Here is a 57,671-nt window from a genome sequence, read left to right as displayed (position 1 = left end):
GATCTGTTTAACAGCAACCGTCTGACCTTCTCGGAAGCGTTGGCAAAACTGTATCAGCGTCTGAATCCTGAAATTGATATGGGACAGCGCACGCCGCAAACTATCGGTGAAGAGCTGCTGGATTACCGAAACTACCTTGAAATGGAAGTTGAAGTTAACCGTGGCGCGGATGGCTGGCTACGCGCGGAAAGTGGGGCGCTGTCGACCGGGGAAGCCATCGGTACCGGGATGTCGATTCTGGTCATGGTGGTGCAGAGCTGGGAAGAAGAGTCTAAGCGCCTGCGTGGCAAAGATATTATTCCATGTCGTCTGCTCTTCCTCGATGAGGCGGCGCGTCTGGATGCCAAGTCGATTGCGACGCTGTTCGAGCTCTGCGATCGTCTGGAAATGCAGCTGGTTATCGCGGCACCGGAAAATATCAGTCCCGAGAAGGGAACCACCTATAAGCTGGTGCGTAAAGTCTACCAGAACAACGAGCACGTCCATGTGGTCGGGCTGCGTGGTTTCGGAACGGAAGCGCCAGAGACGCAAGAGCAAGCCTCGTAGCGATAAACCTTGCTGTTATTTTCTTCTATAATCATAAAGCCGCTTTTTTAAGCGGCTTTATTTTTTCGTAAAGAGAATGCTGACGGCGAATAGGTTCATCAAATACTAAGATAATACCCAGAAGAAGAAGCAAAAATATTTTTCTCTTTATATACTGACGATAAAACGATTGCAGGCCGTAGAAGGATTTGCGGTTTTATGTTGCAAGGTGGCGTACCGTAATAACGGGCGCGATATAAAAACGATCACATTTCATTCTTTCTCGTTTTCTACACGAGCAAAGTGAAAGAATGTGCTTACGCGAGTATGACCGTATACGAGCGAATTCGGTTTGTTATTTCCATATCCAACGTGGATTGTCGTGAAAGCATAGTGATTAATGAGTACAGGGGATAAATGGATGTTGTTGTTACATAAACGAAAAATGGTCAGGCTGCTGTTACGCGTGGGTTGTATTTGGGTCGGAAGCCTGTCTCCTTCGTTTTCGGTGCTGGCAGCATCTCCGACGGTGGTATCCGGCTTATCGCAAAGCTCGGGCGTGGTGTCTGTAGAAAATAGCCGTGCAGGGCTTCTGGCCGCGCTGCCGCACGGTATGACGTTACATTATCTCTCTGATTTATCATCGCTTTATGCCCAACATCAGATGCAACCTATGTGGGCAGATAACCGTGCGGTTCAACAGTTTCAACAACAGCTGGCTGAATTGGCGATAGCTGGCGTACAACCGCAGTTCACTACGTGGGTAACCTGGCTGACCGATCCACAATTGACCGGATTTGCGCGCGATGCCGTGCTCTCGGATGCGATGCTGGGCTATTTGCAGTTCGTTTCGGGTGTAGAACGTAGCGGTAATGACTGGTTGTACAGCAGCGTACCTTACCGTCTGCAATCGCCGGCGCTCAATGTCGTTTCGCAATGGCAACAGGCCGTGAAATCTGGCACCAGCGCGGCCTATGTCGTTTCGCTGGCACCACAGCATTCGCAATACGCCAAAATGCATGAAGCGCTGAAGACGATGCTGACGGACAATCGCCCGTGGCCGAGCCTGAACCTGGCGGAGTCTCTGCGCCCTGAACAGCAGAGTCGGGAACTGGCGGTACTGCGTGAAATTCTGCAACGTACGGGCATGCTGTCTTCAACGGAGAGCATTACTCTATTTAACGAAAATACCGCCGCGACGACAGTATCGACAGGGCAGGCTCCGCTGGTCGAGGGCGGTGCTATCGACGATCGTTATACTGGCGAACTGGTTGACGCGGTTAAACGCTTCCAGCACTGGCAAGGGCTGGAGGATGATGGCGTTATTGGTAAGCGTACGCGCGATTGGCTCAATGTGTCCCCGCAAATGCGCGCAACGCTGTTGGCGCTGAATATCCAGCGTCTGCGTCTGTTACCGGACAATGTCCACACCGGTATCATGGTGAACATCCCCAATTATTCACTGATCTATTATCAGGATGGCGCTGAACGCTTATCATCGCGCGTCATTGTTGGGCAGCCTAAACGCAAAACGCCATTGATGAGCAGCTCGCTGTATAACGTGGTGGTCAATCCGCCGTGGAATGTTCCTACGACGCTGACTCGGCAGGACATCATTCCTAAAGTCGTACGCGACCCCGGCTATCTACAGCGTCATGGCTACACGGTGTTGTCCGGCTGGAGTCAGGATGCTGAAGCGATCGATCCTTCCATGATCGATTGGCCGATGGTTTCAGCAGAGCGCTTCCCTTATCGACTGCGTCAGGCCCCAGGTGCGAATAACTCGCTGGGACGCTATAAATTCAATATGCCGAATTCAGAAGCGATTTATCTGCACGACACGCCTAATCACAATCTGTTCCAGCGTGATATCCGGGCGCTGAGCTCCGGCTGCGTGCGGGTTAATAAAGCATCGGAACTGGCTAGCATGTTATTGCAGGATGCGGGATGGAATAATAGTCGTATTTCTTCCACGCTGGATCAGGGAAATACCACCTTTGTGTCAATGAAACATCGGATTCCGGTCAACCTCTATTACCTGACCGCGTGGGTGGCTGAAGATGGTAGACCGCAGTTCCGAACAGATATTTACAATTATGATGACACCGCTCGTGCCGGGACGAAAGTGCTGTCCAGAGCAGGGCTGTTGCTTCAGTAAGTATTGAAAACACGAGCATTAGCGGTATCGGTATTTTATCGTTTTGCGGGGGATCGATGCGATCTCCCGCAAACCCGTAAGCAAAGCGGGTTGACTCACTTTTCTCTGGCAGTTAAGGTTCAAGGCGGCACGTTTTGTGCCTCCTTTTATACCGTTCTTTAGCCAGGGTACTTGTTCTATGGATCACATTGACAATCATCGCCGTAAGTGGCTTGCACTGGGTGGTGCCGCGTTGGGTATCGCACTGCTTCCCGGTCAGGCATTTGCGACGTTATCTACACCCCGACCACGAATTTTGACGCTGAACAATCTGAATACCGGAGAGCGGCTGAAAACGGAATTCTTTGATGGCAAACGGTATAACAAGTCAGAACTTTCTCGCCTGAATCACTTTTTCCGCGATTATCGCGCCAATAAAGTCAAAACGATTGATCCTCAACTCTTCGATCAGCTCTATCGCTTACAGGTGATGTTGGGCACCAACAAGCCCGTACAGCTGATTTCTGGTTATCGCGCGATAGATACGAATAATGAATTACGCGCGCATAGCAGAGGGGTGGCAAAGCAGAGCTACCACACGAAAGGGCAGGCGATGGATTTCCATATTGAAGGCGTTCAACTCGCTAACATTCGTAAAGCGGCGATGAAAATGCGTGCCGGCGGCGTTGGCTACTACCCACGCAGCGATTTCGTTCACATCGATACCGGCCCCGTCCGCACCTGGTAATCTGCTACCACAGCACGACACTTTTTTGATTCGGCTCGCTAAGGCATCGCGAGCCGCTCAGTTTATTCAACATGGAGTGATATGAAATATCAAATTGTCCCGGTGACGGCATTTAGCCAGAACTGCACGTTGTTATGGTGCGAAAAAACCAATGAAGCGGCGATTGTCGATCCTGGTGGTGATGCAGAAAAAATCAAACGTGCCGTCGCGGATGCAGGGGTTTCGGTTAAACAGATTCTGTTAACGCACGGTCATTTGGATCATGTGGGGGCGGCTGCCGAGTTAGCCGAGCACTATCAGGTAGCCATTATTGGCCCGCAGATTGAAGACGCTTTCTGGCTGGAAGGGTTACCGGCACAGAGCCGGATGTTTGGTCTGGAAGAATGCGCGCCGCTGACGCCATCACGTTGGCTACAGGAAGGTGATGAGGTCAGCGTGGGTGAGACGACGCTGGCGGTTTTCCATTGCCCAGGCCATACACCGGGCCACATTGTTTTCTTTGATGCGGAATCACGGCTGGCACAGGTAGGCGATGTGATTTTCAATGGCGGCGTAGGGCGTACCGACTTCCCACAGGGAGATCATCAGGCATTGATTGCGTCCATCAAAAACAAACTGCTGCCGCTGGGTGATGATGTGACGTTTATCCCGGGACACGGCCCGATGTCGACCTTAGGACATGAGCGCAAAACCAACCCTTTCCTGCGTGAAGATGCCGCGATTTGGTAGTGTTTTACAGACTTGAAACGCAGAAATAAAAAAGCCGACATTCTATGTCGGCTTTTTTGATCGCGGAAGAATCAGAGTACGGCAACAATCGCTTCGCAGAGCGGAGCCATATTTTCTGGCGTCATTCCTGCAACGTTGATACGGCCGGAATTCACCGCGTAAACGCCGAATTCGTCACGCAGACGCAGAACCTGCTCTTTGGTCAAGCCGCTGAATGAGAACATCCCATTCTGGTCGATGATGAAGGAGAAATCCTGCTGCGCGCCTTTTTCCTGCAAGGTGTTCACGAACAGCTGACGCATACGCTGAATGCGCTCACGCATCGCCGTCAATTCCTGCTCCCACATGGTTTTAAGCGCGTCGTTGCCCAGAATGGTCGCAACAACAGTCGCACCGTGTGACGGTGGGTTGGAGTAGTTTGCGCGAATAGCGGCTTTCACCTGGCTGAATGCTTTGTCTGCCGTTGCGGCATCTGCGGCAACCAGTGTGCAGGCACCGACGCGCTCATTGTACAAACCGAAGTTTTTAGAGTATGAGCTGCATACGATCAGTTCATCGTGTTTTGCTGCGAAGAGACGCAGGCCTTCCGCATCTTCTTCGAGCCCACGGGCAAAGCCCTGATAGGCGAAGTCAAACAGCGGCAGCCAGCCTTTGGCTACTGACAATTCAGCCAGCGTAGCCCACTGCTCAGCGGTAGGATCGATACCGGTTGGGTTGTGGCAACAACCGTGGAACAGAACTACGTCACCCGCTTGTGCGGCGTTCAGGCTATTCAGCAGGCCATCAAAATCCAGTGCGTGGTTTGCTGCATCATAGTAGTCATACTGGCAAACTTCCAAACCGACAGCGGAGAAGACGTTGTTGTGATTTGGCCAGGTTGGGTTGCTGATCCAAATACGTTTTGCAGACGTCTGATTTGCAATGAAATCAGCGGCTACGCGCAATGCACCGGTTCCGCCCGGCGTTTGCGCCGTGCGGGCACGTTTGTCGGCAATGATGGCATTCTGTTTGCCAAACAATAGCTCCTGCGTGCACTGACCGAATGCTGGCAGACCGTCAATGCCCAGATAGTTTTTGGTGGTTTCATTTTCCAGCAGATAGTGTTCTGCTTTTTTTACGCTGGTCAGAACCGGAGTTTTACCGGTTTCATCTTTATAGACACCAATACCCAGATTGATTTTATTCGCGCGGTCATCGGCGCGGAAAAGATCGGTCAGCCCGAGAATAGGATCGGCCGGTGCGGCAGAGATATTTTCAAACATTGCCAGAATGTTCCATAACTGAGATGAAATAAGAATTCTCAGAGTACCGTCAGTAAAAGGCTTTGCCAACCGTTGATGTCAAAAAGAAAGGGAAATAACAGGGAGAAGGAGAGAGACGAAATAAAAGACTGGTTAGGCGAGAATAATTGGCGCAGCGTGGCGTAAAGCAGAAACAAAAAAACGTTGGCAGCGTTTTTCTGCGTTGCTGGCGACGGCTCGTAAGGAGGGCTACTTAGCGTGCAAATAAAAAAGACAGAGCCGAAGCCCTGTCTTTTCATGCAATACGAACGATTAACTCGTTACGTTATGCTGCGATAACTTAGAACTGGTAAGTCAGGCCAACAGCAACTTTATCGTCGTCATTGATGCCGTATACGTTTTCTTTCTTGATCAGGTTGATATCGTATTCGGTGTAAACTGACATGTTCTTGTTGAATGCATAGGTGGCACCCAAGCTAACATACTTGGTGATGTAATCGTTACGATTGTTAGCATCGTCCTGAGCTTTAGCTTGTACGTAGCCCAGAGACGGAGTCAGACCGAAGTCGAAATTGTATTGAGCAACGGCTTCGAAGACTTTGGTTTTGTCAGCGAACACGGTATCAGTAGCAACAAAACTTGCGCTAGCTGGGTTGTTCAGATTGCTTACATTACGCAGTTCATTGTAGGTAGCAGCCAGGTAGATGTTGTTAGCATCATATTTCAGACCCGTGCCCCATGCTTCAGCTTTTTTGCCACGGCCAGAGGCAAATGCATTTTGCGTATCAGTACGGTTTACCGCGGCATAAGAACCAACGATACCCAGACCAATATCAGATTCGTAGCTCAGAGAAGTACCCCAGCCGTCACCGTTTTGTTTACGGATATCGTTGCGCTCGTTAAGAGTGTCACGGCTGTTTTTACCTTGGTACTGTAAACCAAAGCCCAAACCATCAACCAGGCCGAAGAAATTGCTGTTACGATAAGTCAGAACACCAGTAGAACGACCGGTCAGGAAGTTATCAGAATTAGATTGATCACCGCCCCACTCTGGCAGCACATCGGTGTATGCCAGAGAGTCGTATGCGATACCCAGATTACGACCATAATCTAATGAACCAGCATCAGCAAATTTCAGACCAGCAAATGCGTAACGAGTTTTGTCATTAGAGGCACCAGCGCTTTCTGCTTTGTTGCCTTTGAATTCATATTCAAAACGGCCATAACCAGTAAGGTCAGTCGCGATTTGAGTTTCGCCTTTGAAACCCAGACGAGCATAGGTGTCATCACCGTCGTTGCTAGAATCGTCAGAGAATTTATGTTTAGCGGTAACTTTACCAGTCAGATCCAGCTTGTTGCCATCTTTGTTATAAACTTCAGCGGCGTTTGCTGCGCCTGCGACTAACAGAGCTGGGATTACTACTGCAAGAATGTTGCGTTTCATCATTATTACCCTCATTGGTGTTATTTAGACACCTGCCACTGCCATAAATAATTCTTTACGGAACTATTCCTGAAAGTTTGGTGTCTTCCTGTGTCTGAACGCAGTTTTCCATTCACTCGCCAGTTAATCCACCCTAAAGATGCTACAAACTTCGTAATCGAGTAACAAATGGAAATAATATGTGTCTAAATGTAAAAATCAGGGAACTTTGTGAGGCATAACAAAAATTAAAAAAAAAGAGCCGGGAAACCCGACTCTTCTTTTCTACATATTTGTTTTGCTTATATTAAATTTTTATTTAGAAACTGGCGTTCCGTGGTGTGCGTGGGAAAGGAATAACATCGCGCACATTTTGTACACCGGTAACATAGGCAATCAATCGTTCAAAACCTAAACCGAAACCGGAATGTGGAATGGTGCCGTAACGACGTAAATCACGATACCACCAGTAGTCTTCTTTATTTAGTCCCATCTCTTCCAAACGGCTATCCAACTGCGCCAGACGTTCTTCACGCTGAGAACCACCGATGATTTCGCCGATTCCCGGTGCCAGAACATCCATCGCGGCAACGGTTTTACCGTCGTCATTCATACGCATGTAGAAGGCTTTGATGTCTTTCGGATAGTTTTTAACGACAACCGGTGCTTTGAAGTGTTGCTCCGCGAGATAACGCTCGTGCTCGGAGGAGAGGTCGACGCCCCAGTAAACCGGGTTCTCGAACTGCTGTCCGCAGTTCAGCAGGATCTCGACGGCATCGGTGTAATCTACCTGTGCGAAGTCGGAGCTGACGAATTTTTCCAGTCGGGTGATGGCTTCTTTATCTACGCGCTCGGCAAAGAACGCCATATCATCGGCACGCTCGTTCAGCACGGCCTGGAAAACATATTTTAGCAGGTTCTCAGCCAGACCCGCGATGTCATCCAAAGAGGCGAAAGCGACTTCTGGTTCGATCATCCAAAACTCAGCCAGATGGCGGCTGGTGTTAGAGTTTTCCGCACGGAATGTCGGGCCAAAGGTATAGACGTTGGACAGCGCACAGGCGTAGGTTTCGCCATTCAGTTGGCCGGATACGGTCAGGAACGCTTCTTTACCGAAAAAATCTTCGCTGAAATCCACTTTACCTTGTTCGGTGCGCGGCAGGTTTTCCAGATCGAGAGTAGAAACGCGGAACATTTCACCCGCGCCTTCGGTATCGGATGCGGTAATCAGCGGGGTTGATACCCAGAAGTAACCGTTCTCGTGGAAGAAGCGGTGAATTGCCTGCGCCAGCGTATGGCGAACGCGGGCAACGGCACCGATCAGATTGGTGCGTGGACGCAAGTGCGCGACTTCACGCAGATATTCGATGCTGTGACGCTTTGCCGCCATTGGATAGGTATCGGGATCGTCAACCCAGCCGACAACATTGACGTTGGTGGCTTGCAGCTCGAAGCTCTGTCCTTCACCCGGAGAGGCGACGACGTTACCGGTGATTTCAACCGAGCAACCAGTGGTCAGGTGCAGTACGTCATCCTGATAATTGGAGAGATTATTATTAACGACAGCCTGTAATGGATTAAAGCAGGAGCCGTCATAAACGGCGATAAAGGAGATACCGGCTTTAGAATCTCTCCGGGTACGTACCCAGCCGCGCACGGTGACTTCGCTGTCAACGGCGACACGGCCTTGCAGTACATCGACTACAGGCACTACGCTCATAAAATTCTCTCTTTAATTAATCGTGTTTAAGAAAAATATCGTGGTTAAAACGCTAAATGGCCCAATCCGAACCATTTGCTATGTTACTTGCGATGCAACAGGACACAAGCAGAAATCACCGGAATGGCGCGAAGTTTTCGCTCATGACGGTGAATCTGCTGCAAAGTTGGTCAATACCCGTAATACTTCAAGTTGCATGTGCGTTGGCTGCGCTACTCGGCACACAGACGTGGGCCTCGCCCCGTTGGGGCCGCTGCAAGCAGCGTTCACATCAGCCAAAGGCAGATTTGTCAGTTGCCCGAATCACTTACCTGAGTAAGCTCATCGGGATGCCTTCTCTTGCCGCCTGCCTGAAACTCGAATTATTTAGGGTATATGGGAGAGCCTTAACTGGCCTTTTTCACGCGGGGCAGGTCAAACGCTTTGCGCAGCTCACACACGAAGTTCTGATCCTGGCAGATGGTTTTGCCCGGGCTATCGGAGAGCTTTGCCACCGGCTTGCCGTTGCATTCCACCAGCTTGATCACAATGTTCAGCGGTTTCACGCCGGGGATATCACACGTCAGGCGCGTGCCGATACCAAATACCAGATTCACGCGCTGCCCGAAATGACGATACAGCGACAGCGCTTTATCCAGATTCAGATTGTCGGAGAAGACCAGCGTTTTGCTCATCGGATCGATGTTCAGGCGCTGATAATGCGCAATGGCTTTTTCGCCCCAATCGACCGGATCGCCGGAATCGTGACGCAACCCCTGATAGGCTTCGGCAAACGGCAAATCGAAATCGCGCAGGAAGGCATCCATCGTGATGCAGTCGGTCAACGCAATGCCCAAATGTGTCGGATATTCACGTAGCCACATTTGTAGCGCTGCACGCTGGCTGTTTGCTAGCGTCGGACTAATCTGCTGATGCGCCTGAAACCACTCGTGTGCCTGCGTACCGACAGGCGTGATATCCAAACGGCGTGCCAGATCGTAATTGCTGGTGCCGATAAGATAAGGGAAGTCGGCCCGCAGCGTTGTAACAATCGTCTGCTGGACATCACGAGAGAAACGCCGGCGCGTGCCGAAATCCATTAACTTGAACCGACTGAGATCCACATCTGCGCTGTTCTGGCGGAAGCTCTCTAGTGAGGCTGACAGTTGGGCAAGCGCCTGCTCAGTCGTGATGTGAGGTGAACGATCGCGATGCACGACTTCACTGATCACGGCCAGTAAGGGAACTTCCCACAAAATCACTTCACGCCATGGCCCAGTGATGCGGATATCCAGCTTGCCCGCATGATTCTTGATCGAAACCTGCTGCGGATTAAAACGGAAATCCCGCAGCCAGTGGAGATAATCTGGCTTAAAGAACGGCAGAGAAGAAAGATAGGTGAACTCATCGTCACTCAATGACAAGAAACGCATGAGATCGACCTGATGGGCTATTTCGTCGGCGTAAACGCCTAATAACTCATCACCGCGACAGCGAAATTCAGCCGCAACGTCGACATCATAATAGTGATGATACACCGCCTGTTGCATGTGCAGCTTGTAGGCATCGGTATCCAGCAATGAGTGCAGAATCGGGGAAGTGTGCAAAGTCATAATGCGTTACAGCATCCTTGTAAGATGCCTATCCACCATTGGGACAATCAGCAATGTTCGGTCAGTATACCTTGATTATCCGTTTATTACATTACGACAACATAGCGAGACGTGCGGGAATGAACCACGGTACGATGATTATCCTCATTATTTTGTCGTGGTAACATTAAGGTAACAGGCTTAGACTTGATCTTTGATGTTTATGACGAGGTGGAAACTTTATATGAATCAACAGCCGCAAATAAAATATCGCCATGATTACCGTGCGCCGGATTACACCATTACCGACATTGCACTGGATTTCGATCTCCATGCCGAAAAGACTCACGTAAAAGCCGTTAGTCAGGTGGTGTTGCAGGGGGATGCTGGCGCGCCGTTGAAGCTGGATGGCGAAGGGCTGAAACTGATTAGCCTGAGCGTTGATGGTCAGCCGTGGACACATTACCAGCAGCAGGACGATGGCCTGATTCTGACACAATTACCCGCGCGTTTTACGCTCAGCATCGAAACGGAAATCAACCCCGCCGCTAACAGCGCGCTGGAAGGGCTGTATCTTTCTGGCGATGCGCTCTGTACGCAGTGTGAGGCCGAAGGGTTCCGCCACATTACTTATTATCTCGACCGTCCAGATGTGCTGGCGAAATTCACGACGCGCATCACAGCGGATAAAGCCCGCTACCCTTATTTACTCTCTAACGGCAATCGTATCGCGCAAGGGGAACTGGAAGGCGGCCGCCACTGGATTGAGTGGCAGGATCCCTTCCCGAAACCCGCTTATCTGTTCGCACTGGTTGCTGGCGATTTTGATGTCCTTCAGGATCGCTTCACGACACGTTCTGGTCGCGATGTTGCATTAGAGTTGTTTGTTGACCGTGGCAACCTCGATCGTGCTGACTGGGCGATGACCTCGCTGAAGAATTCGATGAAGTGGGACGAAGAGCGCTTCGGTCTGGAATACGATCTCGACATCTATATGATCGTCGCCGTTGATTTCTTCAACATGGGGGCGATGGAAAACAAAGGGCTGAACGTATTCAACTCTAAATATGTGCTGGCCAAGGCGGAAACCGCGACGGATAAAGACTATCTGAATATTGAAGCGGTGATCGGACATGAATATTTCCACAACTGGACGGGTAACCGCGTCACCTGCCGCGACTGGTTCCAGCTTAGCCTGAAAGAAGGGCTGACGGTGTTCCGCGATCAGGAGTTCAGCTCCGATCTGGGTTCGCGCCCGGTGAACCGGATTGATAACGTGCGCGTGATGCGCGGCGCGCAGTTTGCTGAAGATGCCAGCCCGATGTCGCATCCGATTCGTCCCGATCAGGTGATCGAGATGAATAACTTCTACACGCTGACGGTCTATGAAAAGGGATCGGAAGTGATCCGTATGATGCACACCTTATTAGGTGAAGAAGGCTTCCAGGCTGGTATTCGTCTGTATTTTGAGCGTCACGACGGCAGCGCGGCAACCTGTGATGACTTTGTGCAGGCGATGGAAGACGCCTCCGGTGTCGATCTCACACAGTTCCGCCGCTGGTACAGCCAATCGGGCACGCCGGTGCTGACCGTGCGTGATGATTACGATCCGCAGACGCAACAATATCTGCTGAGCGTGAGCCAGATGACCCCAGTCGGTGCCGACAAACAGCCGAAGTTACCGCTGCACATTCCGTTGGATATCGAACTATACGATCCGCAAGGGCAGGTCATTCCGCTACAGAAAGACGGCCAGCTGTTGGCGTCGGTGCTTAATGTGACCGAATCCGAACAGACGTTCATTTTCGATCAGGTGCCTTGCCGACCAATTCCTTCTTTATTACGTGAGTTCTCTGCGCCGGTAAAATTGAACTATGCCTGGAGCGATGAACAACTGACGTTCCTGATGCGCCACGCCAGTAATGCGTTCTCGCGTTGGGATGCGGCACAGAGCCTGCTGGCCAACTATATTCGTCTGAACGTTTCCCGCTATCAGCAGAAACAGCCGCTTTCCGTGCCGATGCATGTTGTGGATGCTTTCCGTGGCGTGTTGCTGGATGAACAACTGGATCCGATGCTGGCTTCTCAGATTCTGACATTGCCGAGTGAAAACGAGATTGCCGAGCTGTTTGACATCATCGATCCGACGGCGATCGCTGCCGTGCGTGAGAGTATGACGCGTACGATGGCGAAAGAGATGGCGGATGAGTGGCTGGCGGTATACCACGCGAATCACGCGCCGCAATATCGCATCGAACACGCGGATATGGGCAAACGCGCGCTGCGCAACGTCTGCCTGCATTATCTGGCATTCAACGATGAAGCGCAGGCGGATAAACTGGTGCAGGCGCAGTTCCGTCAGGCGGATAACATGACAGATTCGCTGGCGGCGCTGTCGGCGGCGGTTGAGGCTCAGCTGCCAGTGCGTGATGACCTGCTGACGCAGTTTGATAACCGCTGGCATCAGGATGGCTTGGTCATGGATAAATGGTTTGTGCTGCAAGCGACCAGCCCCGCAGCCGATGTGCTGACCCGCGTGCGCGAGCTGCTGCAACACCGTTCATTCAGTCTGAACAATCCTAACCGCTTGCGTTCGCTGGTGGGGGCGTTTGCGGCCTCGAATCCGTCGGCTTTCCATGCGGAAGACGGTAGCGGCTATCGCTTCCTGACGGAGATTCTGGCCGATCTGAATACCCGTAATCCGCAGGTTGCAGCGCGGGTGATCGAGCCGTTGATCCGTCTGAAACGCTATGATGCTAAACGTCAGGCACAAATGCGTCAGGCGTTGGAGCAACTGAAGACGTTGGAAAATCTGTCTGGCGATCTGTTCGAGAAGATCAGCAAGGCACTGCAAGACTAATCCTGCCACGCGATTAGCACAGCCACACGCGGTATCCTGCCGCGTGTGGCGATAATTCCCGCATCACGATTCCCTGCTCCCGCAAACGTTTTACTTTCCGCAAAGATGGAATTACCATCACCGACCGTGAGTTAAACCGTAATCCACTATTGCTTACTCCCAGCGTAGGCAAGATACCTTTGCGATAGGGATCTCAGGAGACAATATGTTCTATCCCGTTATCAAAAAAGCCCTGTTTCAGCTCGATCCAGAGCGGGCACATGAGCTGACCTTCCAACAATTACGCCGTATTACCAACACGCCTTTTGAATTTCTCGTTCGCCAATCTGTTCCGACTAAACCCGTTACCTGCATGGGATTATCTTTTAAAAACCCACTCGGTCTGGCGGCGGGATTAGATAAAGACGGCGAATGTATTGATGCGTTAGGCGCAATGGGATTTGGTTTTATTGAAGTAGGGACGGTAACGCCGCGTCCACAATCCGGTAATGACAAACCAAGATTATTCCGCGTAGTGGAAGCGGAAGGATTGATCAACCGGATGGGGTTCAATAATAAAGGCGTGGATTATCTGGTCGAGAATGTAAAGAAAACACGTTTTGGCGGTGTATTAGGGATCAACATCGGCAAGAATAAAGATACGCCGGTTGAGCAAGGCAAAGACGATTATTTGATCTGCATGGATAAGGTTTATCCTCACGCAGGCTATATCGCGATCAACATTTCGTCACCCAATACGCCGGGGTTACGCAGCCTGCAATATGGTGAAGCGCTGGACGATCTTTTGCTGGCGATAAAGAACAAGCAGACAGAATTAAAAGATAAGCATCAGAAATATGTTCCCGTGGCGGTAAAGATCGCGCCGGATCTTTCTGAAGAAGAATTGATCCAAATTGCCGACAGTCTGGTTCGCCATAACATCGATGGCGTGATTGCCACCAATACGACACTCGACAGAAAACTGATTCAGGGATTAAACCACTGCGGGCAAACCGGAGGATTAAGTGGACGTCCGTTGCAGACAAGCAGCACGGAAATTATCCGCCGTTTGTCACAGGAATTAGCGGGACGTTTACCGATTATTGGCGTTGGCGGAATTGATTCTTTGGTCGCCGCTCGCGAGAAAATGGCGGCTGGCGCATCGCTGGTACAGATATATTCAGGCTTTATTTTCCACGGTCCACGCCTGATTAAAGATATCGTTACACATATTTAATCCGAAATGCCTTTCATTTTTAGCTGGGGGTTTATTTATCCCCCCGGCTAGTCTATATTTTATCCGTTTGCGTAAATAATCTATCAACGGATGACTGATCTTCTTGCCGCAATGTTTGTGACGATGAACGATTATTGTGATGTGAGAAAACACAATCAGCCATTTCTGATATTTCTACTATGAAGGCGAAGGGTAAATAATATGAAGTTAAAACCTGACGATAACTGGCGCTGGTATTTTGATACCGAACACGACCGCCTGATGTTGGATTTGGCTAACGGCATGTTATTCCGTTCTCGTTTTCCGTCTAAAATGCTAACGCCGGATGCATTCAATGAATGTGCATTCTGTGTCGACGATGCCGCGTTATTTTTTACCTATAACGACAAATGTCAGAAAGCGGCACTGCATCGCGACCTCCAGGGCGAATTAGTTCTTAATGCGCTGGTCGCAAGCCGATTCCTAAAACCGCTTATGCCAAAAAGCTGGCACTTCATTCAACAGCCGGATGCCGTAACGTATTCGCCGCAGGCGGGTGATGTTGTGCAGGTTCAACTCACCGAAACCCATGAAACGGCCTGTTTTCTGGTGGCGGAAGCAGGGGATAAGGCCTGCCTCTGTCTGCTGGCACAAGAACAGCTGTCATTAAGCGGAAAAACCATGGGGCTGGGTGACGCCATCAAAATCATGCACGACAGACTCATGCCTGCCGTCGTTCAGAATAGGGCTGAGTGGGAAACCACGTTGGGCGAGGGCACGTCGGCATTTGAGTATGCCAAGGTGGTCTAAACCCTCGGCGATACTCGCCAGGCTTCAACTACGTGCATGCTGGCTTTTCTTCGACTATTGCAGATGCTTTTTTATTGCAACTGAACGTCACTCTGCGGAATGCAGCTACAGGTAAGAATCTCGCCGTTTTCTCTGATGGCACTTTGCTTCAGTGCGGAAACCTCTCCGCTGACTAACGTCAATTTACAGCAACCGCACAATCCTGCCCGACAAGAATAGGGGATTCGAATACCCTGTTGCTCCAACTGCTCCAGTAAAATCTGCTGATTGTTCCCTTGTAATGATTTTCCCTGATAGTGGATGGTGACGGCCTGTTCGCTTTTTTCGGGAACGACAAGGCTTTCGACCACCTGACCAGAACCATAAGGACGCGGCGGTTTGGTCGCTAAAACTTCCAGCGTATCGCCTACGCGAATGATGCCCGTATTTCTGGCGACCAAATTTTGCCCGAAATCAACGTCGCCGTTGTCGGCAGTACGGAAAGATTGCAGCGTTGCCAGCGGTTCTCCTGACGGGTGTTTCCGGCCACGTTCGATGCTGACGGTGGTGAAGATACAGCGGCTACAGGGTTTGACAACGTCAAAAATAACCTCGCCAATCCGAATGGTCTTCCAACTGTCTTCGGCAAAGGCTTCCGCGCCTGTTACGACCAGATTGGGGCGAAACTGTTCGATTTTAATACCGGCGGAACAGCGCTGGCGCAGTGCCTGAAATGAGGCATCATTAATTAACAGAAACGGATAGCCATCGGCAAATGCCAGAGGAACATCAGGATAATGCTTAACTCGCCGCGATGGCTCATTGCCCACCCAGCGAAGCTGTACGGCACGCTGAAAATAGTGGCTTAACCAGACGTTGATAGCGTCAGGGGCGACGAGCGCCGTAAAGTGCGTTCCCCAGACTTCTGTCGGCTGAGGTGCCTCGGTGAAGTCGGCAAAACGTATCGTGGCCGTTTGACCATCCGGCGCGGCAATAAACAGTCCATCGGGTAACAAAGCGGGGGTAAATAACACCATCTGCGGATACTGGCGGGCAGTAATAAATGTGCCATCCGATTCGGTAATCATGAAGGCACGATCGTTCGCCAAACCGCTGACAGACGCCATCGCGTGGGACAGCTGTAGCCCCCGCATCGATTTTACCGGATGAATATAAAGCCGCGTTACGCCAATCACTGACCTGTTCCTTGCCAAAGTAAAACGGCAACTTTATGACAAGCGTCTCGGATTAGCTATAATGCGCCTCAATTTCTTTTATGAATCTATTTTTTTGGTGATAGTGACGACATGAATGCTTTGTTTGCCAGTACGGCGCGGGGATTGGAAGAGTTATTAAAAAGCGAACTCGAATCATTGGGTGCGCAGTCCTGTGCGGTTGTGCAGGGCGGTGTCCATTTTGAGGGTGACAATCGCCTGCTGTACCAGAGCCTGCTGTGGAGCCGTCTGGCATCGCGCATTCTGCTGCCGCTGAATGAATTCAAGGTACACAGCGATCTGGATTTGTATCTGGGCGTGCAGGCGATTGACTGGTCAACGATCTTCAGCATCGATAAAACCTTTGCCGTGCATTTTACCGGTACTAATGAAGATATCCGTAACAGCCAATACGGCGCATTAAAAGTTAAAGATGCGATTGTGGATAGCTTCACGCGCAAAACCGGACAGCGTCCAGACGTAGCGAAACAGCAGCCGGATATTCGCGTTAACGTCTTTTTACAGCGTGATATGGCCAGCGTGTCGCTGGATTTAAGCGGCGACGGCTTGCACCAGCGTGGCTACCGCGATCTGGCGGGGCTGGCACCGCTAAAAGAGAATCTGGCGGCGGCAATTGTTTTACGCTCCGGCTGGAAGAGTGGCACGCCGCTGGTCGATCCAATGTGTGGTTCCGGTACCTTACTGATCGAAGCCGCTATGATCGCGTCCGATCGCGCACCCGGTTTGCATCGCACACACTGGGGATTTAACGCCTGGTTAAAACACGATGCCGAACTGTGGCGCGAGGTAACCACGGAGGCGCAGCAGCGGGCTAGCCAGGGTTTGCAGGCGACGACCTCGCGCTTCTTCGGGTCGGATAACGACCGTCGAGTGATTGAGATCGCCAAAGCCAATGCGCGTCGTGCAGGCGTTGCCGAACTGATTTCTTTCGACGTGAGGGATGCCGCACAGCTAAAAAACCCCCTGCCGGAAGGCCCGAAAGGCACAGTTGTCAGCAACCCGCCTTACGGTGAGCGTCTGGAAAGTGAACCCGCGCTGATTGCTCTGCATAATATGCTGGGTCGCAGGATGAAAAGCGACTTTGGTGGCTGGCAGCTCTCGCTGTTCAGCGCATCGCCGGAGCTGCTGAGCTGTCTGCAACTGCGTGCTGAGCGCCAATTCAAAGCGAAAAATGGCCCGTTGGACTGCGTACAGAAAAATTATCAACTGGCGGAAACACAGGGTGAATCTGCGGGGCAAATCGCGGAAGACTTTGCCAACCGTCTGCGTAAAAACCTGCGCAAGCTGGATAAGTGGGCGAAGCAGCAGGGGATTGAGTGCTATCGCCTCTACGATGCCGACCTGCCTGAATATAATGTGGCGGTTGACCGCTACGGCAGTTGGGTTGTCGTACAAGAGTATGCGCCACCGAAAACCATTGATGTGCAGAAAGCCCGTCAGCGCCTGTTTGATGTGATCAACGCGACGTTGAGCGTGCTGGAATTACCGTCGAACCGTCTGGTGCTGAAAACGCGCGAACGTCAGAAAGGGAAAAACCAGTACGAGAAACTGGCGCAGAAAGGCGACTTCCTGCTGATGGAAGAGTTTGGTGCCAAGCTGTGGGTCAACCTGACCGACTACCTCGATACCGGCCTATTCCTCGACCACCGCATCGCCCGCAAAATGCTGGGTGAGATGAGCCGTGGCAAAGATTTTCTCAACCTGTTTGCTTACACCGGCACGGCGAGCGTACACGCTGGATTAGGTGGCGCACGTTCAACGACCACTGTCGATATGTCACGTACCTATCTGGAATGGGCCGAGAAAAACCTGCGGGCGAATGGCCTGACCGGGCGTCAGCATTGCCTGATTCAGGCGGATTGCCTGTCATGGTTACATAACGCTAATGAACAGTTCGATGTGATCTTCATTGACCCGCCGACCTTCTCCAACTCAAAACGTATGGAAGAGTCGTTTGATGTCCAGCGCGATCATTTGGCGCTGATGAAAGATCTCAAACGTCTACTGCGCCGTGGCGGCACCATCATGTTCTCAAATAATAAACGCGGCTTCCAGATGGATACCGCTGGCCTGACCGCGCTGGGGCTGAACGCCAAAGAAATTACCGCGCAGACTCAATCGCAGGATTTTGCCCGTAATCGTCAAATTCATAACTGCTGGCTGCTAACGCATGCCGGTGAGGAAAAGTAACCGATGTCTTTAATCAGTGTTTCAGGTGCGTGGCTGTCGTTCAGCGATGCGCCGCTGTTGGATAACACCGAACTCCATATCGAAGAGAATGAACGCGTTTGTCTGGTTGGCCGCAACGGCGCGGGCAAGTCGACCCTGCTGAAAATTCTGGCCAAAGAGGTCCCGCTGGATGATGGTCGTATCACCTATGAACAGGATCTGATTGTCGCGCGCCTGCAACAGGATCCCCCGCGGGATGTTGCTGGTAGCGTCTTTGATTTTGTTGCTGAAGGGGTCGCCGCACAGGCGGATCACCTGAAAAACTATCACGCCATGCTGCGTCTGGTAGAAAGCGATCCGAGCGAAAAGAACCTGAATCAATTGGCTAAGTTGCAGGACGTTCTGGAACATCAGGGCCTGTGGCAGCTGGAAAGTCGCATTCACGAGGTGCTGGAACAGCTTGGTCTGTCCGCCGATGCGCCGCTGGCTTCGCTTTCCGGTGGCTGGCTGCGTAAAGCTGCACTCGGCAGAGCGCTGGTGAGTTCGCCGCGTGTGCTGCTGCTGGATGAACCGACTAACCACTTGGATATTGAAACGATTGACTGGCTGGAAACCTTCCTGAAAACGTTCCAGGGCAGCATTATCTTTATCTCCCATGACCGTTCGTTTATTCGCAATATGGCAACCCGCATTGTCGATCTTGACCGCGGCAAGCTGGTTTCCTGGCCGGGTAACTACGATAAATATCTGGAAGGGAAAGAAGAAGCGCTGCGGGTGGAAGATCTGCAAAATGCGGAGTTCGATCGCAAATTAGCGCAGGAAGAAGTGTGGATCCGTCAGGGCATCAAAGCCCGTCGTACCCGTAATGAAGGCCGCGTGCGGGCGCTGAAAGCCATGCGTCAGGAACGTGCGCAGCGCCGTGAAGTGATGGGCTCGGCGAAAATGCAGGTTGAAGAAGCTGCCCGCTCCGGCAAGATTGTGTTTGAGCTGGAAGATGTGAACTATCATGTTGACCAGGGTTCTCTGGGTGAAAAGAAAGTGCTGACGCGCAATTTCTCCGCTCAGGTACAGCGCGGCGACAAGATTGCGCTGGTGGGGCCGAATGGCTGCGGTAAAACCACGCTGCTAAAATTGATGCTGGGTGGATTGGAGCCGGTCAGCGGTCGTGTGCACTGTGGCACGAAGCTGGAAGTTGCCTATTTCGATCAGCACCGTGCTGAACTCGATCCAGAACGTACGGTGATGGACAACCTGGCGGAAGGCAAACAGGAAGTGATGGTCAATGGCCGCTCGCGCCATGTGTTGGGCTATTTGCAGGACTTCCTGTTCCATCCGAAACGCGCCATGACGCCGGTAAAAGCGCTGTCGGGCGGGGAACGTAACCGCCTGCTGCTGGCGCGCTTGTTCCTTAAGCCCAGCAACCTGTTGATTCTTGATGAACCGACCAACGATCTGGACGTGGAAACGCTGGAGTTGCTGGAAGAGTTAATCGAAAGCTATCAGGGAACGGTTCTGCTGGTCAGCCACGACCGTCAATTCGTCGATAATTCGGTGACTGAATGCTGGATCTTTGAAGGTGACGGTAAGATTTCCCGCTTTGTCGGTGGGTATTACGACGCACAACAGCAGCGTGCCACGGCCACGCCACTGCGAACGACGGCTGCACCAGCAGTAACCGCAACAGCGCCGGCGGCGAGCACCGCACCGTCCGCTAAACGAAGCGCGGGGAAATTAAGTTATAACCAGCAGCGCGAATTAGATCAGTTGCCGCTGCGCCTTGAGCAACTGGAGCAGGAAATTGCGTCGTTACAAGCACAGATGAGCGACGCCAATTTCTTCAGCCGTCCACATGACGAAACGCAGCAGGTCTTAAGCGCTCTGGCGGAAGCGGAAAGCGCGCTGGAAACCTGTTTCGAACGTTGGGAAGAGCTGGAAGCACAGAAAAACGGCTAATTTGCGTTGTGTGTTATGCCATCAATACGGGAGGTTAACTCCCGTATTGATGGAAGATGTTTTCGGTCAGAAGCTGACGACGTTTTGAAGGAGAGAATGCGTGTGTTCCCATCACGATCGGCATGACCCAAATCTTCAGCAAAAAGAGCGTCATCAAGACAAACACGTTCTTCAACGTGATCCCGCTCATGAGCATAGCCCTGAACACGAACATCATCACCATGATGACTATATGCTTTGCCCGCAGTGCGACCTGCTGGTGGAATTACCTGAGCTGTTACACGGCCAGAAAGCGACCTGTCCACGCTGTAAAACTGCACTAACCAACTGCCAGACGGAACCGCGTAAACGGCCGGTTGGCTATGCGGTGAGCGCGCTATTTATGCTATTGCTGGCAAACCTCTTCCCCTTCGTTTCTATGCGTGTCGCGGGAATCACCAGCGAAATTACCCTGATACAAATTCCTAAAGTGATGGTGGCGGAAAACTATGCCAGCGTCGCGACGCTGTTTATGCTTTTTGTCCAACTGGTCCCGGCTTTCAGTATGGCGACCCTCATTCTGCTTTGCCTGCATGCCTCGTTGCCGCTGGCGTTGAAAAAAAACCTGGGCAAAATGCTGTTCCACCTCAAAAGCTGGGGGATGGCAGAGATTTTTCTGGCTGGCGTACTGGTCAGTTTTGTCAAACTGATGGCCTATGGTGACATCGGCATCGGCACCAGTTTTATGCCTTTTGTCCTGTTCTGTCTGCTACAGCTGCTGGCCTTCCAAAGCCTCGACCGCCGCTGGTTGTGGAATGACATTGTGCCGCCGCCCGCGCTGCCTGCGCCACCGGTTCTGGGACAAAGCGGGCTATCGCAAGGGCTGCGTTCATGCCCATGTTGCACCGCCATTCTGCCAGCCAACCAGTTAATATGCCCGCGCTGCCACTCACGTGGACATGCCCGTAAGAAGCACAGCCTGCAATGGACACTGGCTCTGCTGATCACCTCTGTGATGCTGTATATCCCCTCGAATCTGATGCCGATCATGGTGACCGAAGCCTTCGGCGATCGTATGGGGTCGACGATTATGTCGGGTGTTATTCTGTTGTGGGGGATGGGATCTTACCCTGTCGCGCTGGTGATTTTTGTTGCCAGCGTCATGGTGCCATCGCTAAAAATGCTGGCGCTAGGCTGGCTTTGCTGGCAGGCCAACGGCAAAACCAAAAAAACGGAAGACAGCGAGCGCATGCATGTCATCTATGAGATGGTTGAGTTTGTTGGACGCTGGTCGATGATTGATGTGTTCGTTATTGCCGTCTTATCTGCAATGGTGCGCATTGGTCGCCTGATGAGTATTTATCCCGCCGTTGGGGCGGTGTTGTTCGCGGCTGTGGTGATTCTGACCATGTTTGCCGCGATGATGTTTGATCCCCGTTTGTTGTGGGATCGTCGCGATGATGTTCTTCATAAGGAGCCTGCCGTTGGCGAAAGATAACCATGCCATTGCGGATGTAGAAACGATTAAACGCTGGTCTCCGGTCTGGATTGTGCCGATTGTCACGGTACTGATCGGTGCCTGGATACTGTTTTACCATTTTAGCCATCAGGGGCCGCAAATTACGCTGATTACCAGCAACGCAGAAGGGATTGAAGCGGGAAAAACTGCCATCAAAAGCCGTAGCGTAGACGTTGGAGTGGTAGAGAGCGTCGTTCTGAGTGACGACCTCCATCGAGTGGAGATCAAAGCACGCCTGCACGATGGTATGGATAAATTGCTCAAGCAGGACTCTGCTTTCTGGGTGGTGAAGCCGCAAATTGGTCGCGAAGGTGTTTCCGGTCTGGGGACGCTCTTATCCGGCGCTTACATTGAGCTACAGCCAGGGGCCAGTAAAGAGGGTAAAAGCGAGTTTACCCTACTGGATGCGCCGCCGCTGGCCTCGCCGGATGCGAAAGGCATTCGGGTAATACTGGATAGCGAGCAATCTGGGCAGTTGAATGCGGGCGATCCGGTCCTGTTCCGCGGCTATCGGGTGGGGTCGGTGGAAACCAGCGAGTTCGATCCGAAAGCACGCAAGATGCGCTATCAGCTGTTTATCTCTGCGCCGTATGACGGTTTGGTCACGACCAACGTCCGTTTCTGGAAAGACAGCGGCGTAGCGTTCGATATGTCGGCGCAGGGCATGCGTGTCGAAATGGGCTCGCTGACTACGCTGTTTAGCGGTGGCGTCAGCTTTGATGTGCCCACAGGGTGGGAGCTGGGTGATGTGGCCAAGACAATGGCGCAGTATCGACTGTTTGATAGCCAGCGCAGTATTCAGGACTCGCTATACACCGAATATAAAGAGTATCTGCTGTTCTTCAGTGAATCGATCCGTGGTCTACAGGCGGGCGCGCCGGTTGAATTCCGTGGCATTCGACTGGGAACGGTTGCCGAAGCGCCATTTTTCCCAAAAAATATGAAGCAGGATCTGGATGATGATTATCGCATTCCGGTGCTGATTCGTATTGAACCCGATCGGTTTGAGAAGAAGATTGGTGGCTCGTTTGATTTTGAACAGCACCTAAAACAAGCCCAGTCGCTGGGGCTGCGCGCGTCGATGAAGTCGGCTAACCTTCTGACGGGCGCGCTCTATATCGATCTCGATTTTTATCCAAAAGAGAAAGTGGATAAACAGCTGTTCGTTCTGGACGGCTACCCGGTTCTGCCTACCATTGACGGTGGCCTGTCACAGATTCAGCAGAAGCTGATGGCGGTGCTGGATAAGGTGAATAACCTGCCGCTGAACCCGATGGTCAATGAAGCTACGAAGACGCTGACGGAAAGTCAGGCAACGCTGCGCGAAATGCAAAAAACGATGGCCACGCTGAACAAGCTGACGTCCAGCAAAGCGATGCAGGATCTGCCGGAAGATATGCAAAAAACATTGCTTGAATTGAATCGCAGTATGAAAGGCTTCCAGCCCGGCTCACCGGCGTATAACAAGATGGTGGCGGACATGCAGCGGTTGGATCAGGTGCTGCGGGAGCTACAACCTGTGCTGCGTACCCTGAACGAGAAAAGTAATGCGTTGGTCTTTGAGGCCTCGGGTAGTCAGGATCCTCAGCCGAAGAGGGCAAAATAATGATGAAAGCATGGACACTGGTTCTGGCTTTGGTATTGAGCGCGTGCAGCAGTAGTAATACGCAGAAAACGTACTATCAACTGCCGACAATCGCGGAGACCAATATGACGCAAACTGCGGAGACTCAGGGTCATCCGCTATGGGTGGAACATGTCAGCGTGGCAGATTATCTCGTCAATGCAGGCTTGGTTTATCAGACTAACGATGTGCAGTATGTCATTGCCAGTAACAACCTGTGGGCCAGCCCGTTGGATCAGCAATTGCAGCAAGCGCTGGTGACGAACCTGGGGCATAAACTGCCCGGTTGGGTCGTGACCACACAGCCGCAGGGAAGCGAACAGGCAGTGCTGAACGTGGCTGTCACGGGCTTTCACGGTCGTTATGATGGCAATGTTATCGTGCGCGGAGAGTGGATGCTGACCTATCAGGGGAAAGTGGTTAAGCGTCCCTTTAGCGTAGTGCTGCCACAAACAGAAGATGGCTACGACGCGTTGGTAAGAACGCTGGCGCAAGGCTGGCAGCAGGTTTCCCAGTCGATTGCCCAGCAGGCGGATACGCTGAAATAACGATGACAGCGACTCGGTATTATCCGTTCATGGTTTGACACAAACAACGTTCTAAGAAATTAGGCCTCTAAAGATGTAATGCTGTGATTGCATTACGTTTTTAGAGGTTTTTTATTGTTTTCAATCAGTTAGGTTTTTTTGTTCTTTAACGGGGAAAATTCCTATTTTGGATCACAAATATGACACTGGCGTGAATTTTGCGCCTTGACCTTTGGCGACAGAATCGGTATTGATAGTCTGTGATTGCTTACAAAGTAATCATTGTTTTCTTTCCACCAGATAAATAATGAGGGAAATAAGGCATGAAGAGACAGAAACGCGATCGCCTGGAACGGGCTCATTCACGTGGTTATCAAGCAGGTATTGTCGGTAGACCAAAGGAATTTTGTCCTTATCAATCAATTAATGCCCGGTCTTACTGGTTGGGAGGCTGGCGAAAAGCCATGGAGGACAGGGCTGTTACCGCTTAGCGCGCCTTGTCATTAGAGGGAACGCCTCCGCTTTTGCGGAGGCTTTTGTTTTTAGGGGACAAGAGCCCTGATACTGCCTCTCAGTTCAATCGATACCGAGTTCACCGCCGACGGACACGATCAACACGCACGATCAATAGATACGTTCAACAGACATATCGGGCTTCGAGCAATGATCCGAGGCTTTGTTATTCCTGTAACGTTATTTATCTATTAATTTCGATTTCGATCATTTTTCCTCTATTTTTTAATCGTTATTGCTCGATATTGGCTTTTAATTGAGCGAATGAGGTGATTTTTCATTATTTTTTGTTAAAAAATCTATCATTACTACCTGGATGGTATGGCTCAAGGCGGCAATGTAGTGTAGTTTTTTGCTCGGAATTTTCTGAAAAGCGGTTAGAGAGAAGAATATCGTGAAATTACGAACCAGAATTGCACTGCTATGCGGTACGACCTTGTTAGGGATGTTAATTTTATCTGCGGTGGCGCTGAATACGCTCTATAACACGATGATGAGCGAACGCACTGGCCAGCTTTCTACGCTGGTTCAGCTGGCTCACGCGGCAGCACAAAAGGCATATGACCTTGAGAAAAGCGGTCAGCTGTCACGTGAGGACGCAGAGAAAGAGGCCAAACGGGCAATTAGCAGTTTCCATCAGGACGATCGCTATTTCTTCGTACGCGGCTATACGAATGATGTGAACTATGTTCATCCTAACCCTAAACGCATTGGCATTGTCGATGCCAATGGCGGTAAAGAAGCGGGAGAACGCTACCGCGCGTCGCTTAAAGGCAATACGATTGGCACAGTGATCGCGGAAGGGACGCGTCCGGGGCAGCAGAATAAAGTTGAGAAGCTTTATGCCGTCATTAAATTCGAGCCTTGGGACTGGACGATTGGCTACGGTGACTATATTGACGATATCCAACAAACGTTCTGGCGTAATGCGCTGATCCTGCTGTCTTTAGGGCTGGTTCTGCTGTTAATCATTTCCGCGTTTGCATGGAATATGTTGCGTACGCTGATGCGCCAGCTTGGCGGCGAACCGCAATATGCGGTGGAGGTTGTGCGCGAAATTGCGGAAGGCAATTTGCGCGTTGATGTTGAAACGAAGCCGGGCGATCAAACCAGTATTCTTTACGCTATTCGCGCGATGCGCGACAACCTGTCGCATCTGGTTAATCAGGTTCGCAGCAGTACCAATTCTATTGCCACAGCCTCGACGCAGATCGCGTCGGGTAACGGCGATTTGTCGGCTCGTACCGAATCGCAGTCCAGCGCATTAGAGCAAACGGCATCGGCAATGGAACAGCTGACCGCAACGGTGAAACAGAATGCAGATAACGCGCGCTATGCAAATGAACTCGCGGTGTCGGCATCGGATGTCGCGGTGCGCGGTGGGGATGTTGTCAGCCGGGTCGTGGTGACGATGGATTCCATCAGTACATCATCGCGTAAGATTGTGGATATCATCGGCGTTATTGACAGCATCGCTTTCCAGACGAATATTCTGGCGCTGAATGCGGCGGTAGAAGCGGCACGGGCTGGTGAACAAGGCCGCGGCTTCGCCGTCGTCGCAAGTGAGGTTCGCACGCTGGCGCAGCGCTCTGCATCCGCCGCTCGGGAAATTAAAGGCTTGATTGATGATTCCGTTGCCAAGGTGGGCGAGGGCACGGATTTCGTGAAGCAGGCTGGCGAGACGATGAGTGAAGTCGTTGAAAGCGTACACCGCGTAACGTCCATGATGGGCGAGATTAGTGTGGCGAGTGCAGAGCAGCGTTCCGGTATTGAACAGGTCAATCTCGCGATATCGCAGATGGATCAGAGTACCGAACAGAATGCGGCGTTGGTTGAAGAAGCATTGGCTGCGGCACACTCTCTGAACGAACAGGCACAAGAGCTGTCACGTACCGTTGAACAATTCCGCGTTGATGAGTCTGCGGGCAACTATCTGGCGCTGGGGGCAAGATAGCAGGAACAACAAACGGCAGGGTTCAGATAATAGAATGAATCCTGCCGAGGCTTCTCATCCGTTCCATCACCATAAAAGAAAACGCCCTTAACTTGCGTCAAGGGCGTTTTCTTTTATATGGCGGTGAGGAAGGGATTCGAACCCTTGATACGTTTTCACGTATACACACTTTCCAGGCGTGCTCCTTCAGCCTCTCGGACACCTCACCGTGGTCTCGCCGTATCACATAGCAGCGGACGGCGCTAATGTAGGGAAATTGCCGAACAGCGTCAACAAACTTCTGCATTCAATGCGTGCAATTAGCTAAAGTTAACGCAATTTGTTGCTTTGCTCACCGCTTTTCATTTTCGCCCTCGCGCATTTCCCCACCATGCGCCAAAAACTGATGTTTCAGTTGTGTTAATCATGCGTTGTAATTTCGTTCGCTGGCTGCGGAATAGCCCTGAAAATGGTATGCTGATTCGCAAACGTTGACCCAGGAGAACCTATGTATCCCGTCGATTTACATATGCACACCGTTGCCAGCACACATGCTTACAGTACCCTGCACGATTACATCGCTGAAGCACAGCAAAAGAATATCCGCCTGTTTGCCATCACCGATCATGGCCCGGATATGGCGGATGCGCCGCATTACTGGCACTTCATGAATATGCGCGTTTGGCCGCGTCTGGTGGATGGCGTCGGCATTCTGCGCGGTATCGAAGCAAATATTAAAAACATTGAGGGTGATATCGACTGCACCGGACCGATGTTGGATCAGGTGGATGTGATTATCGCAGGCTTTCATGAGCCGGTTTTTCCACCACAGGATAAAGATACACATACTACGGCGATGATCGCGACCATGGCACGTGGCGACGCGCATATCATTAGCCACCCCGGCAACCCGAAATTTCCTGTCGATATCCGTGCGATTGCGGAAGCCGCGGCGAAATACAACGTGGCGCTGGAGCTAAATAACTCTTCTTTCATGCATTCACGCCAGGGTAGTGAGCCAAACTGTCGAGCGATTGCGGAAGCCGTTCGTGACGCAGGTGGATTACTTTCTTTAGGTTCCGATTCCCATATCGCGTTTTCTCTGGGAGACTTTACCCACTGCGAACGTATTTTGCAGGAAGTGAATTTCCCACAGGATCGGATATTGAACGTCAGTCCTCGGCGCGTGTTGGATTTCCTCGAACAGCGTGGAATGCCTGCTATCGCTGAACTTGCTGATTTGTGACGCTGTCACTTAAAAGCGTTACTTAAAGACAGTGTCACTTAACAATAAATAGGGTTATGAATGAACGAGTTTTCTATTGTGTGCCGCCTATTGGGCACGCTGTTTTATCGCCAGCCGCAGGATCCTTTGCTGACACCATTATTCACGCTGATTAAAGACGGGAAACTGGCGCAGCACTGGCCGCTGGAGCAGGATGCGTTGTTGGAGCGTTTGCAAAAGGGGCTGGATTTGTCCGCAATGGCGGCGGATTATCAGGCGCTGTTCGATAGTGAAAATGGCTCAGTGTCGCCGCTGCGTTCGTCCTATGAAAGCGATGCTGATGACGCAGAAATTCGTACCTTTTTGCAGCAGCGTGGCATGCCGTTAAATGACGGTGGTGTGGTTGGGCATTTTGGTAGCTTGTTGCTGGCCGCGTCATGGCTGGAAGATCAGGCACAAGAAGACGAAACCGCTGCACAGATTACCCTGTTCGATGAGTATCTTTTACCGTGGAGCGATCGTTTTCTTGGGAAAGTAGAAAGCCACGCCACCACGGCATTTTATCGTACGTTGGCGATAGTGTGCCGTGAAGCGCTGGAAGCGATGCGGGATGAACTGGGCGAAAGCGGCGAAGAAGACGAGTCGGAAGCGGAAGAATAATACCGCGGAATGAAACCCTGCAGTATGAAATCTAGTGCGCCGATAGCAAACATGACGTGTGCTATCGGCGAGTCAGTATTAGTCAGTAAACAGGATAACGATCTGGCCAGGTTTGATTTCGATGCCTTTTGCCATCTTCTTCGCCATTGATTCCGTCGTGCTCTTATCCGCATTCAGCACGTAAGCGGGTTTTTGGTCAAAATAGCTTTTTAGTGATTGATTAAGATACGGGCTCAGCGTTTTCATTACCGCCTGCATTTTTTCCGGCTGTACGGTGTAATCAACCAGTTCCATATCTTTCAGGTAAATCGCGCCCTGTGCTTTATCAAATACTGGCTGTGCTTTCAGCGTAAGCTTCATGTCGGCAGCCTGATTGCCCAACAGAGACGAAATATCGACCTTCGCGTTGCCCGTCAGCGTCACTTTTCCCGGTTCTGCCCGACCAATCTGGCTGGACAGTTCGGTCAACACAATATGGGCATCTACCACGCCAGGCACGCCCAGCTGTTTCTGATAATCATTGTGTTTTTGCAGGTACTCATTCACTTCTTGCTCACTGAGCGTGTATTGCGTGAGTTTATTACAGCCACTGAGTGTAAAAGCCAGCAGCACTGCTGCCGCTGCCATCCATCCTGATTTTTTCATTATTCTGACCTCTTGATGCTATTTACGCGCACAATTCATTCCTACGGTGGTCTATTCACATGAACGAGCGCTTTATGTGAATAATCAACACGATTCTACACGGGCAGCGTGCGCCTGATGCGCAGGGTAAACAATAGGATAGCACCGAAATGGCGGATAATGCCGCTTCAGAACGAAGCGGCGGAGTAAAACTCAACGATTAGATTGCCAGGCTACTGAGTAGCGTGACCTGAGTCTGTTTCGCCATATTATCCCGATAGTCCGCAACACGGGAAGGCGGCGTAACACCCGCAACGATGGACAACGAGCGGAGTAGCGGGAAGAGGTTGATGTCGTCCGTTGATAACGTGCCGTTACAGGCATTCGGTTGAACAATCAGCGGATCCAGATCCTGTAAATCATTGTTCAATTTCTTAATCAGCCCCTGCGAGTGGCTCAGATGGTCAGCAAAATTGCCTAGCTGGGCTTCTTTCTTATTGACGAAATATTGTCGGGCGGAAGCGGAGGCAAATTCTTCAAAAGCCGCCTGAGCAAAGCGGGGAATAATAAGGCGTGGCGTATACTCGGTGACTTTTCGCAGCCAGGCGGCGATGGCCGGGTTGGTTGGGCCAGTCAGCAGCGGTTTGCGGTCGTAATTATCGATGTAATGAACGATGTCCATGCTTTCTGGCATGTAGCTGCCATCGTCTTTTTGCAGAATGGGCACCATTTTCTGGCCGATCAGTCTCTCTGGCGTTGCAGCGTCATCGTTCGCCAGTATTTGCAGTTCGACAGGGAGATTTTTCAGACCGAAGATCATGCGCGCTTTAACGCAGTAGGGACAGTGATCGTAAATGTAGAGCTTCATACATCGTCTCCTAAATCACAGGTTGTAGACAAAGGCCGCAGGGCGACCAAGCGTGTAACCCATCACCAAACAAGATAAATCGAGTATGCGAGAAGGCTCGCGACGATAACAATTGTTTGAATGTATTAGGAAAGTATAGGAGGGCTTTACCGACGAGATCAAACTCGTCGGTAAAATTCAGACTAATGACCACCCAGCATCGCGGGCTCAATGCGGCGTTGGTTGAACTGCCAATACAATGCGGCTAACGTCAGGAACCCGATGGTGCCGAGCATGAACCACGGTAGTTCCGGTTGATTCAGTGCGTGTCCGGTATCGAATAACCAGCCGCCGCCGCTGTAACCAATCGCGCCACCGAGTGCCAATCCAAGCCGACTGAACCCCATATAGCTGCCTCTGGCTCTGGAATCCGCCAGCGAAGCGCTCAAGGTTTCACGCGCAGGTTCGGCGATAATGGAGCCAATATAAAACAGGCTGATCAGTAGCAGTAGGGTTTGCAACTCCGTCGTCATCCCGATCGGGAACATACTGACGGACATGATGAAAAGCCCCGCCATCAGGCGCTGTTCCAGCCGGAAATGCTTCTCGCTCCAGCGGGCGATAGGGTAAAGCAGCGTCAGCGACAGCACCGCTTCAATGGCGTACATCCATTTCACCGCAGACGGTGTTCCGGCGAGCTCGTTGACCATAATGGGCAGCATCAGCAGAACCTGAACGGCCAGCATGTAGTAGCCTGTCAGCGTTAAGACATACATCAGGAAACGGCGGTCGCGAATCACGCGCGTCAGCCCTTCCCGTATTGGCGTCTTGACCGTTGATATACGGTAGGCTGGCAGCAGCCAAGCATTGAGCGCAGCGGCAAGCACAAAAATGACCGCACCCGCCCAGCAGACGATTTCGAAATCGTACTGGAGCAGCCAACTGCCGATGAGGGCACCGATAACGGCACCGGCGCTATCCTGCATCATTAACAGGGAGTAGAACCTACCTCGTTCCTGCGGACGAACCAGCTTGATGACCAGCGCGGTACGTGGCGGATCGAATAGCGTGCCGCCAAGGCCGGATAGCGCACAAGACAACCAGAGCAGCCAGGGTTCATCGGCAATCGCCATGAAGACAAAACCGGAGGCACGTAGCAACATCCCGGTAATAATCATCGGTTTGGCACCAAAACGGTCAGCAATAGCCCCGCCGAAAATACCGAGCCCTTGCTGAATAAACTGGCGCAATCCCAATGCGATACCGACTAATAATGCGGCCCAGCCGAGATCGTCGACAAAGCGAATGGAAATAAGGGGAAAGACAACGAAGAATCCCAAAACCACCAGCATATTATCGAGTAATAAAAAATATTTACCCAAGCTCCGAGCTTGCGACATCAGAGGCATGTTTCACCACAACGAAGAAAGGAGGAAAATAACAGACGTGACTATTTTGTACTCTAATTCGACTTTGGTATAGCCTATTGTTGGATAATATTTTTTTATCGATTTAACGTTATCCTGATAGCATTTCGGCGAGAAAAAATGCCTTTCCTGACTCAACTGCGCAATAACTCGGCGACAGGGATTTTACGTCTATGAATTTATGTGGTTATAGTAAGGATTATCGGAAATACCGATATTTTCTGCTTATGCGGAATAGTCACTTTTTCAGCGGCGATGAATTTTACTTATCGATAACATGGAGAGGCAGGGGGAAAAATGTTTGGCTACCGTTCAACGCCGGCAAGAGTGCAATTGACAACTGACAGGCTGGTGGTGCGTCTGGCCCATGAACGCGATGCATGGCGTCTGGCCGAATACTATTCTGAAAACCGTGAATTTCTTAAGCCGTGGGAACCCGTGAGAGACGCGAGCCATTGCTACCCATCAGGCTGGCAGGCGCGGTTGAGCGTGATTAACGATATGCATAAGCAGGGCAGCGCCTATTACTTCCTCCTGTTGGACCCGAATGAAAACGAAGTGTACGGCGTGGCGAATTTCAGCAACGTGCTGCGGGGATCGTTTCACGCCTGCTATCTGGGCTATTCACTTGGTCAAAAATGGCAGGGGCAGGGGCTGATGTATGAAGCATTGCAGCCAGCAATACGTTATATGCAGCGTCAGCAGCATATGCATCGCATCATGGCTAACTATATGCCGCATAACCAGCGCAGTGGGGGATTACTGACACGTTTGGGGTTTGAACGTGAAGGCTATGCGAAGAATTATCTGCTCATTGATGGCAAATGGCAGGACCATGTATTAACCGCGCTGACCAACGCCGAGTGGAAGTCTCCGCGTTAAGGAAAAATGATGAAATACCAATTGGATGCTCGTGAAGCCCGCGTGATTGGTTGCATGCTGGAAAAGCAGATCACGACGCCGGATCAATACCCGATGTCGTTAAACGGCATCACCACGGCCTGTAATCAAAAAACCAACCGTGAACCTGTGATGGAACTGAGCGAAAGCGAGGTCCAACAAACGCTGGATTTACTCGTGAAGAAGCATTTCCTGCGCACGCTCAGCGGGTTTGGTAATCGGGTCGTGAAATATGAACATCGTTTTTGCAATTCTGAGTTTGGTGACCTGAAGCTATCGCCTGCGGAAGTGGCGCTGGTGACGACGCTGCTTCTGCGTGGCCCACAGACGCCGGGCGAACTGCGTACGCGTGCGGCCCGATTGTATGAATTTTCTGATGTCGGTGAAGCTGAGTCTACCCTTGAACAGCTGCAACAGCGTGAGGATGGGCCGTTTGTCGTCCGGCTGGCGCGGGAAGCAGGGAAACGGGAAAGTCGCTATCAGCACCTTTTCAGCGGCGAGGCTAGTGATGCTGCTGCTCCCGAAGTGGACAGCGAAAGTGATCATTCACCGCTAGCTGAGCGTGTTGAGGCGTTAGAAAAAGAGGTTGCTGAACTCAAACGCCAGCTTGCTGGGCTGTTAGCGTAATAAATCTGTATCAGGGAGAAAATCAGTTATGAAGCCTCAGTTTACGTCTGCGGAAAGTGTTCCAGAGAATAGTGGTTTGACCCAGCGTCCTCGTATCGGCGTCGTCGCGTTGGGATCTATCGCGCAGAAAGCCTATTTGCCGATTCTCAGTCAGGCTAAGCGCTGGGAGCTGGTTGGCGCGTTTTCTCCCGATCGGCAAAAGACGCAGCGAATTTGTCAGGACTATCGGATGACGAGTTTCTCTGCGCTGGATGAGCTGGCAGCACAGTGCGATGCGGTTTTCGTTCACAGCAGCACTGCCAGCCATTTTTCCGTTGTGAGCCAACTGCTTAACGCGGGTGTCGATGTCTACGTAGATAAACCGCTGGCAGAGACGCTGGAGCAGGCGGAAGCGCTGGTCGAATTGGCAGAGCAACGACAAAAAATTCTGATGGTCGGTTTTAATCGTCGTTTCGCACCGTGTTATCAGCAGCTAAAACAGCGGCTGGATCAACCGTCATCGCTGCGCATGGACAAACATCGGATTAATGGCGTTGGTCCGCAGGATGTCCGTTTTACTCTGCTGGACGACTATCTGCATGTGGTGGACACTGCGCTCTGGCTAGCGGGCGGCGACGCTCAACTGATTGATGGCGTGTTGCATGCGAATGCGGACGGTCAACTGCTGTATGCCGAGCACCATTTCCAGAGCGGCGGTTGTCAGGTGACGACCAGCATGCATCGTCAGGCTGGAAGCCAGCGCGAATGGGTTCAGGCTGTTACCTCGGGTGGGCTCTATCAGGTAGATGAGATGCGTGAATGGCGCGAAGATCGCGAAGGAATAACGATCCGTCCAGCCGTACCCTCCTGGCAAACCACGCTGGAACAACGCGGATTTGTTGGTGCAGTGCAGCATTTCATCGCGGCCATTGAACAACGGAAACCAGCGGAAACATCAGGTAACCAGGCGTTGCTGTCCCAGCGTATGATTGAAAAATTGCTGGGAAAAAGCTGAAAAGTTCAGCGGTTATGACAATGCGCGGTAGCTATTACACGTGCAATGCGTAGACTAGTCGCACCTCGCAATCAGGATAACCTCAACGGGTTAATAATCGGTCCTGAACCGTTCAGAACATAATCGGATGAATCTACTTAAATCACTGGCTGCCGTCAGTTCCATGACCATGTTATCGCGCGTTTTAGGCTTTGTGCGCGATGCCATCGTCGCCCGTATTTTTGGTGCCGGTATGGCGACGGACGCCTTCTTTGTGGCGTTCAAGCTGCCCAACCTGCTCCGGCGAATTTTCGCGGAAGGCGCATTTTCACAGGCTTTTGTGCCGATTCTGGCAGAATATAAAAGCCAGCAGGGCGATGAGGCTACGCGGACGTTCCTCGCTTATGTCTCTGGTATGCTGACGCTGATTCTGGCGTTAGTCACCGTGGCGGGGATGGTCGCTGCACCATGGGTCATTATGGTTACCGCGCCCGGTTTTGCCGCGACGCCAGAGCGCTTCGAGCTCACTTCGGATCTATTAAGAGTCACGTTTCCCTACATCCTGCTGATCTCACTGACCTCTATGGTCGGTTCGGTGCTCAATACCTGGAACCGTTTTTCGGTGCCCGCGTTTGCTCCGACATTGCTTAACGTCAGCATGATTGGCTTCTCGCTGTTTGCCGCCCCGTATTTTAATCCACCGGTGATGGCGCTGGCCTGGGCGGTTTTGGTTGGCGGCTTGCTGCAACTCGGCTATCAGCTACCGCATCTGAAAAAGATTGGCATGCTGGTCTTGCCGCGCTTGAAGTGGCGTGACCCGAGCGTCTGGCGCGTCATGAAGCTGATGGGGCCTGCGGTTCTGGGTGTATCGGTAAGCCAGATTTCGCTCATCATCAACACCATTTTCGCCTCTTTCCTCAGCGAAGGGGCAGTGTCATGGATGTATTACGCTGACCGTCTGATGGAGTTTCCTTCCGGCGTTCTCGGCGTGGCATTAGGGACGATTTTACTGCCGTCGCTGGCGAAGAGTTTTGCCAGTGGTAATCACGACGAATACTCCCGTCTGATGGATTGGGGGCTCCGCCTGTGTTTCCTGTTGGCGCTGCCGAGCGCGGTGGCATTAGGCATTTTGGCTAAGCCTTTAACCGTGTCGCTGTTCCAGTACGGCAAATTTAGCGCCTTTGACGCGCTGATGACCCAGCGGGCGCTGATTGCCTACTCGGTTGGGCTGATGGGACTGATTGTCGTCAAAGTACTCGTGCCCGGTTTTTATTCTCGGCAGGATATCAAGACGCCAGTCAAAATAGCGATAGTCACGCTGATCCTGACACAAATTATGAACCTGATCTTTATCGGCCCGCTGCAACATGCGGGTCTGGCGTTGTCTATCGGTCTGGCTTCCTGCCTGAATGCAGGCTTGCTGTATTGGCAACTGCGTAAGCAGGACATTTTCCAGCCGCTGCCGGGTTGGCGGGGGTTTCTGGTTCGCCTGTTGACGGCAGTTATTGTGATGTCGCTGGTTTTACTGGGTATGCTGTGGTGGATGCCCGCGTGGGATGACGGCAATATGACAATGCGAATCCTGCGCTTGTTGCTGGTCGTGGTTGCGGGAGCGGGTTCCTATTTTGCCACGCTGGCGCTATTGGGATTCCGTCCTCGGGATTTCGCCCGCCGTAGCGTGTGACAATGTTATTGAATACAACGGTGATAATGGAATAGAAGAGTAAAGCGTTTGCGCCATGGATGGCGCAAGCCGAGCGTACAGGGATGTATTTACAGCGTCTTTACGATCTATCTATTATCACCGCGTGACTGTCTTTGCCTGTAACGCAAAACGCCATTGGTGGCAGCACCAATGGCGTTTGTGTTTCCAATGAATACGTTTTCAGTCGATGGAGAATTACATCTTCTCGACGGTTTCGATGCCGAGCGTATCCAGCCCTTGCTTCAGCGTTTTCGCAGTTAGCAGCGCCAGTCTCAGACGGCTTTGACGCACGTCGCCACTTTCGGCATTAAGAATCGGACAGTGCTCGTAGAAACCAGAGAACAGACCCGCCAGATCGTACAGGTAGCTACACATCACATGCGGCGTGCCTTCACGGGCGACGGAGGTGATGGTTTCTTCAAATTGCAGCAGCCGCGTGGCAAGCGCAAATTCACGCTCATCGCTCAGCGTAATCGGCTGCGTTAAGCTGTCTTCCTGTATGCCTGCACGCTTGAAAATAGACGCGACGCGGGTATAGGCGTATTGCATGTAAGGCGCGGTATTGCCTTCAAACGCCAGCATGTTGTCCCAATCGAAAACGTAGTCCGTGGTACGGCTCTTCGACAGGTCGGCATATTTGATCGCGCCGATAGAAACCACTTTCGCCAGCGCGGTTAACTCATCGCTTTCCATCTGCGGGTTTTTCTCTGCGATGAGCTTCAATGCACGATCGTAGGCTTCATCCAACAACTCGGACAGCTTGATCGTTCCGCCTGCACGCGTTTTGAATGGTTTCCCGTCTTTGCCTAGCATCATGCCGAACATATGGTGTTCCAGGCTGACAGAATCAGGTACGTAACCGGCTTTACGCACGATGGTCCAGGCCTGCATCAAATGTTGATGCTGGCGGGAATCGATATAGTAAAGTACGCGATCGGCGTTCAGGGTTTCATAACGGTATTTGGCGCAGGCGATGTCTGTTGTGGTGTAGAGGTAGCCGCCATCCTTTTTCTGGATGATGACACCCATCGGTTCGCCTTCCTTGTTTTTATATTCATCAAGGAAAACGACCGTTGCGCCTTCGCTCTCAACTGCCAGACCTTTTGCTTTCAGGTCGGCAACGATGCCCGGCAGCATACTGTTATACAGGCTTTCACCCATAACATCCTGTTTGGTCAACGTGACATTGAGGCGTTCATAGTTGATCTGGTTCTGCGTCATGGTGATATCGACAAGCTTGCGCCACATCTGACGGCAATATTCATCACCACCCTGCAATTTCACCACGTAAGCGCGCGCGCGTTCGGCGAAATCGGCATCTTCATCGTAGTGTTTCTTCGCTTCACGATAGAACGCTTCAAGATCGGAGAGATCCATCTCGCTGGCGCTTTCGTTTTGCATTTTTTCAAGGTAGGCGATCAGCATACCGAACTGCGTACCCCAGTCCCCAACGTGGTTCGCACGAATCACGTTATGGCCTAAAAACTCCAATGTACGGGCTGATGCATCACCAATAATGGTTGAGCGCAGGTGACCGACGTGCATTTCCTTCGCGACGTTAGGGGCAGAGTAGTCAATCACGATCGTTTGAGGCTCAACGGGGGTTAAACCCAGTTTTGGTGCATTCAGGGCGTTCTCAACCTGGCTCGCAACCCACTGCTTATCGAGAAAAATATTAATAAATCCCGGGCCTGCGATTTCTGTTTTTTCCGCAATGCCCTCCAGCGCCAAAAGTTGGACGACTTTTTCGGCCAATTGTCGCGGCGGCATGCCCAGTTTTTTTGCCACGGCCATAACGCCATTGGCCTGATAATCACCAAACTGTGCTTTTGCCGACTGACGAATCTGAGCTTCGCTGTCTGCTGGCGCGCCCGCGGCGGTTAACGCCTGGCTGACTTTTTCGGAGAGAAGAGCCTGAATATTCACCGGTTTACCTTAAATAAAAAATTAAGCCTTGCTTATACCATATTTGCCTTTCCTCGTCAGCAGACGGGGTGAGGCAAAGGGATGTTCAGGCGAAAAAATACCCGACAAGCGGGAGGTAAAAGAAGGCGGGATGAGATGAAAAAATGGATAAGGAGAACACGACAAAAAAGAAAAAGTAGTTTTAGGTAGAATAAAAATAAATCAAATCGCGATCTTAACGTTTTTTTGACCGACTATTTACACCAATTTTATGTGAGTCTCTGGTTTTAAAATGACGAAAAATAGCGTATGCCGCAATAGCGATAAGCGCGATGGATATAATGAGTAAAACCATGATGATATCTCTGCGTTATTATTTCTTTTCTCAATTTATACGTTTTCTTTTCGGCGTTCAATGGGACGATTGTTATTTAAGATTCCTCCCAGAATAGATTGCGAGAAGTATCGCAGATTACTTTCGTGTAAAAAACTTTTCCGTTTATTAATCAAACAGCATGGTTACCTTTTCTTTGCATTTAATGCGTTTCACGTAACGAAGGTGTAAATAAATGTACGTGGGTAAAAATAGAATTTAATTAGAATGTGTCACGGGTGTGATATTCTCATTACGCAAATGGTGATTGATAATGTGAGATGCCGTGAGGAGTGTTGCCCGATATGTTACCCGATGATTTGATAACGGATTTAGCGCGTTTTGAGCAAGCGTTACAGGAATTGGCCGATGTGTTACAGCTGGATTTAGGTGCATTTCATGCCGATCATATTTCATTGCGCTGCCATCAGAATACGACGGCTGAATCATGGAAAGCGGCACTGCTAAAGGTCGGTAACCTGCTGTCTGAAAACCAAATCAATGGCCGCACAATCTGTTTGTTTATTCTGGACAATGCCATCACGGTAGGTCCCTGGCAGATTACCTGTGTTGAACTACCGTGGCCGGGGAAAAAGCATTATCCGCATGAAGGTTGGGAGCATGTGGAACTGGTGCTGCCCGGGGAGGCGGAAACGCTGCACCAGCGTGCGCTAGCCTGCTTGTCGGATGATGCGCTGCGTACGCCGGGCATCAAGCTTAAATTCAGTTCTCCGCAAGGCGAAAAAGAGCGAATTCCTAATCCGACATTAGCGGTAACCAACGGGAAAGTGACAATAAAGTTTCACCCATTTGATATACGCGATGTTGTCGCAAGCGAAATGTCGACGCTATAAAAATAGCGTATGGCGCGTACGTAGCGTAATCATAAAGATAACATTGGCGGAAAGGTAAAATGGCATGTCACGTTATTCATGCCATTTTCTTTTGCTGTGGAACAGATTAATAAAACTGTGGATTGTGTCATGTTTATTTCGGCAATGTATCGCGTTCATTGTGACTCCTGTCTCCTCACGATATGAATGCGAATGCCATAGTTATTACTTTAATCGGCGTGATGATTCGTCGATTTTTCGATAATTAAGAAAAGTGGTCTGGGAGTTTACATGGAGGAGCAGCGATGACGAAACTGGAAGTATGCTGTTATAGCGTTGATTGCGCGATAACAGCAGCGCAGTCTGGGGCTGACAGGATTGAACTCTGTGCAGGACAGCGAGAAGGCGGGTTAACGCCATCCTATGGTGCGCTGCGTGGCGCGCGCGAAAAGGTCGCGATTCCTGTCCACCCGATTGTGCGCCCGCGAGGAGGCGATTTTTGCTACAGCGCGACGGAATTTGCTGCCATCAAATACGACATTGAGCAGATTCGTGAGATGGGTTTTCCCGGTGTTGTTGTCGGCGTACTCAATGAAGAAGGGCACATTGATTTGCCCAAGATGCGTGAAATCATGGCAGCGGCTCAAGGGATGGCGGTGACCTTTCATCGTGCGTTCGATATGTGTCTGAACCCATACATTGCACTGGAGCAGCTCACTGAGCTTGGCGTATCGCGCATATTGACCTCTGGGCAGCAGCAGACGGCGGAAAATGGACTGCGGTTATTACGTGAACTAACACAGGCCAGTCGCGGTCCAATTATTATGGCGGGTTCCGGCGTGCGGCTGACTAACGTGCACAAATTTCAGCAGGCCGGTATCCGGGAACTGCACAGTTCCGCAGGCCAGTGGACACCTTCTCCGATGCGCTATCGCAAAATCGGCGTATCGATGTGTTCTGATACGGAATTAGATGAGTTTAGCCACTATTGCGTGGATGGTGATGTGGTGGAAGCCATGAAGCGGGCAGTCAGTCCGGACCGTGAAATGCAGTACGTGTCATGACGTCAGGCATTTAATGGCGTGGCGGTAGAGAGACAGCGTTGTTCTAAACACCACATCGGCATTCCTCAATTTTGCCGCGCCGCATACCATCAGGTATGCATGGCAAGTACCAGGCCCCAGCGTGTTGCTGGGGCTTTTTTTGTCGAGCGCGGCAGTTTAGGGCTGGTAGACCCCAGGTTTACGGGCAACCAGTACGGCACGTACCGGAGCGGGGTAGCCTTCCACCGTTTTCGTCGGATCTTCAGGATCGAGGAATTCAGCCAGTGATTCCGTGATCATCCAGTCTGTCCGCCGTTGTTCCTGCGTTGTCGTGGTGCAGATATCCACGACGCGAACATCAACAAATCCGCATTTCTCAAGCCATGTGGTCAAGGCTGCGGCAGAAGGGATGAAATACACATTGCGCATTTGTGCATAGCGTTCTCCCGGAACCAGCACCTGATTTTCATCACCTTCAATAACCAGCGTTTCCAGCACGAGTTCGCCACCTGCTACCAGTTGATTCTTCAATTGCCACAGGTGATCGAGTGGGGAACGGCGGTGGTAGAGCACGCCCATTGAAAATACGGTGTCAAACGCGGCAAGTTCGGGGAGTTGCTCAATGCCGAGTGGTAAAACGTGCGCCCGTTGATCGTCACCGAGCAACTTACGCACGGCTTCAAACTGGCATAAGAACAGCTGCATGGGATCGATGCCGACTGCCATCGTGGCGCCTTCACCAACCATCCGCCACAGGTGATAGCCGCTACCGCATCCTACATCCAGAATCAGGCGATTCTTCAGCGGACTAATATGGGGCAGAACGCGTTGCCATTTCCAGTCCGAACGCCATTCCGTATTGATATCCACGCCGTACAGCGAAAAAGGGCCTTTACGCCAGGGCATCAGATTACGCAGCAGTTTTTCAATGCCTTCACGCTGCCCTTCGGAAATATCGGGCTCCATGCGTGCCGTAACGCTGTCGTTCAAATCCAGAGAAGTTGGCGTCAGCGACGGAAGATGTTCCAGCGAGTTAAACCAGAGTTTGAACTTGCCGTGCAAGGATTCCTGCTGCCAACTGCTGAGCTGTGAAGGCAGCGTGTTAAGCCAGTGGCTGAGCGGGCCTTTTGCGATTTGCTGATAAAAATTGCCGAAATCGATCACGCCTTTTCCTCTGCTTTCACGGCTAATAACGAACCAAAATTAAAACACTGAAACCAAATTTCGCTGTGCTCAAAACCAGCATCTGCCAGTCGGGCCTTATGGGTTTCTACCGAATCGGTCAGCATGACGTTTTCCAGCATACTGCGTTTCTGACTGATTTCTAACTCGCTGTAGCCATTTGCCCGTTTGAAATCGAGATGCATGTTGAACAGCAATTCACCGACGTCTTTGTCCGCAAAATTGAATTTCTCTGAGAGCACGAGCACGCCGCCGGGATTCAAGCCCTGATAAATACGCTTGATGAGTACCTGACGCTGGGAAGGTTCCAGAAACTGAAGGGTAAAGTTCAGCACCACCATAGATGCATTTGCGATATCAATATTCAGAATATCGGCTTCTATAATCTCGACGGGTGTATCGGACCGGAAAGCGTCAATGTGGCTGCGGCAGCGCTTCACCATTGCCGGAGAATTGTCTACCGCGATAATTTTGCAACCTGGCACAGAGATATTACGTCGCATAGACAGCGTGGCTGCGCCCAACGAGCATCCGAGATCGTAAACGTGACTATCCGGGCGGACGAAGCGTTCTGCCAGCATGCCAATCATCGAAATGATGTTGGAATAGCCGGGCACGGAACGTTGGATCATATCGGGGAATACGTCGGCAACGCGTTCGTCGAATGTCCAGTCGCCTAAATTGGCAATTGGCACAGAGAAAAGCATATCGCGGTTTGGCATGGCAGAAAGTGCACTGAGAGTAATAAAGAGGCGCGTATTCTAGCAGAATACACGGTGGTCTTCACCTTTCACATGGTGTAGACGTAGGGGGGGACGCGGTTTTTGATTCCCGGACGCATAATGTCTGTGCGCCCGAGAGAGGCGGGGATAGTTTTTGCCTCACGCCATCAGTACAGCGTGAAAACCAGATCCCAGGGAAGATAATAGAGGTTTGCTGCAATCATCAGAATAAGCGAGGCATAGGTTGCCGCCATACCTGAACGCCGCCAGCGGAATTCGCGATGCCGAAGGCCATAGTAGTGAACCAAACGTCCCGTAATCAATAAAATGCCGCAGAAGTGGATCATGATAATAAGGGCGCCGTTCATTTCCATCAGCACCAGCAGAATCGCTGCAATCGGAATGTATTCCACCGCATTGCCATGTACCCGGATCGCCGTTTGCAATTCATAAAATCCGCCGTCGCCATACGCCACGCGATACTGCATTCTGAGTTTCACAACATCAATAGACAGCTTTATCAACAAGATTGCGCCAAGCACGATATAGAGCGCACTTACCATTTTTTACTCCGTGACCTAACCGAAAACGGCTTGCAGAATAATAGCTTTACCTAACGCAACTGTCGCCTGGAAAGGCCGATTTTTTTAGCGGAAATGGATTACGTTGCGAAATTGCTTATAACCAAACGAACTAACACATGGGGATATTGAGTGGTTCAAAAGAGCGTCGCCTGCTGTGGCCAATCCGGCTGGGGCGGCAAGGTCGGGTCGATCTCTGCGAGTAATGGCCAAAGCTGCTGCGCCAGCGGTGGGGCATCACCGATATCTGGTGTGTGAATAAAGAAGAAGGGATTTGCCTCATGCCATTGCGGCAACTTGTTACGCCATGACTCGAACCAGCGAAGATTTTCTTCCTGCTTTTCACTGCCGATAAAGCGAATCAGCGGCTGCGTGGCGGTCAGCACGGCATGTACTGGCACGCGAGGTTTCTTCCGCTGGGCTTCACGCATAGCCGCACTGTCTGGCGTAGCGTGGTGAACCGGGCGGCTGTCGAGAATCACGCGGTTGATACCGCGCTGCTGTAGCCCCTGATTCAGCGCGCGTTCTTCATCGCCTTTGGCAAAAAACAGCGGATGACGTACTTCGACACCGTAGCTAAACCCCTTTGGCAAGGCATCAAGAAAACGCCATAAAACGGGTAGCTGCGCAGGGCCGAAGGTGGCGGGAAGCTGTAGCCAGAGCTGTCCGATACGGTGGGCAATCGGCTCAAGGCACTGATAAAAAAGCCCGACATCGCTATCACAATTCTGCAAGGCAGTTTTATGGCTGATCGTTGAGGGAAACTTAAAGCAAAAGCGGAAGTCATCATGCGTCATATCACGCCAGCGCTCGACAACCTCGCGTGAAGGCAGCGCATAAAAAGTCGTGTTACCTTCCACACAGGTAAAATAGCGGCTGTAGTCGGCAAGATCGTTTAATCCCAACCGACTCCAGGCGGGATGCTGCCATTGCGGTAATCCGATATACATCATCGCACCATAACGTCATTGAAACTCAAGCAGAATGGCGATGATTATCGCGTAATTGTCAGGGCAGCGCGAGTGAACCGGGAGAAATCGTTTATAAAATCTCGTCCGCCCACTGCGTTGCTTCCATGATCATCGTAAAGAAGTTTTCCTCATCGATATCCAACTGGGTCAACAGCTGCTCAAGCTCTTCCCATTCTTGCTGTTCGTATTTAGTGATTAACGTCAGATAAACCGCGAGTTCACCGGTATGATCCAATAAGCTTTGGTTAATTTTTTCCGATAGGGCAATTTGTGAGAGCAGCAACGGCATGGGTGAATCTAATACGGCATCAAGCAGGGACAATAATCCGCACAGAAACGCCTCGGTGGTATCCTCCTTTACATTAAAAGAGGCATGCAGTAATTCGAAAAATCTGGCGCGAATTAAGCTGGTGCGATAAAGCTCGCTGGGTTTATTTTCATTACTGTTGGTAATGCTAATTAACGAGACAAAACGTTTAAGCTCTCGTTGCCCAAGCAGCATCGCCATGGAACGGAAAGACATCGATGTTGCCGTGATGCCAAAGCGGGTGTTGTATTTGATATTGGTGATGTGGCGCATCAATTTATAATAAAGCGACAGATCGGCACAGACCAATTCTTCGATCGTGGCATAGTTAAGCTCAGGTTTATTGACCTCTCTCAGCAGTCTGACGGTATTGCTGGAGTTACTGACCAATTTTTTCGATTTGATCATTTCAGGACGACTGAAAAAATAACCCTGAAACAGAGAGATACCCAGCTTCTTACTTTGCAGGTACTGCTCATGCGTCTCTACCTTCTCGGCCAGATAGATTAATTTGCGCTGCGTGGCTCTTTTGATGAAATTTTCGATGTCACCAAAGGTCGACAGGGTTAAATCGAATTTGATGATATCAACGTAAGGCAAAAACCGATCCCATTCTGAATCCATCGAAAAATCATCGAGCGCAATTTTGAAGCCCTTTCTTTTTAGCTTTTTTACGGCAGCAAAGAGATCATTGTTGGGGATCGAATTTTCAAGGATCTCAATAACAACTTTTTCCTGTGGCAATACTTCAGCCTGGCCATTGATCAGCATCTGATGGGGAAAATTAATGTAGTAAGGCTGTTCGACCACGGACCTTGTCAACGGATTGGTTAAGAACTGATCGGATATAAGCTGTGCAGTTGCAAATTCAGGACTCACGTCAGGAAATCTATTGGTGACATCCATGCGAAAAAGTAGCTCGTAAGCAACGGTTTGGAGGTGTTGATTTAAAATGGGTTGACGAGCAACAAATGAATACATAGCTGTTCTCCATGTAAACCATACGCATTTGCCAGCAATGGGAAAGCGCTTTTTATTAAAATTTTTATAAAAATCAGCAGGTACTTGGTAATTTTAGCAGGTTTTACTAAAAGGGAAGGCCGGTTTCCGCAAATCCTCATGCGATGTGGGTCGACGAGTTCTGCGTCTTTGGGCCGATGATTGGGGCTTCCTCAGACGTTCAGTTTTGCAACAACTCTATGCGGATTAGTGAACATTCCGTTAACCGGAAAGGAAATTTCGTAAAAAGAGTAGGCGGCAGCGTCGCAGAGCGTTACCTTCATGCTTATCGTTCGGGCGAATATCCTTTATAATAGCCGCCTTTTTTCATCGGACAGTAACCCAGAAAAACCATGCCGTGCAGCGAAAATGCCACTGTTTTTGCACTGTGAGATCTACCGTGAAAAGTAATCTACCGTGAGAACGTGTGAGCTGGCGGATGAGTAAAAGGACATCGTGATGCGTACTAATTATTGCGGGCAGTTGAATTCGTCCCATGTGGGCCAGGAAGTGACATTGTGCGGTTGGGTTAACCGCCGCCGCGATCTGGGTGGTTTGATTTTTATTGATATGCGTGACCGCGAAGGGCTGGTTCAGGTGTTTTTTGACCCGGATCGTCAGGACGCATTTAAACTGGCATCCGAGTTGCGTAACGAGTTCTGCATCCAACTTACCGGTGTCGTACGTGCCCGTCCAGAAAGCCAAATCAACAAAGATATGGCGACGGGTGAAGTCGAGATTTTTGCCACCGCACTGACGATCGTTAACCGTTCTGAAGCGCTGCCGTTGGACTCCAACCAGACCAATACCGAAGAAGCGCGTCTCAAATTCCGCTATCTGGATTTGCGCCGTCCTGAAATGGCGCAGCGCCTAAAAACACGCGCCCGTATCACCAGTTTTGTGCGTCGTTTTATGGACGACCACGGCTTCCTGGACATCGAAACCCCGATGTTGACCAAAGCGACACCGGAAGGCGCGCGTGACTATCTGGTGCCAAGCCGCGTACATAAAGGCAAATTTTATGCGCTGCCGCAGTCCCCACAGCTGTTCAAACAGCTGCTGATGATGTCCGGCTTTGACCGCTACTATCAGATCGTCAAATGCTTCCGTGACGAAGACCTGCGTGCCGACAGACAGCCAGAATTTACCCAGATCGATGTGGAAACCTCTTTCATGACCGCGCCACAGGTGCGTGAAGTGATGGAGAAGCTGGTACGTGAACTGTGGCAGGACGTGAAAGGCGTCGATCTGGGCGATTTCCCGATCATGACGTTCGCAGAAGCCATGCGCCGTTTCGGTTCCGACAAGCCAGATTTGCGTAACCCGCTGGAACTGGTCGACGTTGCCGATCTGGTTAAAGACATTGAATTCAAAGTGTTCTCCGGCCCGGCAAACGATGCTAAAGGCCGCGTTGCCGCTATCCGCGTACCGGGCGGCGCACAGCTGAGCCGTAAGCAGATTGATGAATACGGCAAGTTTATTGAAATCTACGGCGCGAAAGGTCTGGCTTACATCAAGGTCAACGAGCGTGCCAAGGGCCTGGAAGGCGTTCAAAGCCCGGTAGCCAAATTCCTGAGTGAAGACGTTCTGTCTGCTGTGCTGGATCGTACTGCGGCACAAGATGGCGACATCCTGTTCTTTGGTGCGGACAGCGCGAAAGTGGTGACTGATGCGCTGGGCGCGCTGCGTCTCAAACTGGGTCGCGATCTGAACCTGACGAAAGACAATAGCTGGGAACCGCTGTGGGTTGTCGATTTCCCAATGTTTGAAGAAGATGGCGAAGGCGGGCTTGCTGCGATGCACCATCCGTTTACCGCACCGCGTGACATGCTGCCTTCTGAACTGGCTGCCAACCCGGTTTCGGCAATCGCCAACGCGTATGACATGGTTATTAACGGTTATGAAGTGGGCGGCGGTTCCGTGCGTATTCACAGTGGTGAGATGCAGCAAACCGTGTTCAGCATTCTGGGCATTACCGAACAAGAGCAGCGTGAGAAGTTTGGCTTCCTGCTGGACGCATTGAAATATGGTACACCGCCGCACGCGGGTCTGGCGTTTGGTCTTGACCGTCTGGTGATGTTGCTGACGGGTACCGATAACATTCGTGACGTTATCGCCTTCCCGAAAACGACGGCCGCAGCGTGTCTGATGACGGAAGCCCCAAGCTTCGCCAACCCGGCTTCGCTGGAAGAGCTTGCCATTGCGGTTGTTGTGAAAGGGAAAGCGGCTCAGGATGGAAAATCCGAGAACGAATAAGATGGTATACAAGCGACCCGTTTCGGTTCTGGTGGTGATTTATGCTCGTGACACCGGGCGGGTGCTGATGTTGCAGCGGCGTGACGATCCTGAATTCTGGCAGTCGGTAACAGGCAGCATAGAAGAAGGGGAAAGCGCGTCGTATGCCGCACAGCGTGAAGTCAAAGAAGAAGTTAACATCGATATATCCGCGGAAGCGTTATCACTCTTTGACTGTCAGCGCTGTATTGAGTTTGAGCTATTTGCTCATTTGAGACGTCGCTATGCGCCGGGGGTTACGCACAATACCGAACACTGGTTTTGTCTGGTGTTACCTGCTGAGCGCGAGGTGCAATTATCCGAGCATCTTGCTTACCAGTGGCTGGATGTGCCCCACGCGGCACAGCTAACCAAGTCCTGGAGCAACCGGCAGGCGATTGAGGAATTTGTTATTTATCCGGCCTGAACAGGCTTTTTTCGGAGATTTTTATGGCAGGTCATAGTAAGTGGGCTAACACAAAGCATCGTAAAGCAGCACAGGACGCCAAACGCGGTAAAATCTTTACCAAGATTATCCGCGAACTGGTTACCGCAGCCCGTCTGGGCGGTGGCGATCCGGGTTCTAACCCACGTCTGCGCGCCGCGATCGATAAAGCTCTGTCCAACAACATGACGCGCGATACGCTGAACCGCGCGATTGCCCGTGGCGTCGGCGGTGACGATGATGCCAACATGGAAACCATCATTTATGAAGGCTACGGCCCGGGCGGCACGGCCGTTATGGTGGAATGCCTGAGTGACAACCGTAACCGTACCGTTTCTGAAGTGCGTCACGCGTTTACGAAAACCGGCGGCAATCTGGGTACCGATGGCTCCGTTTCGTACCTCTTCACCAAGAAAGGCGTCATTTCTTACGCGCCGGGTCTGGATGAAGATGCGGTGATGGATGCGGCGCTGGAAGCCGGTGCCGATGATGTCGTGACGTACGACGACGGTGCTATTGACGTCTTCACGCCGTGGGAAACGTTCGGTGAGGTGAAGGACGCGTTAGACGCAGCTGGCCTGAAAGCGGAGTCGGCTGAAGTGTCGATGATTCCGTCTACCAAGGCGGATATGGATGCAGAAACGGCACCGAAGCTGATGCGTTTGATCGACATGCTGGAAGACTGCGACGATGTGCAGGAGGTTTACCACAACGGTGAGATCTCCGATGAGGTGGCTGAACTGCTGTAATGGCAGGTCGGTAATGCAACGTAGCAACAGCTATCTACACGGGCGGAGCGGCACGATGACAGTCGTAGCACCATGGCAATCATAGCACTATGACAATAATAGTCGGCATTGACCCCGGTTCGCGCGTGACGGGTTATGGCATTATCCGCCAGCAGGGTCGTCATCTGACGTATCTCGGCAGCGGTTGTATCCGTACCGTGGTGGATGACATGCCCACGCGATTGAAGCTGATTTACGCTGGCGTCAGTGAAATCATTACGCAATTTCGTCCAGACTGTATGGCGATTGAGCAGGTTTTCATGGCGAAAAACCCGGATTCAGCCTTGAAGCTGGGACAGGCGCGCGGTGTGGCTATCGTCGCGGGCGTGAATCAGGATCTGCCTGTGTTTGAATACGCGGCGCGGTTGGTGAAACAAACCGTGGTAGGAACGGGCGCGGCGGATAAAAAGCAGGTACAGCATATGGTTCGCTCACTGCTGAAACTGTCGGCCAGTCCGCAGGCGGATGCCGCCGACGCGCTGGCGATTGCCATTACTCACTGCCACTTTAGCCAAAGCCTGCTGCGAACCGCGGCGGTGAAAGTGAACCCGCTGGCAGGAAGACTGCGTTGAAACAGGAGGCTGGATATTCATCCAGCCTTTTTTATGTTATATACTCGTCATACTTCAAGCCATTCTTTCCCTACGTAAAAGGAAGCGCAACGTGATAGGTCGTCTCAGAGGCATTATTCTGGAAAAACAGCCGCCGCAGGTGCTGATAGAAGCTAACGGCGTGGGTTACGAAGTCCATATGCCGATGACGTGCTTTTACGAACTCCCTGAACTCAATCAGGAAGCGATCATCTTTACCCATTTTGTTGTCCGCGAAGATGCACAGCTGCTGTTCGGTTTTAATGATAAGCAGGAGAGGGCGCTGTTCCGTGAACTGATCAAAGTGAATGGCGTCGGGCCGAAGCTGGCGCTGGCGATCCTCTCCGGGATGTCCGCGACACAGTTTGTCAGCGCGGTTGAGCGCGAAGAAATCGGCGCGTTGATTAAACTGCCGGGCGTCGGTAAGAAAACGGCGGAAAGGCTGGTCGTTGAAATGAAAGATCGCTTCAAAGGCTTGAGCGGCGATCTGTTCAATCCAGTCAGCGATATTCCGCTGACCTCACCCGCTGCCGCAGACAGCCGTGTGAGCGATCCAGAAACAGAAGCCGCAGCGGCACTGGTTGCGCTGGGCTATAAACCACAGGAAGCCAGCCGCATGATTTCCAAGATTGCGCGTCCCGATGCTGACTGTGAAACCCTGATCAGGGACGCACTGCGCGCGGCGCTGTGAGGTATTCATGATAGAAGCCGATCGTTTAATTTCCGCTGACGCCGTTCCCGAAGAAGAATTTATCGACCGTGCGATCCGCCCTAAATTGCTCAGCGAGTATGTAGGGCAGCCGCAGGTGCGTGAGCAGATGGAAATTTTCATTCAGGCGGCCCGTAAACGCGGGGATGCGCTGGACCACCTGCTCATTTTTGGTCCTCCCGGTCTGGGGAAAACGACGCTGGCGAATATTGTCGCTAATGAAATGGGCGTGAATATGCGCACGACGTCGGGCCCGGTGCTGGAAAAAGCCGGCGACCTCGCCGCACTGCTGACTAATCTCGAACCGCATGATGTGCTGTTCATCGATGAAATCCACCGCCTGTCGCCCGTTGTGGAAGAAGTGCTGTATCCGGCAATGGAAGACTATCAGTTGGATATCATGATCGGCGAAGGGCCGGCCGCCCGTTCGATCAAACTCGATTTGCCGCCTTTCACGCTGGTTGGTGCAACAACGCGTGCTGGCTCGTTAACCTCGCCGCTGCGCGATCGTTTCGGCATTGTGCAGCGCCTGGAGTTTTATAAAGTTGAGGATTTGCAGTATATCGTCAGCCGTAGCGCACAGTGTCTAGGGCTGGATCTGACATCCGAGGGCGCGCTTGAAGTGGCGCGGCGCGCGCGGGGAACGCCGCGTATTGCCAACCGACTATTGCGACGGGTGCGCGATTTCTCCGAAGTTAAATCGGAGGGGGCGATTACCGGTGATGTGGCGACGCAGGCGCTGGATATGCTGGCGGTGGATACCGAAGGTTTTGACTACATGGACCGTAAGCTGCTGTTGGCGATCATCGATAAATTCATGGGCGGCCCCGTTGGGCTGGACAATTTAGCGGCAGCGATTGGTGAAGAGCGCGAAACCATTGAAGACGTGCTGGAGCCGTTTCTGATTCAGCAAGGGTTCATTCAGCGTACGCCGCGCGGTCGAATGGCGACGCAGCATGCCTATCGTCATTTTGGCTTAACGCGTGAAGATTTAAGTTAACGAGTGAAAAAACGTATCGCTTAAGAAATACTTTCCATACTCAGGGAGACCACGCGGTCTCCCTGAATTTATGTGATTAGAACCATGCTTCCCACATTGCCCCAACGTTGAACGAATCCAACTGCGTGTTGACGCCGGTCGTTGTCCGCGCGGTGTGCTTGTTATCCACTTCCCCGCCGGTGACATAGAAGCGCAGCATCGGTCTGAACTCCGGTCCCATGGCGATCGAGACATTCTGGGAAAGTGTCAGTTTCCATCCTTTGTTATCCCCTCCCTGACCGTAATCTACATGCTGGTAGCCCGCTTCAAGCCAGGTGGAATGCACATCATTCCAGAAATACATTGGTCGCACGATGGCATTGTAGTTACGACGATCGTCCTGGCTGGCTGAGTCATTCGAGTAGTCGTGGTAGGCCAGCAGGTATTCGACCTGCGTTTGCGGCGTGAATTTGTATTTGCCTTCAAAGCTGGCATAGAAGGTTTTCAGGTTGTCCGTTTTGTTGTAAACGCTGTTATCCGCATTGTTCGAATAGCGAGTGATAAACTGATTGAGGCTATTTTTCCCCGTGTGGCTCAGGACCGCGCCGCCTTGCCAGGCTTTCAGACGCGCATCGTTATCTACCGCTTTCGAGTCAAAACCGTAGTTTGCGTACAGCGCGAGATCCAACGGCCCCAGCTTGATGCCATGAACTTTGGACGTCAGCGCGTAATTGCCTTTATCGCCCGTACCAGAACTGCCAGTACAGCTGATGCGTGAAGGGTTCGCATTATTCGTGATTATTTCAGGGTTACAGGATTCCACGGCCGCGACGGCCGCGACATCAAATTGAATACCGCCGAGATCAAAGTTCTTTATCCCCGCGCCCTGACCGTCATGGTTCATCCAGAAGTAGTCGTTAATACCTTGCTGTGGGCGCTGGTGGAAATCACGTCCGGCCCAGAGATAGGCGTTAGGCTGAGAAGCAAAAAGGTTGGTGACGCCCGCATAGGCTTTTTTCAGGTTAACTTCGTCGCCCCAATGGTCGATCATCACGACGACATCCCAGATTGCGCCGTTGTCACTCTTGAAGGCCTTGGAAAGCTGGAATTCACCGCCATTGCCTTCATTGCCCAGACGACCCAGCGCGGAGGCACCGTTATAGGAACCGTCAACCGCAACATATTTCTGGTCGCCGCTCTGGAATTGCGCCCCATAACGCGCATAGCCTGTGAAGTTGATGCCATAAGGTATCGCCATGTCAGGTGTCTTGGGAGCGTCCGGCGTGGTCAGCGGGTCGACCTGTTTACTGGCAATCGCGTCTAATTTGGCCTGACGCTCAGCCAGCGCTTTTTCTACGGCCTGAGCAACGATACGATCTAATTGCTCTTGAGTAATAACGTCTTGTGCAAATGCGGAACCGGAGCAAAGGGCAGCCAGCACCGCCAGCGTAACGGGCAGTTTTTTGGAATTTGTCATAGTCATCTCAATTCGGTAAGTTATTTTCAGACAATAACCATCCCGCTCTGATTGACGTGAATAATGGCACGGCGCTCAGAACAAGGTGATTGTTATTTTTTTACAGGTACAGTTTAATTAAATAACTGACGTAATCGACCCTCCCTATAAGGGTATTAAAATGAACTATTGCCTCTGGTAAAGATGAATAATTTCTTCTGATAATTCGCGAGCGAGTAATGATGTCATTAAATGGTCTTGAGCATGCACCATAATTAACGTCATCGGCTGTCTGGCTTCTCCTGCATCCTGCTCAATCAGCTGGGTCTGCATATTGTGGGCCTTGCGCGCATAACCATCGGCTTCCTTCAACAGATTTTTGGCTTCATCAATGTTGCCTTTACGCGCGGCGTGTAGCGCCTCAAAACACAGGCTGCGCGATTGTCCAGCATTGACGATAATTTCCATTACTGCATCTTCTAATGTAATCATCATATGACCTATTTTTATGTGAACGAATATTCGCAGCATGTATTTTCTATGCCGCGTTCTTGAATGTCGTCTAGGTCGGTGAATGTGAATAATAAAAACACCCGACCCGGAACGCTTTATTTTCTTTCTTCTATTTAATAGCTATTACTGTTTTTATTAACCCATTAATTACTGCTCACTGTTTTCGTCAGTGACAGGTCGCCCTGTATTTTTTGTTCCTCGGTTTTCATTAATGTGCGTTCATAAGCTCGCAGGAACGGCAAATACATCAGCGCGGAAAACACCATGCACAGCAGGCACATGATTAGCGGGCTGAAACTCCAGTTTGCAGCCCACGATGCGCCAATGGGTGCTGGTGTTGTCCACGGCGTCAACGATACTACCTGCGCCAGCCATCCCATCTTGGTTGCGGTGTAAGCCAGCACGGCGTTAACCATCGGCACGAAGACAAAGGGGAGGAACAGCATTGGATTCATGATGATGGGCGCGCCGAACATGATCGGTTCGTTGATGTTAAAGAAGCTGGGTACGACGCCCATTCTGCCGATGGTGCGCAAGTGCGTGACCTTGCTGCGTAACAGCAGAAATGCCAGCGGTAGTGTCGAACCGACGCCACCAATCAACAAGTAGTGATCCCAAAAGCCCTGTAAATAGATATGTGGCAAGACTTCACCGGCTGCCAGCGCGGCCTGATTCACGGCCAGATTGGTCATCCAGAATGGATTCATGATGCCCGTGACAATCAGCGAACCGTGGATCCCCGAAAACCAGAAAAGCTGGCACAGCAGCACGGACAGAAGAATGGCAGGCAGCGAGTCTGAGGCGGACACCAGCGGTGCCAGCAGGTGCATAATCGCTTCGGGAATGATCATGCCTGTTTGCGCTTCAATGAAGAGATTGAGCGGATGCAGCGTTGCGACAATCACCAACACGGGAATGAGGATTTCAAACGAGCGGGCGACCCCCGTCGGGACTTCTTTCGGTAAGCGAATAGTAATGTTGTGCTTTTTCAGCGCCGCATAAACTTGGGTGGCATAGATAGACGTCAGTAAGGCGGTGAAGATCCCTTGTCCTGACAGATACTCGGTGGAAAGCTTGTCATCGGCATAAGGCGCGGCGACAAGCAGGAAAGCCATAAACGCCAGCAGGCCGGACATCACAGAATCGAGATTAAGCTGTCGCCCCAGACTGGCACCCACACCTACGGAGATGAAAAAGGTCATGAGCCCCATACTCAGCTCGAAAGGCAGCATCAACTGTGCGCGATAGGTGATAGAAAAATCGAGCCAGGTACGAGCGAATCCGACGGTGGTATCGGCAGAAAAGGGAGGGAAAATAAACACCAGCATAAATGAGCCGATGATCATAAAAGGTAGCGCGGCGGTAAAGCCATCGCGGATAGCGATCACATACTTTTGTTGCCCTAAACGCCCAGCCAGCGGGGTAATCGATTGTTCGATAGCGGCAATGATTGATTGATATACGGAACTCATGTGAACACCTTTTTTCGTGTGTCGCTGTAGCAGCGACAGCTCGTCACCAAGTATGTTATCGCCACGTTGTACGCCGTAACCCATTGTATCTAAACATCTTACGGAAATGTCGCGTGTGGCAGTCTTTTATAAACGTGAGCCTATACCTGTTATCTTTCTTCCGCTGCGGACCGCATTTTCCGCCACGCACAATGTAAAAAGTTATTGCTAATATGATTGGATATCATATGGAAACCGTTTTCCATGCAAAGAAAAGAGAAGTGTGATGACCGTCAAGATGTGATGATTTCTGGCGGTATTAATTAGATTTACATCACATCTTATTGGCAGAAATGCGCATTGGATGTTAAACGGATAATCGGTTTCCATGCTGGATAGAAACGGTTATACTGCGAAGCAACGCAATGCGCGGTTGGTATTCAGGGTTTTGAGTCAGATTTAGCGTTTTCCAGGGGCAAATGATGTCTACAATCAACGATGTATCGCGTTTAGCTGGGGTGTCTAAAGCCACAGTCTCCCGTGTGTTGAGTGGTTCACGCGGCGTAAAGGAAGCAAGTCGCCTTGCGGTGTTAAAAGCGGTTGATGAGCTTAAATATCGGCCGAATGTCATCGCCCAATCGCTGTTAAGTCAATCAACCGGATGTATTGGCGTCATTTGCGCTCAGGACAACATCAACCAGACGACCGGCTATCTTTATGCGCTGGAAAAACACTTCAGCCGACACCAAAAGCATCTCTTGTTGCGCTTTGCCAGCAGCAGGGCTGAAGTGATGAACGTGCTTGATGAGCTGACCAGCGGCCTGTGTGATGACATTTTAATCATCGGTGCGCGTTTTCCGCTGAATCTGGCCGATAAGAACATTATTCTGATCGATTGCATGGAAACGGATACCACGAATAGCCTGCAATTCGATCACGCTTTCGCCACAGAAACCGCGTGCAATTACCTGATTCGACAAGGAAGACGGCAAATTGCGCTGATCAATCCCGCCGCCAGCAGTTCAGCGGATCAAGTGCTTTTAGGGTATAAGCGGGCGCTGGAAAATAACTTCTTACCGTTCAACCGCAACCTGATCTTTATGGATGCATCTTCATCGTCGTCGGTGGCGCTGCAAGTGTTGCTTAATAACAGCACGACGCTGAATTTCAATGCGCTTCTGGTGGCGGATGAGCTGGAAGCCAAACGAGTTATCACACAGCTTCAGGCGTTTAATAAATCCGTGCCAAAAGACATCATGGTATTCAGCCTGGCGGGATCTCTCGATATCCCTGGCATTCCGGCGATACCGGCAATTGAATATTCGATGGATGCGATAGCGGCCAGAATCGTGTCCTGGCTCAATGAGAAAACACAGGATGTGCTGGGATCGTATGTCTTGCGGGGTGATTTAATCATTCCAGATATGGCGAACCGGAAATAAACGCTGTTCGTGCGGTCTTCAAAAGCCCTTCTGAATCACGTATTCGGAAGGGCTTTTTGTTATTGATTCTCTAGGCGGGTTGTCGCTTAATCAGGCTGACAATAAACAGCAGCGATGCGCACAGCACCACAGACGGCCCAGCGGGCGTATTGTAGCCAGCTGAAAATGCCAAACCGCCCGTTACGGCAATCATTCCTACAATAATCGCGATGCTTGCCATTTGTTCCGGCGTCCGTGCGAAGCGTCTGGCGCTTGCCGCAGGAATAATCAGCAGTGACGTAATGATCAGCGCACCAACAAATTTCATGGCGATACCAATCGTTAACGCGGTGGTCAGCATCAAGAGCAGCTTGGTGCGCTGTAGCTTCACGCCATCCACGTGCGCCAGCTCTGGGCTGATCGTCATAGAAAGTAGTGCGCGCCATTGCCAGCACATAATAGCTACAACAACGATGACACCCGCGGCGATCACCCACAGATCCTCTGTTGTGACAGAGAGCAAATCGCCAAACAGATAAGCCATCAGGTCCACGCGCACGTTATTCATCAGGCTGACGACCACCAATCCAAGCGACAGCGCGCTGTGTGCCATGATGCCGAGTAATGTATCGATAGCCAGGTAGGGGCGTCGCTCCAGCCAGACAAGCCCCAACGCCAGAATGAGCGTCACGGCAATAACGGCAGCAAACAGGTTGATGTTCAGCAGCAGGCCGAAGGCGACGCCGAGTAAAGACGCGTGCGCCAGCGTGTCGCCGAAGTAAGACATCCGTCGCCAGACGACGAATGAGCCGAGAGGGCCTGCCGCAATCGCCAGCAAAATCCCCGCCAGCCAACCGGGAAACAGCAGTTCTATCATGCGTCGTTTCCACCTTGTCTCTTCAAAATGATACGTCCTTGCAGATCGTGACGATGATTATGATGGTGGCGGTAAACCGCCAATTGCTCCGCGCCACGGTGGCCGAACATCGCTAAAAATTCGGGGTGAAGGGAAACGACTTCAGGCGTGCCGGAGCAGCAAACATGTTGATTAAGGCACAGGACTTCATCGGTTTTCGCCATCACCAAATGCAGATCGTGTGACACCATCAGCACGCCGCAGTGAAATTCCTGCCGCAATTGGTTAATGAGATCGTACAGCGCCAGTTGCCCATTGACGTCGACCCCCTGCGTCGGCTCATCCAGTACCAGTAGTTGGGGCTGGTTGAGTAGTGCGCGCGCCAACAGCACACGTTGGGTTTCGCCACCGGAAAGTTTCTGCATCGGCTGTTCCAGCAGATGTGCAGCCTGAACTCGCTTAAGCGCCGGTAAAATATCCTGCTTTTTCACGCCGGGCCGCAGTTGCATAAAACGGCTGACGGTCAAGGGCAGGGTAGTATCCAGATGCAGCTTCTGCGGAACGTAGCCGATACGCAGCGCGGGATCCCGTACCAGTGAGCCGGAGGTGGGGGACAATAGACCTAATACCACGCGCACCAGCGTCGATTTCCCTGCGCCATTCGGCCCGAGCAGCGTCAGAATTCGACCTGCTTGCAAGGTAAGAGAGATATCTGACAGAACCTTTCGGCTGCCAAATGTAACTGAAATATTATTAAGTGATACCAATGTGGACATAGAATTTGGTTTGCATAACTCATGTAACGTTATAATATAACAAATAACACCATAAAAATCGATGGGATCGACTTTCATGCAGCAATCTATTCAGCAAAAAAAATGGTTAAAAAATGTGTTTGTTGCCAGCGCGCTACTCGCAAGCGGGATGTCAATCAGCGCGGCATCCGCTGCGGTCATTACGTCAATTCGTCCTTTGGGATTCATTGCGTCGGCTATTGCCGATGGCGTGACGCCAACGGAGGTTTTGTTACCTGATGGCGCGTCACCCCACGATTATGCCTTGCGCCCGTCTGATGTCCAGCGTTTACAGTCCGCAGAACTGGTGATTTGGGTTGGGCCGGAAATGGAAGCCTTTCTCGGAAAGCCGTTAGCGAAAGTTTCACCTGAAAAGCAGATTACGCTTTCCGCGCTGCCAGCGATTAAATCTGGGCTGGAAAAAGAAGCCGGACACGATCATGAGGATGACCATGAACAGGCGCATGATGACCATGGAAAGGGGCACGATCATAGCCATGCCGCCCATGATGACGGCGACGATGGCCACCATCATGGTGAGTACAATATGCACATTTGGCTGTCGCCGGAGATGACAAAACAGGCGGCAATTGCCATTCATGCAAAATTATTGGAACTTATGCCTCAGAATAAGGACAAACTAGACGCGAATCTGCTTTATTTCACGGATAAAATCGGGCAAGCAGATGAAAAAATTGTTAAGATGCTAGCGCCTGTGCAGGGTAAAGGGTATTTCGTGTTCCATGATGCCTATGGTTATTTTGAGAAACACTACGGGTTAAGCCCTCTGGGTTACTTCACGGTTAACCCCGAAATCCAACCCGGAGCACAGCGTTTACATCAAATACGAACACAGTTGGTTGAGCACAAAGCCGTATGCGTTTTTGCTGAACCACAATTCAGGCCAGCCGTTATTAATGCTGTTGCCAAGGGAACTGACGTGCGCTCGGGTGTGCTCGATCCATTGGGAAGCAATATTGCACTGGGTAGAGATAGCTATGCCGATTTCTTGTTGCAGCTATCGAACCAGTATGTGAGCTGTCTGGAGGAAAAATCATGAGGATACGAATAAGTGCAGCAGATAGTCCGAACTATCGCTCT

The 57,671-nt window shown here is 51.3% G+C and carries 50 protein-coding genes and 1 tRNA gene (2 of these 51 only partly in view); 31 read left to right on the top strand and 20 right to left on the bottom strand.

The features are described 5' to 3' along the window. The 4 genes from mukB to MYB54_RS12665 form a co-directional block, all read left to right on the top strand. Positions 1 to 546 carry the end of a chromosome partition protein MukB gene (mukB, locus tag MYB54_RS12680; RefSeq protein WP_248720836.1) on the top strand. It extends 3,894 nt beyond the left edge of the window, so 546 of the gene's 4,440 nt are visible here — the last part of the coding sequence; the start codon falls outside the window, past its left edge; it ends in the stop codon at positions 544 to 546. 400 nt (positions 547 to 946) lie between these two features. After that, the gene (gene ldtD, locus MYB54_RS12675; protein ID WP_014915117.1) at positions 947 to 2,683 is read left to right on the top strand and encodes a L,D-transpeptidase LdtD; all 1,737 of its coding nucleotides are present in this window, start codon (positions 947 to 949) and stop codon (positions 2,681 to 2,683) included. 178 nt (positions 2,684 to 2,861) lie between these two features. Continuing rightward, on the top strand, positions 2,862 to 3,410 hold the full coding sequence (gene mepK, locus MYB54_RS12670; protein ID WP_010277035.1) for a peptidoglycan L,D-endopeptidase MepK: 549 nt from the start codon (positions 2,862 to 2,864) through the stop codon (positions 3,408 to 3,410). An 81-nt stretch (positions 3,411 to 3,491) separates the two neighbouring features. Then, on the top strand, positions 3,492 to 4,139 hold the full coding sequence (locus tag MYB54_RS12665) for an MBL fold metallo-hydrolase (protein ID WP_248720835.1): 648 nt from the start codon (positions 3,492 to 3,494) through the stop codon (positions 4,137 to 4,139). Positions 4,140 to 4,210: 71 nt separating this feature from the next. Here MYB54_RS12665 and MYB54_RS12660 read toward each other — a convergent pair whose 3' ends face one another. The 4 genes from MYB54_RS12660 to pncB all read right to left on the bottom strand — a co-directional run bounded on the left by MYB54_RS12660 (position 4,211) and on the right by pncB (position 10,115). Then, positions 4,211 to 5,401 (bottom strand): amino acid aminotransferase, encoded by a 1,191-nt coding sequence (locus MYB54_RS12660; protein ID WP_039500745.1) that lies wholly within the window; start codon positions 5,399 to 5,401, stop codon positions 4,211 to 4,213. Positions 5,402 to 5,720: 319 nt separating this feature from the next. Next, on the bottom strand, positions 5,721 to 6,827 hold the full coding sequence (locus MYB54_RS12655) for a porin (RefSeq protein ID WP_094371406.1): 1,107 nt from the start codon (positions 6,825 to 6,827) through the stop codon (positions 5,721 to 5,723). A 295-nt stretch (positions 6,828 to 7,122) separates the two neighbouring features. Further along, positions 7,123 to 8,523: an asparagine--tRNA ligase gene (asnS, locus tag MYB54_RS12650; protein ID WP_039276421.1), complete on the bottom strand. Its 1,401-nt coding sequence runs from the start codon at positions 8,521 to 8,523 to the stop codon at positions 7,123 to 7,125. A gap of 386 nt (positions 8,524 to 8,909) precedes the next feature. After that, a complete protein-coding gene (gene pncB / locus MYB54_RS12645) occupies positions 8,910 to 10,115 on the bottom strand; it encodes a nicotinate phosphoribosyltransferase (protein ID WP_039554874.1) in 1,206 nt (401 codons plus the stop codon). Between the two features lie 223 nt (positions 10,116 to 10,338). Here pncB and pepN point away from each other — a divergent pair, with 223 nt between their 5' ends. From pepN to MYB54_RS12630, 3 genes are all read left to right on the top strand, one after another. After that, on the top strand, positions 10,339 to 12,954 hold the full coding sequence (gene pepN / locus MYB54_RS12640; RefSeq protein ID WP_248720834.1) for an aminopeptidase N: 2,616 nt from the start codon (positions 10,339 to 10,341) through the stop codon (positions 12,952 to 12,954). Positions 12,955 to 13,159: 205 nt separating this feature from the next. Further along, the gene (gene pyrD / locus MYB54_RS12635; protein ID WP_010277017.1) at positions 13,160 to 14,170 is read left to right on the top strand and encodes a quinone-dependent dihydroorotate dehydrogenase; all 1,011 of its coding nucleotides are present in this window, start codon (positions 13,160 to 13,162) and stop codon (positions 14,168 to 14,170) included. A gap of 201 nt (positions 14,171 to 14,371) precedes the next feature. Next, a complete protein-coding gene (locus MYB54_RS12630; RefSeq protein ID WP_014915124.1) occupies positions 14,372 to 14,959 on the top strand; it encodes a cell division protein ZapC in 588 nt (195 codons plus the stop codon). A 71-nt stretch (positions 14,960 to 15,030) separates the two neighbouring features. On the opposite strand, the gene MYB54_RS12625 is transcribed toward MYB54_RS12630, so the two are convergent. Further along, complete coding sequence (locus tag MYB54_RS12625; RefSeq protein WP_014915125.1) at positions 15,031 to 16,134, bottom strand: YcbX family protein; 1,104 nt, start codon at positions 16,132 to 16,134, stop codon at positions 15,031 to 15,033. Positions 16,135 to 16,245: 111 nt separating this feature from the next. On the opposite strand from MYB54_RS12625, the gene rlmKL reads away from it, so the two are divergent. From rlmKL to MYB54_RS12590, 7 genes are all read left to right on the top strand, one after another. Further along, positions 16,246 to 18,363 carry a bifunctional 23S rRNA (guanine(2069)-N(7))-methyltransferase RlmK/23S rRNA (guanine(2445)-N(2))-methyltransferase RlmL gene (gene rlmKL / locus MYB54_RS12620; RefSeq protein WP_248720833.1) on the top strand — a complete coding sequence of 706 codons (2,118 nt, stop codon included), beginning with the start codon at positions 16,246 to 16,248 and terminating at the stop codon, positions 18,361 to 18,363. A gap of 3 nt (positions 18,364 to 18,366) precedes the next feature. Then, the gene (locus MYB54_RS12615; RefSeq protein WP_180788844.1) at positions 18,367 to 20,295 is read left to right on the top strand and encodes an ABC transporter ATP-binding protein; all 1,929 of its coding nucleotides are present in this window, start codon (positions 18,367 to 18,369) and stop codon (positions 20,293 to 20,295) included. Between the two features lie 232 nt (positions 20,296 to 20,527). Beyond that, positions 20,528 to 21,772, top strand: a complete 1,245-nt coding sequence (gene pqiA / locus MYB54_RS12610) for a membrane integrity-associated transporter subunit PqiA (RefSeq protein ID WP_248721970.1) — start codon at positions 20,528 to 20,530, stop codon at positions 21,770 to 21,772. After that, positions 21,732 to 23,399, top strand: coding sequence for an intermembrane transport protein PqiB (gene pqiB / locus MYB54_RS12605; RefSeq protein WP_371928242.1), 1,668 nt, complete (start codon positions 21,732 to 21,734; stop codon positions 23,397 to 23,399). Before pqiA ends, pqiB begins: the two co-directional genes overlap by 41 nt. After that, a complete protein-coding gene (gene pqiC, locus MYB54_RS12600; protein ID WP_248720831.1) occupies positions 23,399 to 23,965 on the top strand; it encodes a membrane integrity-associated transporter subunit PqiC in 567 nt (188 codons plus the stop codon). Before pqiB ends, pqiC begins: the two co-directional genes overlap by 1 nt. A gap of 302 nt (positions 23,966 to 24,267) precedes the next feature. Next, on the top strand, positions 24,268 to 24,435 hold the full coding sequence (gene rmf, locus MYB54_RS12595) for a ribosome modulation factor (protein WP_010276992.1): 168 nt from the start codon (positions 24,268 to 24,270) through the stop codon (positions 24,433 to 24,435). 416 nt (positions 24,436 to 24,851) lie between these two features. After that, positions 24,852 to 26,411: a methyl-accepting chemotaxis protein gene (locus tag MYB54_RS12590; RefSeq protein ID WP_248720830.1), complete on the top strand. Its 1,560-nt coding sequence runs from the start codon at positions 24,852 to 24,854 to the stop codon at positions 26,409 to 26,411. Between the two features lie 118 nt (positions 26,412 to 26,529). Here MYB54_RS12590 and MYB54_RS12585 read toward each other — a convergent pair. After that, positions 26,530 to 26,619: transfer RNA gene (locus MYB54_RS12585), tRNA-Ser, on the bottom strand. A 279-nt stretch (positions 26,620 to 26,898) separates the two neighbouring features. Here MYB54_RS12585 and MYB54_RS12580 point away from each other — a divergent pair. Both MYB54_RS12580 and MYB54_RS12575 read left to right on the top strand, forming a co-directional pair. After that, the gene (locus tag MYB54_RS12580) at positions 26,899 to 27,636 is read left to right on the top strand and encodes a phosphatase (RefSeq protein WP_014915133.1); all 738 of its coding nucleotides are present in this window, start codon (positions 26,899 to 26,901) and stop codon (positions 27,634 to 27,636) included. Positions 27,637 to 27,696: 60 nt separating this feature from the next. Next, positions 27,697 to 28,275 (top strand): TorD/DmsD family molecular chaperone, encoded by a 579-nt coding sequence (locus MYB54_RS12575; RefSeq protein ID WP_205594389.1) that lies wholly within the window; start codon positions 27,697 to 27,699, stop codon positions 28,273 to 28,275. Between the two features lie 78 nt (positions 28,276 to 28,353). Here the strand turns inward: MYB54_RS12575 and MYB54_RS12570 are convergent, their stop codons facing one another. The 3 genes from MYB54_RS12570 to mdtH form a co-directional block, all read right to left on the bottom strand. Beyond that, positions 28,354 to 28,920, bottom strand: a complete 567-nt coding sequence (locus MYB54_RS12570) for a lipoprotein (protein WP_014915135.1) — start codon at positions 28,918 to 28,920, stop codon at positions 28,354 to 28,356. 199 nt (positions 28,921 to 29,119) lie between these two features. Further along, positions 29,120 to 29,767, bottom strand: coding sequence for a glutaredoxin 2 (gene grxB, locus MYB54_RS12565; protein WP_039500778.1), 648 nt, complete (start codon positions 29,765 to 29,767; stop codon positions 29,120 to 29,122). 182 nt (positions 29,768 to 29,949) lie between these two features. Further along, the gene (gene mdtH, locus MYB54_RS12560) at positions 29,950 to 31,155 is read right to left on the bottom strand and encodes a multidrug efflux MFS transporter MdtH (protein ID WP_010275951.1); all 1,206 of its coding nucleotides are present in this window, start codon (positions 31,153 to 31,155) and stop codon (positions 29,950 to 29,952) included. A gap of 315 nt (positions 31,156 to 31,470) precedes the next feature. Between mdtH and rimJ the strand changes: the two genes are divergently transcribed. From rimJ to murJ, 4 genes are all read left to right on the top strand, one after another. Next, positions 31,471 to 32,055, top strand: a complete 585-nt coding sequence (gene rimJ / locus MYB54_RS12555) for a ribosomal protein S5-alanine N-acetyltransferase (RefSeq protein ID WP_014915138.1) — start codon at positions 31,471 to 31,473, stop codon at positions 32,053 to 32,055. A 9-nt stretch (positions 32,056 to 32,064) separates the two neighbouring features. Further along, a complete protein-coding gene (locus MYB54_RS12550) occupies positions 32,065 to 32,700 on the top strand; it encodes a YceH family protein (protein ID WP_248720829.1) in 636 nt (211 codons plus the stop codon). Between the two features lie 28 nt (positions 32,701 to 32,728). Next, a complete protein-coding gene (locus MYB54_RS12545; RefSeq protein WP_248720828.1) occupies positions 32,729 to 33,694 on the top strand; it encodes a Gfo/Idh/MocA family protein in 966 nt (321 codons plus the stop codon). A 127-nt stretch (positions 33,695 to 33,821) separates the two neighbouring features. Further along, positions 33,822 to 35,357, top strand: coding sequence for a murein biosynthesis integral membrane protein MurJ (gene murJ / locus MYB54_RS12540; protein WP_014915141.1), 1,536 nt, complete (start codon positions 33,822 to 33,824; stop codon positions 35,355 to 35,357). A gap of 216 nt (positions 35,358 to 35,573) precedes the next feature. Here the strand turns inward: murJ and argS are convergent, their stop codons facing one another. Further along, complete coding sequence (gene argS, locus MYB54_RS12535) at positions 35,574 to 37,304, bottom strand: arginine--tRNA ligase (protein ID WP_248720827.1); 1,731 nt, start codon at positions 37,302 to 37,304, stop codon at positions 35,574 to 35,576. 657 nt (positions 37,305 to 37,961) lie between these two features. Between argS and MYB54_RS12530 the strand changes: the two genes are divergently transcribed. Together MYB54_RS12530 and cutC are read left to right on the top strand one after the other, a co-directional pair. After that, a complete protein-coding gene (locus MYB54_RS12530; RefSeq protein ID WP_039519262.1) occupies positions 37,962 to 38,510 on the top strand; it encodes a VOC family protein in 549 nt (182 codons plus the stop codon). Positions 38,511 to 38,794: 284 nt separating this feature from the next. Next, positions 38,795 to 39,553: a copper homeostasis protein CutC gene (gene cutC / locus MYB54_RS12525; RefSeq protein ID WP_014915144.1), complete on the top strand. Its 759-nt coding sequence runs from the start codon at positions 38,795 to 38,797 to the stop codon at positions 39,551 to 39,553. 156 nt (positions 39,554 to 39,709) lie between these two features. On the opposite strand, the gene cmoB is transcribed toward cutC, so the two are convergent. The 5 genes from cmoB to MYB54_RS12500 all read right to left on the bottom strand — a co-directional run bounded on the left by cmoB (position 39,710) and on the right by MYB54_RS12500 (position 44,276). Then, a complete protein-coding gene (cmoB, locus tag MYB54_RS12520; protein ID WP_014915145.1) occupies positions 39,710 to 40,696 on the bottom strand; it encodes a tRNA 5-methoxyuridine(34)/uridine 5-oxyacetic acid(34) synthase CmoB in 987 nt (328 codons plus the stop codon). Then, entirely contained in the window at positions 40,693 to 41,436 is a 744-nt protein-coding gene (cmoA, locus tag MYB54_RS12515) for a carboxy-S-adenosyl-L-methionine synthase CmoA (RefSeq protein WP_014915146.1), read from the bottom strand. The genes cmoB and cmoA overlap by 4 nt, the downstream gene beginning before the upstream one ends. A 167-nt stretch (positions 41,437 to 41,603) precedes the next feature. Next, positions 41,604 to 41,999: an MAPEG family protein gene (locus tag MYB54_RS12510; protein WP_014915147.1), complete on the bottom strand. Its 396-nt coding sequence runs from the start codon at positions 41,997 to 41,999 to the stop codon at positions 41,604 to 41,606. A gap of 155 nt (positions 42,000 to 42,154) precedes the next feature. Beyond that, positions 42,155 to 42,967: a DUF72 domain-containing protein gene (locus MYB54_RS12505; protein WP_080724387.1), complete on the bottom strand. Its 813-nt coding sequence runs from the start codon at positions 42,965 to 42,967 to the stop codon at positions 42,155 to 42,157. Between the two features lie 91 nt (positions 42,968 to 43,058). Then, positions 43,059 to 44,276 (bottom strand): EAL and HDOD domain-containing protein, encoded by a 1,218-nt coding sequence (locus tag MYB54_RS12500; protein ID WP_119870519.1) that lies wholly within the window; start codon positions 44,274 to 44,276, stop codon positions 43,059 to 43,061. A 477-nt stretch (positions 44,277 to 44,753) separates the two neighbouring features. Between MYB54_RS12500 and aspS the strand changes: the two genes are divergently transcribed. The 6 genes from aspS (at position 44,754) to ruvB (ending at position 50,100) form a co-directional block, all read left to right on the top strand. Further along, positions 44,754 to 46,550, top strand: coding sequence for an aspartate--tRNA ligase (gene aspS, locus MYB54_RS12495; RefSeq protein WP_039527691.1), 1,797 nt, complete (start codon positions 44,754 to 44,756; stop codon positions 46,548 to 46,550). 1 nt (position 46,551) lies between these two features. Beyond that, positions 46,552 to 46,995 carry a dihydroneopterin triphosphate diphosphatase gene (nudB, locus tag MYB54_RS12490; RefSeq protein WP_205592763.1) on the top strand — a complete coding sequence of 148 codons (444 nt, stop codon included), beginning with the start codon at positions 46,552 to 46,554 and terminating at the stop codon, positions 46,993 to 46,995. A gap of 23 nt (positions 46,996 to 47,018) precedes the next feature. Continuing rightward, entirely contained in the window at positions 47,019 to 47,762 is a 744-nt protein-coding gene (locus MYB54_RS12485) for a YebC/PmpR family DNA-binding transcriptional regulator (protein ID WP_248720826.1), read from the top strand. 89 nt (positions 47,763 to 47,851) lie between these two features. Continuing rightward, complete coding sequence (ruvC, locus tag MYB54_RS12480) at positions 47,852 to 48,373, top strand: crossover junction endodeoxyribonuclease RuvC (protein ID WP_014915152.1); 522 nt, start codon at positions 47,852 to 47,854, stop codon at positions 48,371 to 48,373. A gap of 91 nt (positions 48,374 to 48,464) precedes the next feature. Beyond that, a complete protein-coding gene (gene ruvA, locus MYB54_RS12475) occupies positions 48,465 to 49,082 on the top strand; it encodes a Holliday junction branch migration protein RuvA (RefSeq protein WP_248720825.1) in 618 nt (205 codons plus the stop codon). A gap of 7 nt (positions 49,083 to 49,089) precedes the next feature. Then, a complete protein-coding gene (gene ruvB, locus MYB54_RS12470; RefSeq protein ID WP_039273297.1) occupies positions 49,090 to 50,100 on the top strand; it encodes a Holliday junction branch migration DNA helicase RuvB in 1,011 nt (336 codons plus the stop codon). 76 nt (positions 50,101 to 50,176) lie between these two features. Here the strand turns inward: ruvB and MYB54_RS12465 are convergent, their stop codons facing one another. From MYB54_RS12465 to MYB54_RS12455, 3 genes are all read right to left on the bottom strand, one after another. Beyond that, a complete protein-coding gene (locus tag MYB54_RS12465; RefSeq protein WP_039273298.1) occupies positions 50,177 to 51,556 on the bottom strand; it encodes a carbohydrate porin in 1,380 nt (459 codons plus the stop codon). Positions 51,557 to 51,721: 165 nt separating this feature from the next. After that, positions 51,722 to 52,027: a PTS lactose/cellobiose transporter subunit IIA gene (locus MYB54_RS12460; protein ID WP_248721969.1), complete on the bottom strand. Its 306-nt coding sequence runs from the start codon at positions 52,025 to 52,027 to the stop codon at positions 51,722 to 51,724. 164 nt (positions 52,028 to 52,191) lie between these two features. Beyond that, entirely contained in the window at positions 52,192 to 53,520 is a 1,329-nt protein-coding gene (locus MYB54_RS12455; RefSeq protein ID WP_039501341.1) for a PTS sugar transporter subunit IIC, read from the bottom strand. A gap of 461 nt (positions 53,521 to 53,981) precedes the next feature. Here MYB54_RS12455 and MYB54_RS12450 point away from each other — a divergent pair, with 461 nt between their 5' ends. Then, positions 53,982 to 54,941 (top strand): LacI family DNA-binding transcriptional regulator, encoded by a 960-nt coding sequence (locus MYB54_RS12450; RefSeq protein ID WP_039273303.1) that lies wholly within the window; start codon positions 53,982 to 53,984, stop codon positions 54,939 to 54,941. Positions 54,942 to 55,011: 70 nt separating this feature from the next. Here MYB54_RS12450 and znuB read toward each other — a convergent pair whose 3' ends face one another. Both znuB and znuC read right to left on the bottom strand, forming a co-directional pair. Further along, complete coding sequence (gene znuB, locus MYB54_RS12445; protein ID WP_014915159.1) at positions 55,012 to 55,797, bottom strand: zinc ABC transporter permease subunit ZnuB; 786 nt, start codon at positions 55,795 to 55,797, stop codon at positions 55,012 to 55,014. Continuing rightward, a complete protein-coding gene (gene znuC, locus MYB54_RS12440; protein WP_039273309.1) occupies positions 55,794 to 56,552 on the bottom strand; it encodes a zinc ABC transporter ATP-binding protein ZnuC in 759 nt (252 codons plus the stop codon). The genes znuB and znuC overlap by 4 nt, the downstream gene beginning before the upstream one ends. Before the next feature lie 76 nt (positions 56,553 to 56,628). Between znuC and znuA the strand changes: the two genes are divergently transcribed. Beyond that, positions 56,629 to 57,630 (top strand): zinc ABC transporter substrate-binding protein ZnuA, encoded by a 1,002-nt coding sequence (gene znuA, locus MYB54_RS12435; protein ID WP_014915161.1) that lies wholly within the window; start codon positions 56,629 to 56,631, stop codon positions 57,628 to 57,630. Positions 57,631 to 57,642: 12 nt separating this feature from the next. After that, on the top strand, positions 57,643 to 57,671 hold the start of the coding sequence (gene mepM / locus MYB54_RS12430) for a murein DD-endopeptidase MepM (RefSeq protein ID WP_014915162.1). 1,294 nt of this gene lie beyond the right edge of the window; 29 of the gene's 1,323 nt are visible here — the first part of the coding sequence; the start codon lies at positions 57,643 to 57,645; its stop codon lies beyond the right edge, outside the window.

The organism is Pectobacterium nicotianae, from assembly GCF_023272715.1.
Classification (GTDB): Bacteria; Pseudomonadota; Gammaproteobacteria; order Enterobacterales; family Enterobacteriaceae; genus Pectobacterium; species Pectobacterium brasiliense.
This window is presented reverse-complemented; position numbering and strand designations above follow the sequence as displayed.

Coding starts and splice junctions, on each gene's coding strand:
- murJ (WP_014915141.1), top strand. CDS start 33,822: ATGAATCTACTTAAATCACTGGCTGCCGTCAGTTCCATGACCATGTTA.
- MYB54_RS12660 (WP_039500745.1), bottom strand. CDS start 5,401: ATGTTTGAAAATATCTCTGCCGCACCGGCCGATCCTATTCTCGGGCTG.
- ruvB (WP_039273297.1), top strand. CDS start 49,090: ATGATAGAAGCCGATCGTTTAATTTCCGCTGACGCCGTTCCCGAAGAA.
- grxB (WP_039500778.1), bottom strand. CDS start 29,767: ATGAAGCTCTACATTTACGATCACTGTCCCTACTGCGTTAAAGCGCGC.
- MYB54_RS12450 (WP_039273303.1), top strand. CDS start 53,982: ATGTCTACAATCAACGATGTATCGCGTTTAGCTGGGGTGTCTAAAGCC.
- pqiB (WP_371928242.1), top strand. CDS start 21,732: ATGATGTTCTTCATAAGGAGCCTGCCGTTGGCGAAAGATAACCATGCC.
- rimJ (WP_014915138.1), top strand. CDS start 31,471: ATGTTTGGCTACCGTTCAACGCCGGCAAGAGTGCAATTGACAACTGAC.
- pyrD (WP_010277017.1), top strand. CDS start 13,160: ATGTTCTATCCCGTTATCAAAAAAGCCCTGTTTCAGCTCGATCCAGAG.
- MYB54_RS12505 (WP_080724387.1), bottom strand. CDS start 42,967: ATGTATATCGGATTACCGCAATGGCAGCATCCCGCCTGGAGTCGGTTG.
- znuB (WP_014915159.1), bottom strand. CDS start 55,797: ATGATAGAACTGCTGTTTCCCGGTTGGCTGGCGGGGATTTTGCTGGCG.
- MYB54_RS12580 (WP_014915133.1), top strand. CDS start 26,899: ATGTATCCCGTCGATTTACATATGCACACCGTTGCCAGCACACATGCT.
- ruvC (WP_014915152.1), top strand. CDS start 47,852: ATGACAATAATAGTCGGCATTGACCCCGGTTCGCGCGTGACGGGTTAT.
- znuC (WP_039273309.1), bottom strand. CDS start 56,552: ATGTCCACATTGGTATCACTTAATAATATTTCAGTTACATTTGGCAGC.
- MYB54_RS12665 (WP_248720835.1), top strand. CDS start 3,492: ATGAAATATCAAATTGTCCCGGTGACGGCATTTAGCCAGAACTGCACG.
- rlmKL (WP_248720833.1), top strand. CDS start 16,246: ATGAATGCTTTGTTTGCCAGTACGGCGCGGGGATTGGAAGAGTTATTA.
- MYB54_RS12460 (WP_248721969.1), bottom strand. CDS start 52,027: ATGATTACATTAGAAGATGCAGTAATGGAAATTATCGTCAATGCTGGA.
- MYB54_RS12465 (WP_039273298.1), bottom strand. CDS start 51,556: ATGACAAATTCCAAAAAACTGCCCGTTACGCTGGCGGTGCTGGCTGCC.
- cmoA (WP_014915146.1), bottom strand. CDS start 41,436: ATGCCAAACCGCGATATGCTTTTCTCTGTGCCAATTGCCAATTTAGGC.
- MYB54_RS12630 (WP_014915124.1), top strand. CDS start 14,372: ATGAAGTTAAAACCTGACGATAACTGGCGCTGGTATTTTGATACCGAA.
- MYB54_RS12615 (WP_180788844.1), top strand. CDS start 18,367: ATGTCTTTAATCAGTGTTTCAGGTGCGTGGCTGTCGTTCAGCGATGCG.
- pqiC (WP_248720831.1), top strand. CDS start 23,399: ATGATGAAAGCATGGACACTGGTTCTGGCTTTGGTATTGAGCGCGTGC.
- cutC (WP_014915144.1), top strand. CDS start 38,795: ATGACGAAACTGGAAGTATGCTGTTATAGCGTTGATTGCGCGATAACA.
- MYB54_RS12550 (WP_248720829.1), top strand. CDS start 32,065: ATGAAATACCAATTGGATGCTCGTGAAGCCCGCGTGATTGGTTGCATG.
- mepK (WP_010277035.1), top strand. CDS start 2,862: ATGGATCACATTGACAATCATCGCCGTAAGTGGCTTGCACTGGGTGGT.
- MYB54_RS12510 (WP_014915147.1), bottom strand. CDS start 41,999: ATGGTAAGTGCGCTCTATATCGTGCTTGGCGCAATCTTGTTGATAAAG.
- mdtH (WP_010275951.1), bottom strand. CDS start 31,155: ATGCCTCTGATGTCGCAAGCTCGGAGCTTGGGTAAATATTTTTTATTA.
- pqiA (WP_248721970.1), top strand. CDS start 20,528: ATGCTTTGCCCGCAGTGCGACCTGCTGGTGGAATTACCTGAGCTGTTA.
- MYB54_RS12530 (WP_039519262.1), top strand. CDS start 37,962: ATGTTACCCGATGATTTGATAACGGATTTAGCGCGTTTTGAGCAAGCG.
- aspS (WP_039527691.1), top strand. CDS start 44,754: ATGCGTACTAATTATTGCGGGCAGTTGAATTCGTCCCATGTGGGCCAG.
- MYB54_RS12570 (WP_014915135.1), bottom strand. CDS start 28,920: ATGAAAAAATCAGGATGGATGGCAGCGGCAGCAGTGCTGCTGGCTTTT.
- MYB54_RS12655 (WP_094371406.1), bottom strand. CDS start 6,827: ATGATGAAACGCAACATTCTTGCAGTAGTAATCCCAGCTCTGTTAGTC.
- pncB (WP_039554874.1), bottom strand. CDS start 10,115: ATGACTTTGCACACTTCCCCGATTCTGCACTCATTGCTGGATACCGAT.
- rmf (WP_010276992.1), top strand. CDS start 24,268: ATGAAGAGACAGAAACGCGATCGCCTGGAACGGGCTCATTCACGTGGT.
- ldtD (WP_014915117.1), top strand. CDS start 947: ATGTTGTTGTTACATAAACGAAAAATGGTCAGGCTGCTGTTACGCGTG.
- MYB54_RS12500 (WP_119870519.1), bottom strand. CDS start 44,276: ATGTATTCATTTGTTGCTCGTCAACCCATTTTAAATCAACACCTCCAA.
- MYB54_RS12485 (WP_248720826.1), top strand. CDS start 47,019: ATGGCAGGTCATAGTAAGTGGGCTAACACAAAGCATCGTAAAGCAGCA.
- MYB54_RS12575 (WP_205594389.1), top strand. CDS start 27,697: ATGAACGAGTTTTCTATTGTGTGCCGCCTATTGGGCACGCTGTTTTAT.
- asnS (WP_039276421.1), bottom strand. CDS start 8,523: ATGAGCGTAGTGCCTGTAGTCGATGTACTGCAAGGCCGTGTCGCCGTT.
- MYB54_RS12545 (WP_248720828.1), top strand. CDS start 32,729: ATGAAGCCTCAGTTTACGTCTGCGGAAAGTGTTCCAGAGAATAGTGGT.
- nudB (WP_205592763.1), top strand. CDS start 46,552: ATGGTATACAAGCGACCCGTTTCGGTTCTGGTGGTGATTTATGCTCGT.
- znuA (WP_014915161.1), top strand. CDS start 56,629: ATGCAGCAATCTATTCAGCAAAAAAAATGGTTAAAAAATGTGTTTGTT.
- pepN (WP_248720834.1), top strand. CDS start 10,339: ATGAATCAACAGCCGCAAATAAAATATCGCCATGATTACCGTGCGCCG.
- MYB54_RS12455 (WP_039501341.1), bottom strand. CDS start 53,520: ATGAGTTCCGTATATCAATCAATCATTGCCGCTATCGAACAATCGATT.